51 protein-coding genes and 1 tRNA gene are annotated in these 56,464 nt (G+C 65.1%); 35 read left to right on the forward strand and 17 right to left on the reverse strand.

Going from position 1 to position 56,464, the window contains the following annotated elements; all coding sequences use genetic code 11:
• Positions 1-112: 112 nt before the first annotated feature.
• Positions 113-1,054 (reverse strand): DUF808 domain-containing protein, encoded by a 942-nt coding sequence (locus AC1RQK_RS34835; protein ID WP_492813942.1) that lies wholly within the window; start codon positions 1,052-1,054, stop codon positions 113-115.
• A gap of 361 nt (positions 1,055-1,415) precedes the next feature.
• Here AC1RQK_RS34835 and AC1RQK_RS34840 point away from each other — a divergent pair, with 361 nt between their 5' ends.
• Both AC1RQK_RS34840 and AC1RQK_RS34845 read left to right on the forward strand, forming a co-directional pair.
• Positions 1,416-2,084, forward strand: coding sequence for a class I SAM-dependent methyltransferase (locus AC1RQK_RS34840; RefSeq protein ID WP_492376376.1), 669 nt, complete (start codon positions 1,416-1,418; stop codon positions 2,082-2,084).
• 2 nt (positions 2,085-2,086) lie between these two features.
• Positions 2,087-2,365, forward strand: coding sequence for a hypothetical protein (locus AC1RQK_RS34845; RefSeq protein WP_492813944.1), 279 nt, complete (start codon positions 2,087-2,089; stop codon positions 2,363-2,365).
• 291 nt (positions 2,366-2,656) lie between these two features.
• Here AC1RQK_RS34845 and AC1RQK_RS34850 read toward each other — a convergent pair.
• The 3 genes from AC1RQK_RS34850 to lexA form a co-directional block, all read right to left on the reverse strand.
• Positions 2,657-2,732: transfer RNA gene (locus tag AC1RQK_RS34850), tRNA-His, on the reverse strand.
• Positions 2,733-2,836: 104 nt separating this feature from the next.
• Positions 2,837-3,007, reverse strand: a complete 171-nt coding sequence (locus tag AC1RQK_RS34855; protein ID WP_170301734.1) for a hypothetical protein — start codon at positions 3,005-3,007, stop codon at positions 2,837-2,839.
• 108 nt (positions 3,008-3,115) lie between these two features.
• Complete coding sequence (gene lexA / locus AC1RQK_RS34860; protein WP_006163593.1) at positions 3,116-3,772, reverse strand: transcriptional repressor LexA; 657 nt, start codon at positions 3,770-3,772, stop codon at positions 3,116-3,118.
• A 229-nt stretch (positions 3,773-4,001) separates the two neighbouring features.
• Here lexA and AC1RQK_RS34865 point away from each other — a divergent pair, with 229 nt between their 5' ends.
• The 8 genes from AC1RQK_RS34865 to AC1RQK_RS34900 all read left to right on the forward strand — a co-directional run bounded on the left by AC1RQK_RS34865 (position 4,002) and on the right by AC1RQK_RS34900 (position 10,137).
• Positions 4,002-5,000: an asparaginase gene (locus AC1RQK_RS34865; protein WP_492813947.1), complete on the forward strand. Its 999-nt coding sequence runs from the start codon at positions 4,002-4,004 to the stop codon at positions 4,998-5,000.
• Positions 5,001-5,101: 101 nt separating this feature from the next.
• Positions 5,102-5,476, forward strand: a complete 375-nt coding sequence (rpsF, locus tag AC1RQK_RS34870) for a 30S ribosomal protein S6 (protein ID WP_006163598.1) — start codon at positions 5,102-5,104, stop codon at positions 5,474-5,476.
• Between the two features lie 74 nt (positions 5,477-5,550).
• Positions 5,551-5,850 (forward strand): primosomal replication protein N, encoded by a 300-nt coding sequence (gene priB, locus AC1RQK_RS34875; protein ID WP_043352030.1) that lies wholly within the window; start codon positions 5,551-5,553, stop codon positions 5,848-5,850.
• Between the two features lie 3 nt (positions 5,851-5,853).
• Positions 5,854-6,132, forward strand: coding sequence for a 30S ribosomal protein S18 (rpsR, locus tag AC1RQK_RS34880; protein ID WP_006163606.1), 279 nt, complete (start codon positions 5,854-5,856; stop codon positions 6,130-6,132).
• Between the two features lie 31 nt (positions 6,133-6,163).
• Positions 6,164-6,616, forward strand: a complete 453-nt coding sequence (gene rplI, locus AC1RQK_RS34885) for a 50S ribosomal protein L9 (protein WP_150983655.1) — start codon at positions 6,164-6,166, stop codon at positions 6,614-6,616.
• 267 nt (positions 6,617-6,883) lie between these two features.
• Positions 6,884-8,275: a replicative DNA helicase gene (locus AC1RQK_RS34890; RefSeq protein ID WP_043347242.1), complete on the forward strand. Its 1,392-nt coding sequence runs from the start codon at positions 6,884-6,886 to the stop codon at positions 8,273-8,275.
• 211 nt (positions 8,276-8,486) lie between these two features.
• Positions 8,487-9,113, forward strand: coding sequence for a DUF47 domain-containing protein (locus AC1RQK_RS34895; protein WP_043347240.1), 627 nt, complete (start codon positions 8,487-8,489; stop codon positions 9,111-9,113).
• Between the two features lie 13 nt (positions 9,114-9,126).
• Positions 9,127-10,137, forward strand: a complete 1,011-nt coding sequence (locus AC1RQK_RS34900; RefSeq protein WP_416048916.1) for an inorganic phosphate transporter — start codon at positions 9,127-9,129, stop codon at positions 10,135-10,137.
• A gap of 105 nt (positions 10,138-10,242) precedes the next feature.
• On the opposite strand, the gene AC1RQK_RS34905 is transcribed toward AC1RQK_RS34900, so the two are convergent.
• From AC1RQK_RS34905 to AC1RQK_RS34925, 5 genes are all read right to left on the reverse strand, one after another.
• Positions 10,243-10,920 carry a C40 family peptidase gene (locus AC1RQK_RS34905; protein ID WP_492376380.1) on the reverse strand — a complete coding sequence of 226 codons (678 nt, stop codon included), beginning with the start codon at positions 10,918-10,920 and terminating at the stop codon, positions 10,243-10,245.
• A 75-nt stretch (positions 10,921-10,995) separates the two neighbouring features.
• Positions 10,996-11,418, reverse strand: a complete 423-nt coding sequence (locus AC1RQK_RS34910) for a hypothetical protein (protein ID WP_492376381.1) — start codon at positions 11,416-11,418, stop codon at positions 10,996-10,998.
• Positions 11,419-11,628: 210 nt separating this feature from the next.
• Positions 11,629-13,350, reverse strand: a complete 1,722-nt coding sequence (locus tag AC1RQK_RS34915; protein WP_492813951.1) for a PhoH family protein — start codon at positions 13,348-13,350, stop codon at positions 11,629-11,631.
• A 371-nt stretch (positions 13,351-13,721) separates the two neighbouring features.
• Positions 13,722-14,186: a peroxiredoxin gene (locus AC1RQK_RS34920; protein ID WP_150983651.1), complete on the reverse strand. Its 465-nt coding sequence runs from the start codon at positions 14,184-14,186 to the stop codon at positions 13,722-13,724.
• A gap of 145 nt (positions 14,187-14,331) precedes the next feature.
• The gene (locus AC1RQK_RS34925) at positions 14,332-14,712 is read right to left on the reverse strand and encodes an Mth938-like domain-containing protein (RefSeq protein WP_150983650.1); all 381 of its coding nucleotides are present in this window, start codon (positions 14,710-14,712) and stop codon (positions 14,332-14,334) included.
• A gap of 318 nt (positions 14,713-15,030) precedes the next feature.
• Here AC1RQK_RS34925 and AC1RQK_RS34930 point away from each other — a divergent pair, with 318 nt between their 5' ends.
• The 7 genes from AC1RQK_RS34930 to crcB all read left to right on the forward strand — a co-directional run bounded on the left by AC1RQK_RS34930 (position 15,031) and on the right by crcB (position 21,713).
• On the forward strand, positions 15,031-16,263 hold the full coding sequence (locus tag AC1RQK_RS34930; protein WP_174427399.1) for a pyridoxal phosphate-dependent aminotransferase: 1,233 nt from the start codon (positions 15,031-15,033) through the stop codon (positions 16,261-16,263).
• 54 nt (positions 16,264-16,317) lie between these two features.
• Complete coding sequence (locus AC1RQK_RS34935; protein WP_006161584.1) at positions 16,318-17,628, forward strand: homoserine dehydrogenase; 1,311 nt, start codon at positions 16,318-16,320, stop codon at positions 17,626-17,628.
• An 8-nt stretch (positions 17,629-17,636) separates the two neighbouring features.
• On the forward strand, positions 17,637-19,085 hold the full coding sequence (thrC, locus tag AC1RQK_RS34940) for a threonine synthase (RefSeq protein WP_253928313.1): 1,449 nt from the start codon (positions 17,637-17,639) through the stop codon (positions 19,083-19,085).
• A gap of 217 nt (positions 19,086-19,302) precedes the next feature.
• Positions 19,303-20,544 (forward strand): molybdopterin molybdotransferase MoeA, encoded by a 1,242-nt coding sequence (locus AC1RQK_RS34945; RefSeq protein ID WP_492813954.1) that lies wholly within the window; start codon positions 19,303-19,305, stop codon positions 20,542-20,544.
• Between the two features lie 14 nt (positions 20,545-20,558).
• A complete protein-coding gene (moaD, locus tag AC1RQK_RS34950; protein WP_043347211.1) occupies positions 20,559-20,816 on the forward strand; it encodes a molybdopterin converting factor subunit 1 in 258 nt (85 codons plus the stop codon).
• 1 nt (position 20,817) lies between these two features.
• Positions 20,818-21,333: a molybdopterin synthase catalytic subunit MoaE gene (gene moaE, locus AC1RQK_RS34955; protein WP_416048910.1), complete on the forward strand. Its 516-nt coding sequence runs from the start codon at positions 20,818-20,820 to the stop codon at positions 21,331-21,333.
• On the forward strand, positions 21,333-21,713 hold the full coding sequence (gene crcB, locus AC1RQK_RS34960; RefSeq protein ID WP_174427404.1) for a fluoride efflux transporter CrcB: 381 nt from the start codon (positions 21,333-21,335) through the stop codon (positions 21,711-21,713). Before moaE ends, crcB begins: the two co-directional genes overlap by 1 nt.
• On the opposite strand, the gene AC1RQK_RS34965 is transcribed toward crcB, so the two are convergent.
• Positions 21,695-22,618 carry an alpha/beta fold hydrolase gene (locus tag AC1RQK_RS34965; protein ID WP_492813957.1) on the reverse strand — a complete coding sequence of 308 codons (924 nt, stop codon included), beginning with the start codon at positions 22,616-22,618 and terminating at the stop codon, positions 21,695-21,697. The two genes, crcB and AC1RQK_RS34965, sit on opposite strands and share 19 nt — an antisense overlap.
• Before the next feature lie 229 nt (positions 22,619-22,847).
• Here AC1RQK_RS34965 and AC1RQK_RS34970 point away from each other — a divergent pair, with 229 nt between their 5' ends.
• The 11 genes from AC1RQK_RS34970 (at position 22,848) to clpB (ending at position 36,972) form a co-directional block, all read left to right on the forward strand.
• The gene (locus AC1RQK_RS34970; RefSeq protein WP_006161576.1) at positions 22,848-23,453 is read left to right on the forward strand and encodes a TetR/AcrR family transcriptional regulator; all 606 of its coding nucleotides are present in this window, start codon (positions 22,848-22,850) and stop codon (positions 23,451-23,453) included.
• Positions 23,450-24,229 (forward strand): enoyl-CoA hydratase/isomerase family protein, encoded by a 780-nt coding sequence (locus tag AC1RQK_RS34975; protein ID WP_492813959.1) that lies wholly within the window; start codon positions 23,450-23,452, stop codon positions 24,227-24,229. The genes AC1RQK_RS34970 and AC1RQK_RS34975 overlap by 4 nt, the downstream gene beginning before the upstream one ends.
• A 148-nt stretch (positions 24,230-24,377) precedes the next feature.
• A complete protein-coding gene (locus AC1RQK_RS34980) occupies positions 24,378-25,562 on the forward strand; it encodes a substrate-binding domain-containing protein (protein WP_492376404.1) in 1,185 nt (394 codons plus the stop codon).
• Positions 25,562-26,407 (forward strand): ABC transporter ATP-binding protein, encoded by an 846-nt coding sequence (locus AC1RQK_RS34985; RefSeq protein ID WP_492376403.1) that lies wholly within the window; start codon positions 25,562-25,564, stop codon positions 26,405-26,407. The genes AC1RQK_RS34980 and AC1RQK_RS34985 overlap by 1 nt, the downstream gene beginning before the upstream one ends.
• On the forward strand, positions 26,400-27,164 hold the full coding sequence (locus AC1RQK_RS34990) for an ABC transporter ATP-binding protein (RefSeq protein WP_492813961.1): 765 nt from the start codon (positions 26,400-26,402) through the stop codon (positions 27,162-27,164). The genes AC1RQK_RS34985 and AC1RQK_RS34990 overlap by 8 nt, the downstream gene beginning before the upstream one ends.
• A 71-nt stretch (positions 27,165-27,235) precedes the next feature.
• Positions 27,236-28,267 carry a branched-chain amino acid ABC transporter permease gene (locus AC1RQK_RS34995; protein WP_174427409.1) on the forward strand — a complete coding sequence of 344 codons (1,032 nt, stop codon included), beginning with the start codon at positions 27,236-27,238 and terminating at the stop codon, positions 28,265-28,267.
• Between the two features lie 16 nt (positions 28,268-28,283).
• Positions 28,284-29,360 carry a branched-chain amino acid ABC transporter permease gene (locus AC1RQK_RS35000; protein ID WP_492813963.1) on the forward strand — a complete coding sequence of 359 codons (1,077 nt, stop codon included), beginning with the start codon at positions 28,284-28,286 and terminating at the stop codon, positions 29,358-29,360.
• Between the two features lie 62 nt (positions 29,361-29,422).
• Positions 29,423-30,970 (forward strand): acyl-CoA synthetase, encoded by a 1,548-nt coding sequence (locus tag AC1RQK_RS35005; protein ID WP_492813965.1) that lies wholly within the window; start codon positions 29,423-29,425, stop codon positions 30,968-30,970.
• Between the two features lie 121 nt (positions 30,971-31,091).
• A complete protein-coding gene (locus AC1RQK_RS35010) occupies positions 31,092-33,257 on the forward strand; it encodes a D-(-)-3-hydroxybutyrate oligomer hydrolase (RefSeq protein ID WP_492813967.1) in 2,166 nt (721 codons plus the stop codon).
• A complete protein-coding gene (locus AC1RQK_RS35015; protein WP_492376399.1) occupies positions 33,257-34,186 on the forward strand; it encodes a MaoC/PaaZ C-terminal domain-containing protein in 930 nt (309 codons plus the stop codon). The genes AC1RQK_RS35010 and AC1RQK_RS35015 overlap by 1 nt, the downstream gene beginning before the upstream one ends.
• Before the next feature lie 197 nt (positions 34,187-34,383).
• Positions 34,384-36,972, forward strand: coding sequence for an ATP-dependent chaperone ClpB (clpB, locus tag AC1RQK_RS35020; protein WP_492376398.1), 2,589 nt, complete (start codon positions 34,384-34,386; stop codon positions 36,970-36,972).
• Positions 36,973-37,151: 179 nt separating this feature from the next.
• On the opposite strand, the gene AC1RQK_RS35025 is transcribed toward clpB, so the two are convergent.
• Together AC1RQK_RS35025 and AC1RQK_RS35030 are read right to left on the reverse strand one after the other, a co-directional pair.
• The gene (locus AC1RQK_RS35025; RefSeq protein ID WP_459371228.1) at positions 37,152-37,514 is read right to left on the reverse strand and encodes a hypothetical protein; all 363 of its coding nucleotides are present in this window, start codon (positions 37,512-37,514) and stop codon (positions 37,152-37,154) included.
• A gap of 109 nt (positions 37,515-37,623) precedes the next feature.
• Positions 37,624-38,265: a hypothetical protein gene (locus AC1RQK_RS35030; protein WP_492376175.1), complete on the reverse strand. Its 642-nt coding sequence runs from the start codon at positions 38,263-38,265 to the stop codon at positions 37,624-37,626.
• A gap of 537 nt (positions 38,266-38,802) precedes the next feature.
• Between AC1RQK_RS35030 and AC1RQK_RS35035 the strand changes: the two genes are divergently transcribed.
• Together AC1RQK_RS35035 and AC1RQK_RS35040 are read left to right on the forward strand one after the other, a co-directional pair.
• Positions 38,803-39,513 (forward strand): RNA ligase family protein, encoded by a 711-nt coding sequence (locus tag AC1RQK_RS35035; protein ID WP_492813970.1) that lies wholly within the window; start codon positions 38,803-38,805, stop codon positions 39,511-39,513.
• Positions 39,514-39,590: 77 nt separating this feature from the next.
• A complete protein-coding gene (locus AC1RQK_RS35040; protein ID WP_492814026.1) occupies positions 39,591-40,715 on the forward strand; it encodes an AAA family ATPase in 1,125 nt (374 codons plus the stop codon).
• A gap of 48 nt (positions 40,716-40,763) precedes the next feature.
• Here AC1RQK_RS35040 and AC1RQK_RS35045 read toward each other — a convergent pair whose 3' ends face one another.
• From AC1RQK_RS35045 to AC1RQK_RS35055, 3 genes are all read right to left on the reverse strand, one after another.
• Positions 40,764-41,627, reverse strand: coding sequence for a cytochrome c (locus tag AC1RQK_RS35045; RefSeq protein ID WP_492376177.1), 864 nt, complete (start codon positions 41,625-41,627; stop codon positions 40,764-40,766).
• Between the two features lie 125 nt (positions 41,628-41,752).
• Positions 41,753-44,482: a UPF0182 family membrane protein gene (locus tag AC1RQK_RS35050; protein ID WP_492376178.1), complete on the reverse strand. Its 2,730-nt coding sequence runs from the start codon at positions 44,480-44,482 to the stop codon at positions 41,753-41,755.
• A 381-nt stretch (positions 44,483-44,863) separates the two neighbouring features.
• A complete protein-coding gene (locus tag AC1RQK_RS35055; RefSeq protein WP_492813972.1) occupies positions 44,864-45,766 on the reverse strand; it encodes a LysR family transcriptional regulator in 903 nt (300 codons plus the stop codon).
• A gap of 285 nt (positions 45,767-46,051) precedes the next feature.
• Here AC1RQK_RS35055 and AC1RQK_RS35060 point away from each other — a divergent pair, with 285 nt between their 5' ends.
• The 4 genes from AC1RQK_RS35060 (at position 46,052) to AC1RQK_RS35075 (ending at position 50,714) form a co-directional block, all read left to right on the forward strand.
• Complete coding sequence (locus tag AC1RQK_RS35060) at positions 46,052-47,032, forward strand: hydroxymethylglutaryl-CoA lyase (protein WP_492813974.1); 981 nt, start codon at positions 46,052-46,054, stop codon at positions 47,030-47,032.
• Positions 47,022-48,176 (forward strand): CaiB/BaiF CoA transferase family protein, encoded by a 1,155-nt coding sequence (locus tag AC1RQK_RS35065; RefSeq protein ID WP_492813976.1) that lies wholly within the window; start codon positions 47,022-47,024, stop codon positions 48,174-48,176. Before AC1RQK_RS35060 ends, AC1RQK_RS35065 begins: the two co-directional genes overlap by 11 nt.
• A gap of 69 nt (positions 48,177-48,245) precedes the next feature.
• A complete protein-coding gene (locus AC1RQK_RS35070) occupies positions 48,246-49,235 on the forward strand; it encodes a Bug family tripartite tricarboxylate transporter substrate binding protein (RefSeq protein WP_492813978.1) in 990 nt (329 codons plus the stop codon).
• A gap of 222 nt (positions 49,236-49,457) precedes the next feature.
• On the forward strand, positions 49,458-50,714 hold the full coding sequence (locus AC1RQK_RS35075; RefSeq protein ID WP_416048890.1) for a serine hydrolase domain-containing protein: 1,257 nt from the start codon (positions 49,458-49,460) through the stop codon (positions 50,712-50,714).
• Here the strand turns inward: AC1RQK_RS35075 and AC1RQK_RS35080 are convergent.
• Complete coding sequence (locus AC1RQK_RS35080; protein WP_492376184.1) at positions 50,711-52,000, reverse strand: EAL domain-containing response regulator; 1,290 nt, start codon at positions 51,998-52,000, stop codon at positions 50,711-50,713. The genes AC1RQK_RS35075 and AC1RQK_RS35080 overlap by 4 nt on opposite strands.
• The gene (locus tag AC1RQK_RS35085; RefSeq protein ID WP_492813980.1) at positions 51,997-54,747 is read right to left on the reverse strand and encodes an ATP-binding protein; all 2,751 of its coding nucleotides are present in this window, start codon (positions 54,745-54,747) and stop codon (positions 51,997-51,999) included. Before AC1RQK_RS35085 ends, AC1RQK_RS35080 begins: the two co-directional genes overlap by 4 nt.
• 297 nt (positions 54,748-55,044) lie before the next feature.
• On the opposite strand from AC1RQK_RS35085, the gene AC1RQK_RS35090 reads away from it, so the two are divergent.
• Positions 55,045-56,259, forward strand: coding sequence for a helix-turn-helix transcriptional regulator (locus AC1RQK_RS35090; RefSeq protein WP_492813982.1), 1,215 nt, complete (start codon positions 55,045-55,047; stop codon positions 56,257-56,259).
• The last annotated feature ends 205 nt before the right edge of the window (positions 56,260-56,464 follow it).

The following is a 56,464-nucleotide window of genomic DNA, read 5'->3' on the forward strand; positions in this document are numbered from 1 at the left end:
TGTGAAAGTAGGTAATCGCCAGGCTCTCCCTTGAAACCCCCCAGTACGAAAGTACTGGGGGGTTTTGCTTTTGCGGCATCTGCTTTCGAATATCTCGAAAGCAAGAAATAAACTAGCTCGCCGATGGTCGCAGGGCGCGCATGCCAAGTTTCGCAATGGCGACTATAGCCGTGACCAGTGCACCCGCTACGATGCCCGTCAGTGCATTGATCAATACCGGGCCTAGCATTCCCAGGCCTGCTCCGATCATAGGTACCCCAGCCAGCATCTCAGTCGTGGGCCCTGCCAGATGATGCACGGCAGGAATACCGTGTACCAGAATCCCGCCCCCCACCAGGAACATCGCCGCTGTGCCGATCACGGACAGCGTGCGCATCAACCAAGGCGCCAGGCGCAGGATGCCGCGGCCAATGGCTCGCGCGCCGGCGGAAGCCTTCTGGCTAAGATACAGGCCAGCATCGTCCAACTTGACGATGCCCGCCACCAGGCCGTAGACGCCCACTGTCATGATCAAAGAGATGGTCGACAACACGGCCACCTGGGTGCCGAATGTCGCACCGGATACCGTCCCGAGCGAGATCACGATGATCTCCGCCGACAGGATGAAATCAGTGCGCACCGCACCGCGAATCTTGGCTTGCTCATAGGCAGCCATATCCGTCTCGGGATTTGCCGCTTGTGACGCTTCGGAATCGGTTTGTCCCTGAGTGGAATCGCTATGCAGGAAACGGTGCGCAATCTTCTCGAATCCCTCGTAGCAAAGAAAGGCGCCGCCAGCCATCAGCAGTGGCACGATGGCTGCGGGCACGGCAGCGCTGATCGCCAGAGCTGCCGGCACCAGAATCACCTTGTTGCGAAAGGACCCCAACGCTACAGCCCACACAACGGGTAATTCGCGCTCTGCCTTCACGCCGCTGACCTGCTGCGCATTCAAGGCCAGGTCGTCGCCTAGTACGCCGGCTGTTTTCTTGGCCGCCACTTTACTCATGGTGGCTACATCGTCGAGGATGGAGGCGATGTCGTCGATCAGCAGAAGCAGGCTGGTGCCGGCCATATCCAAGGTTCCCAAGTAGACGTAAGGAAAGCGCCCCGTCGCACGGAGGGCGCATAGCGCGATACTGTGCCACAGGCGTCGCAAGCGATGCGAACCATCGCCATTCCGGCGTCGCGCCTCTAGGGGGCTGGCAATTCAGGATGTGAATCGGAGCCGCCTGGGGCATCCGTCAAAAAAAAGACCGCCGGCGGGATAGCAGGGCGGTCTACGGGAAGTCTCGTCGGGGTCAAGCAACGAGTAATTGAAATATGCCAAACTACACGCCTGCTTGCTATCCGCCGTCGGTGGGGGGGGGCACGCTGCCTCTCTTGCCGAACATGAGCACAGAAGCGCCCCCATTGGGAGTGAGAAGGGGACATGAATGAGAAAAGCAGCAGCAAGTACTGCCGGATATGGCGAGAACGCGGCCGCATTGGTGCAGCAGTACGAGAGCCTCCAGTTCGACGATATCCACCGAGACGTACTGCACCTATTTCCACGTGAGCTCAGCAATATTCTGGATATCGGAGCAGGGTCAGGCCGCGATGCGGCCGCGCTCGCCCGCTTGGGACATCGGGTTGTGGCCGTGGAACCCACGGGCGAATTGCGTCGAGAGGGGCAACGCATTCACGCGGCATTGCCGATCGAGTGGGTGGATGATTCACTGCCACACCTGTCGGCGATGCGATCCAGGCGAGAGCATTTTGAGCTGATACTGCTGACTGCCGTATGGATGCATCTGGATGCCACCGAACGACCCATTGCGATGAACTCGATCGCGGAGCTGCTAGCGCCGGGCGCCACGATCATCATGTCGCTCCGCCACGGACCTATTCCCCGAGGTCGAAGGATGTTCGACGTTTCTGCCGATGAGACGCTGGCGCTTGGCCGAGCGGTTGGCCTGACCGAAAGCTACTGCGGGCAGCGTAAGGATACGCAGGGCCGGGACTCGATTTCCTGGAGCGTGATTGCCTTGCAGATGGCATGGCCGAGCGGTCCCGGGATGTCCGAAATGCTCATGCCCGGATCCGGGCGAGGCTTTGGGAGATAGCCATGGTTCAAAAGTTATTCCACGAACTGCCAGTGGATGAGCGCGAGGGTTTCGAGTCGGCTTGCGCACTGCATGGATTTGTACGAGAGGACTTCGATGTGGCTGCGGAGGAAGGCACTCCGTTGAGCGGCGGGCCGAATCGTATCTTGCGGGAGGTCATCGTCGCCCGTGTAGCCGGCGGCGAGGCTCGGCGCTATCCTGGCGGAGCTGGGGCCGCATGGACGGTGGCATTCGAGCAAGACCTGGAGCGGGATATCTTCGGCTTTCCTCTTGCCGATTAATTGAGCCGTCGGGCGCGCCCCCCGAACTCGCGGGCCCTCGTCGAGGACCCCAAGGCTGGCAGTCCGGCACCAAAGCCCAGCTGGAGGGGTAGAGGCCACTCTCGCGCGTGGGCAGCAATAATCCACCGCTGTGGGCCACAGCAAGAGGGGGAAGAAGGGATCTTGGCGCGCGCGAGTGCAGAAAACGAAAACGGCGCCAAGGGCGCCGTGGGAAAATTTCGCTTTCCGTGGGAAAGTTCGTATCGTGAAACGACTAGGTAAAGCGTAAGCCGTTGATACTAATAAGAATTCTGGGGTGGCTGATGGGACTCGAACCCACGACGACAGGAATCACAATCCTGGACTCTACCAACTGAGCTACAGCCACCGTCGATGTCGTTCTGCTTGGTGCCGAACGACGAAGAACAAGATCATACAATGCCAAAAGCCGGATGGCTAGTACTCTGCACAAATTTTTTTAGTGCCACCTGTTTAACCGGCCAGCTTGGAGGATTCCTCCAGCTCGAGCATTCGGCAGATAGCGGCCATGCTGCCAACCATGGTGCGTCGTTGCGCGCCCTGGTAGATGCGCACGCCTTTTGATTGGCGAAAGGGCACGGGCTTGACGGGGCGACGGGCGGAGAGGCGGTTGGCTGGCAGCATGGCTACACCTGGTGACTTGCAACAACAGTTAGCGGTACCCGCTACGCGGGTGCGTTGGCACAATCGGGTGTCGGCTTGTACGGGGATCGCCCGCCTCAGCCGCACTCGTCAGAAGGCGCCGGGGCGGATGAGGCCGACAGCGATGCCTTCTAGTGAGAACTCTTCGCGGCCGGCTTGCACGATGATGCTGGGGAAGTCGGGGTTCTCGGCGATCAGCTCGATGGTGTCGCCGCGGCGGTTGAGGCGTTTGACGGTGACGTCGTCGCCCAGGCGGGCGACGACGATCTTGCCGTTGGCGGCTTCGCTGGCGCGCTTGACGGCGAGCAGGTCGCCATCGAGGATGCCGGCGTCGCGCATGCTGAGACCACGCACCCGGAGGAGGTAGTCGGGCTGCACGTCGAACACCGATGCGTCGACCTGGTATTGGCGGTCGATGTGTTCGGCGGCAAGGATCGGGCTGCCGGCTGCGACGCGCCCGACCAATGGCAGGGTTAGCTGCATGACGCCAGCCATAGGCAGGGAGAACTGGTCGGGTAGCTCGGAGTCGCTACGGGAGACCTTGAGGCGAATGCCGCGGGAGGCGCCGGGGGTGAGCTCGATCACGCCTTTGCGGGCCAGGGCACGTAAATGTTCCTCGGCTGCATTGGGTGAGGAGAAGCCGAACTTGGCGGCGATCTCTGCGCGCGTGGGCGGAAAGCCCGTGTGCTGGAGGCTGCTGCGGATCAAGTCGAAAATCTGCTGCTGTCGCGGTGTCAGGGTCGCCATGGTCGCCGGTGTTTGAAAGCACTGTATGTTTAAACAGTATGCTGTGATTTTATACAGTATCGAGTGAAGTGCAAGCGGAATTTTTGGGAGTTTGCGCATTGACAGGTGCGTCCCGCGGGTCTTGGCGCGTGCCGTGGCGAGTGGGCGGAGGGTTACAATCCGCGGCACCTGAAGCGTCTTGCGTTGCGCACTGTTCAACTTTTCTGGGGCTCCCGAGCTCATTTCCGCCATGTCTCTCCTGCCTCGTGTCGTCGTGCTCGCTACCGGCGGCACCATTGCCGGTTCTTCTTCCAACCCAGCCAGCAGCGCGAAGTACCAGGCGGCGACGGTGCCGGTGACGGCGCTGCTCGATGCGGTGCCGGCGCTGGGCACGGTGGCGCGGATCGAAGCCGAGCAGGTTGCGCAGGTAGATAGCAAGGACATGTCGTTCGCGCTCTGGTCCAGGCTGGTGGAGCGCGTGGCGTTCTGGTCTGCGCAGCCCGATGTGTCGGGCATCGTCATTACGCACGGCACCGATACCCTGGAGGAGACGGCCATGCTGCTGCACCTGGCCTGCGTGGGTGGGGTGCCAGTTGTGCTGACGGCTGCGATGCGACCGTCGACCTCGTTGTCGGCGGATGGCCCGTTGAACCTGCTGGATGCGGTGCGCGTAGCGGCGGATGCTGGCGCGACGGCAAAGGGCGTGCTGCTGGTGATCAATCAGGAGATTCACGCGGGGCGCGACGTGATGAAGGCGCACACATCGGCGGTGAATGCGTTTGTGTCGCCGGTATCCGGGCCGATTGGTTTTGTTCAGGACAACCTCGTGCGCTTTGTGCGTACCCCCAGTCGCTTGCCGGCCAAGGCCTGGCCGGTCCCTTGCGCATGGCCGCAGGTCGAGATCGTGGCTAGCTATGCGGAGCCGGGGCGGATCGTGGTGGATGCCTTGGCGCAGGCGGGCGTGTCGGGCCTGGTCGTGGCGGCCGCTGGCAACGGGTCGGTTCACCAGTCGCTGGTGGAGGCGCTAACCGATGCTGCCGGCGCCGGCGTGGCAGTGGTGCGCAGTTCGCGCACAGGGGCGGGGCATGTGGCGATTCCAGCGCCTCCCCGGCCGGCTTCGGGCGTTTTTGTTTCGGCCGGCGACCTCAATCCTTATAAGACGCGTGTGCTCCTGGCGCTGGCTCTGGCTGCGGAGCCAGGACTGGCAAAGGATCCGGCGGCGCTGCAGGCGCTATTCACCGAAAACTGAGGCGGCTTGCTCCGGATGGTAAAAGCACGCTATACTTTAAGGCTATTCAACCTTGCTGCACCGGACATGGCGCTCGGGCAGCTTATCCAAAAGGAGCGTCAATGCGTCATTACGAAATCGTATTTATCGTCCATCCGGACCAGAGCGAACAAGTCCCGGCCATGATCGAGCGTTACAAGACGCTGGTCACGTCCCAGGAAGGCCAGATCCACCGCGTGGAAGACTGGGGTCGCCGTCAGATGGCCTACATGATCCAGAAGCTGGCCAAGGCTCACTACGTTTGCCTGAACATCGAATGCGGCAAGGAAACCCTGGCTGAACTCGAACACGCGTTCAAGTTCAACGATGCAGTGCTGCGCCACCTCATCGTTCAGACCAAGAAGGCTGAAACCGCACCGTCCCCGATGATGAAGGAAGTGCAGCGCGAAGAAGCTCGCAAGGCCGCGCAACAGACCAGCGAAGTCCAGGCCGCCTAAGTGCGGACTGTTGTGGTTGCCGCCGGCGTTGATCGCCGCGGCGGCAAGTGCGGGCATCGGTGCGGGAGAGTGCGTTGAACCAGTTAAGGCTCTGCGCAACGCTCGCGGAACGCGATGCCTTGCGTTACACCCCGGCCGGGGTCCCCGTGGTTAACTGCATCTTGCAGTACGCGGGCGAGACGGTCGAGGCGCAAACGCCCAGGCAGGTGGAGTTCGCCATCGCCGCCATGGGAATTGGTCAGATCGGCCAGCGGCTTGAGCGTACTCCGCTCGGCGCGATGCTCGACTGCGAAGGATTCCTGGCCCGCAGGCACCGCAACAGCAAGGCTCTCGTCTTTCACATCACTGGATGTAAAGCATTCGAAAAGGATTGAATCATGGCATTCGTCAAACGTGACAACAAGAACAAGAAGCGCTTCCAACAGCAAAACCCGCTGTTCAAGCGCAAGCGCTTCTGCCGCTTCACCGTGGCTGGCGTGGAACAGATCGACTACAAGGATCTGGACACCCTGAAGGATTTCATCGGCGACAACGGCAAGATCACGCCGGCCCGCCTGACCGGCACCAAGGCGCACTATCAGCGTCAGCTCGACACGGCCATCAAGCGCGCGCGTTTCCTCGCGCTGATGCCCTACACCGACCTGCACAAGAACTGATCGGCCCTAGGTCCGTTAAGGAGAAAACACGATGCAAATTATTCTGCTTGAAAAAGTCATCAACCTGGGCAACCTGGGTGACATCGTTCGCGTGAAGGACGGCTACGCCCGTAACTTCCTGATCCCGAACAAGAAGGCCCGCCGCGCTACCCAGACCGCTATCAGCGAGTTCGAAGTCAAGCGCGCCGAACTGGAAAAGGCAGCCGCTGAAAAGCTGGCAGCTTCGCAAGCTGAAGGCGAAAAGCTGAATGGCCTGACCGTGCAGATCACCCAGAAGTCGGGTGTGGACGGCCGCCTGTTCGGTTCGGTGACCAATGCCGACATCGCTGAAGCCCTGGCTGGCCAAGGCTTCAAGGTCGAGAAGGCGCAAGTGCGCCTGCCCAATGGTCCGCTGAAGGTTGTTGGCGACCACCCGGTCAGCGTCTCGCTGCACACCGACGTGCTGGTCGACGTGACGGTTTCCGTCCTGGGCGAACACGCCTAAGCATCGGCCTTGCTGCCGGTTTCCACTTGTCCTTCGGGCTGGTGGGAGCCGGATGCCAGCGCCGCTTGCTTGACCAAACAAAAAGGCAGGAGCATCGCGCTCCTGCCTTTTTGTTTGGCCGCGCCCCTTGCTTGCCTGATTGCCTGATTGCCCGACTGCTACGGGGCGGGGCCGGTTGTCCCGCCGTCACACGGCAGGATGCCCCCCCAACAGCCGGCTGCGAATTCTCCGCCGGCTCGCTGGCGTCGACCGTTATAATCCCCCCCTATGAACGCGCCTGTCGCAGACCCCCAACTAGACAATCTCAAGGTACCGCCGCATTCCATCGAGGCCGAGCAATCGGTGCTGGGTGGCCTGCTGCTGGACAATGCCGCCTGGGACCGTATCGCCGACTTCCTGAACGAAGCCGATTTCTATCGCTTCGATCACCGGATGATCTTCCAGAGCATCTCCCGGTTGATCGCCGCTACCAAGCCGGCCGACGTCATCACCGTCTACGAGTCGCTGCAAGGCGCTGGCAAGGCGGAAGAGGTGGGCGGCCTGGCCTATCTGAATTCCCTGGCGCAGAACACGCCTAGTGCGGCCAATATCCGCCGCTATGCGGAGATCGTGCGCGAGCGCTCGGTGCTGCGCAAGCTGGTGACGGTGGCCGACGATATCGCTACCGCGGCGTTCGCCCCCAAAGGGCGCGAGGTGCGGGAGTTGCTCGACGAGGCGGAATCCAAGGTGTTCGCCATCGCCGAGGAAGGCTCGCGCGGGCAAAAGGGGTTCCAGGAAATCCAGCCGCTGCTGACCCAGGTGGTCGAGCGCATCGACGAGTTGTACCACCGTGACTCGAGCACCGACGTCACCGGCGTGCCTACCGGCTTTATCGACCTGGACCGCATGACCAGTGGCATGCAGGCCGGCGACCTGATCATCGTGGCGGGGCGCCCCTCCATGGGTAAGACCGCATTCTCGCTGAATATCGGCGAGCACGTGGCGGTGGAGCAGGGCTTGCCGGTGGCTGTGTTCTCGATGGAAATGGCGGGCACGCAGCTGGCGATGCGTATGCTGGGCTCGGTCGGCCGGCTTGACCAGCACCGCCTGCGTACCGGCCGCCTGCTTGACGAAGACTGGCCGCGGCTCACGCACGCGATCCAGCGCATGAACGATGCGCAATTGTTCATCGACGAAACACCGGCGCTGAGCTCGATGGAGCTGCGCGCCCGTTCACGCCGGCTGGCGCGCCAGTGCGGCCAGCTCGGACTGATCGTCATCGACTACCTGCAGTTGATGTCGGGCTCGGGCGGCGGCGAAAACCGCGCCACCGAAATCTCGGAAATCTCGCGCTCGCTCAAGGGCCTGGCCAAGGAACTCAACTGCCCGGTGATTGCACTGTCGCAGCTGAACCGAAGCTTGGAACAGCGCCCGAACAAGCGCCCGGTGATGTCCGACTTGCGTGAATCCGGCGCTATCGAGCAGGATGCCGACGTGATCCTGTTTATTTACCGCGACGAGGTCTACAACCCCGATTCGCAGGACAAGGGCACGTCCGAGATCATCATCGGCAAGCAGCGTAATGGCCCGATTGGCACCGTGCGGCTGACGTTCCTGGGCCAGTTCACCAAGTTCGACAACTTCAGCGGTGGCCCCGCCTTCTTCGACAACGACAACTGAAGCCAGTCTTGGCGCGGCTTGCCGGGCATCGTGGCTCGGTGGCCACAGTCGATCGTGCCTGCCGCGTGTCAAAGTCCCCCGGCATCGCCGCACAAACCTGTAAAATATTGCGTTTTGATGACAGCCGCCCTCGGGCGGCTGTCGTTTAATGCGTATCCGCCTGATTCAGTAACTACCCGCGGCGCCCCCGCGCTTCGACAAGGAACATTCCATGTTCGGCCGATTCATGCCCACTGAGGGCAAGTTCTTCGAATACTTCAACCAGCATGCCGATTGCGCGGTGACCGCCGCCCGCGAGCTGGAAGTGCTGGTCAACGACCTGCCCAATGCCGAGGCCCACGCTCGCCGCGTGCAGGCCACGGAAAAGAAAGCCGACCGCATCACGCACGACACGATCGACCTGCTGCACAAGACCTTCATCACGCCGCTGGACCGCGATGAGATCCACAAGCTCATCACCACCATGGACGACATCCTCGACCTGATGGAAGACGTGGCTGAAACCATCTCGCTGTACGACGTGACCAGCCTGACCGATGAGGCGCGCAAGCTGGCCTCCATCTGCGTGCAGTGTTGCGACCAGGTCAAGATCGCGGTCGGCCTGCTCGAGGACATGAGCAATGCCGGCGCCATCCTGAAGACCGCGCAGCAGATCGACCAGCTCGAGTCCGAGGCTGATCGCGTGATGCGCGCCGCCATGTCCAAGCTGTTCCGCGACGAAACGGACGTCAAGCGCCTGATCAAGCTGAAGGCGATCTACGAACAGCTCGAAACCATTACCGACAAGTGCGAGGACGTCGCCAACATTCTCGAAGGCATCGTCCTGGAAAACGCCTGAGGCACAAATCGGCATGCAAACAATACAAATGAGCCTGTGGGTCATTGGCCTGCTGGTGGCTCTCGCCCTGCTGTTCGATTTCATGAACGGCTTTCACGATGCCGCCAACTCGATTGCCACGGTGGTGTCGACGGGCGTGCTCAAGCCGCACCACGCGGTGGCCATGGCGGCCATGTGCAATGTGGTGGCGATTTTCATCTTCCACCTGAAGGTGGCGGCAACCGTCGGCACTGGCACGATCGACGTCAACATCGTCGATCACTACGTGATCTTCGGAGCCCTGATGGGTGCCATTGCCTGGAACCTGATCACCTGGTACTACGGCATTCCCTCGTCGTCCTCGCACGCGCTGATCGGTGGCTTGGTTGGGGCTGCGGTGGCCAAGAGCGGCACCAGCGCACTGGTGGGCGGCGGTCTTCTCAAGACCGTGGCTTTTATCGTCATTTCGCCGTTGCTGGGCTTCCTGCTCGGCTCGTTGATGATGGTGATCGTGGCCTGGACATTCTTTCGTACGCCGCCGTCGCGGGTCGATCGCTGGTTCCGCAGGCTGCAGCTGGTCTCGGCATCGCTGTACAGCCTGGGCCATGGCGGCAATGACGCGCAGAAGACCATCGGCATCATCTGGATGTTGCTGATCGCCAGCGGCCACGTGGCGCAGGGCGGTGCGGAGCCGCCGATCTGGGTCATCGTTTCCTGCTACGTGGCGATCGGCATGGGCACCATGTTTGGCGGCTGGCGCATCGTGCGCACCATGGGCCAGAAGATCACCAAGCTCAAGCCGGTAGGCGGCTTTTGCGCGGAGACGGGCGGCGCGATCACGCTGTTCATTGCTTCGGCGCTGGGCGTGCCGGTGTCGACCACCCATACCATCACCGGCGCCATTGTCGGCGTGGGCTCGGTGCAGAAGATGTCGGCGGTGCGCTGGGGCGTGGCCGGCAATATCGTCTGGGCCTGGGTGCTGACGATTCCCGCATCCGCCTTCATGGCCGCCATCGCATGGTGGATTGGCCGGCAGATCCTCTAAGCCTCCGGGTCATCGGATTCTCGCTCGACAAGCAAACAAAAAGCCAGGCGCTATGCCTGGCTTTTTGTTTGTCGGGAATGCCGGAGCCGATGGCTATTGCGATGGCTATCGATTGGCGAACGCGGCAATCGGATCGTCATCCACGGGGGCCGGGGGCGCAACGGAAGGCGGCGGTGCTGCTGGTGCGGCCGGGGGCGCGACCGATGCCGGCGCCTGGTTGATTCCCGATGCAACCCGCCGCGCGCCGTTGTACCGGGAGGCCCAGTACGACTTGGTCATGTCCTCGAGCCGTACCGTGCCGCCGGTGGAGGGGGCGTGGACAAAGCGATTCTGCCCGACATAGATGCCGACATGCGAATTGGCCCGGCCGGTGGTATTGAAGAAAACCAGGTCGCCCGAGGCCACCTGGCTGCGCTCCAGCGAGACGCCGCGGTCGCCCATGGCTTCGGTGGTGCGTGGCAGGTTGACGTTGGCGGCGCGCAGCACCACATAGCGGACCAGGCCGCTGCAGTCGAAGCCCGAGTCAGGCGTATTGCCGCCGTAGCGATAGGGCGTGCCAACCAGCGACATCGCCTGGATGGAGACTTCTTCCAGCCCGGCGCTGGGATCCACCATGGGGGTGCCTGCCGGCCGCGGCTGGGCGCTATAGCGCCCAGGCGGCGTCGAAGCGCAGGCGGCGAGCAGCAATGCCGCCGCGCAAAGCAGGGGCAGGCGGGCAGTGTGGAAGGCGTGGGCCAGGCTGGGCACACGTCTTCCGGCAGGGGCTATCTGGCGCAGAGGCATCCTTCTTGGTCCGATCCCGGGCCAGGAGCCGTGGCGTGAGGGGTGCAGCGCGGCGAGGGTGCCTCCCCTGGCGCCTTACCAGCGCAATTGCGCGTTGTAGGTGCCCGTACTCACGTTGACCGACTTGGCCTGTCCCTTATAAGTCGCTTCGATATTGTAGCTGCCTTGCGGGGCCTTGATCAGGCACTTGGGCCCGGAAGCGGTAAAGCTGGCCACTTCGTGGCCTTCGCGCGTCATCTTGACGGCCACGTCGGCGAGGAATTCGCCGCGCTCCCCCTGGGTGAACAGCAGGCCCATGTTGAAGTTCTTTTGCTGCGCGGCCAGTTGCTGTTGTTCGTCCGCGGCAATGCCGCCGCAGACGTAGCTGACGGGTCCCATGGTGCGGATTACCATTTCGTCAGCGGCGAGCGCGGGACCCGCAAGCAACGCGGCCGCGGCAATTGCGACGCTGCTGGCCAGCGCGAGCCGCAGCGGTGTGTGGTGCAGATGGTTGTCCATCAATGTCTCCATCGATCCAACAAGCCGGGAGGGGCAAAAAAAAGCGCCCGCCAAGCGCCGGCACGCGAGATGCCGAAATGGCGGGCGCTCCGGATGCTTTGATGCTAGGCCACGCCGGCAGGCAAATCTGCCGGTCGTGGTCCTACAAGGCATCCGATGGTGCCAGAGGTTGCGAAAGCTTAGTCTTCAGCGATGATGCGCCCCCGCCCCTTAGAGGACATCCGCGGCATGGTCGGCCAGGCGCGAGCGTTCACCGCGCGCCAGCGTCACATGGCCACTGTGGCTCCAGCCCTTGAACCGGTCGACCACGTAGGTAAGGCCGGACGATCCTTCGGTCAGGTAAGGCGTGTCGATCTGCGCGATGTTGCCCAGGCAGATGATCTTGGTGCCGGGGCCGGCACGCGTTACCAGCGTCTTCATCTGCTTGGGCGTCAGGTTCTGGGCCTCGTCGATGATGACGAACTTGTTGACGAAAGTACGTCCGCGCATGAAGTTCATGCTCTTGACCTTGATGCGCGAGCGGATCAGTTCCTGGGTGGCCGCGCGACCCCACTCGCCGGCGCTGTCGTCGCTCTTTTGCAGCACTTCCAGGTTGTCGTCGAAGGCGCCCATCCAGGGCTGCATCTTTTCTTCCTCGGTGCCCGGCAGGAAGCCGATATCCTCGCCGACCGGCACGGTGGCGCGGGTGACGATGATCTCGTTGTAGAGCTTTTGGTCGAGCACCTGCTCCAGGCCCGCGGCAAGCGCCAGCAGGGTCTTGCCGGTACCAGCCTGGCCCAGCAGGGTGACGAAGTCGATCTCCGGATGCATCAGAAGGTTGAGCGCGAAGTTCTGCTCGCGGTTGCGGGCGGTCACGCTCCACACATTGTTCTTGTGGTGCGTGTAGTCCTTGAGCGTTTGCAGCAGCGCGGTCTTGCCGTTGATCTCCTTGACCTGGGCGTACAGCGGCAGGCTGCCGTCGCTGGGTTCCAGGAAGACAAACTGGTTGACCAGGAAAGAAGGCACCAGCGGGCCTGTCAGGCGATAGAACATCGCGCCGGACTTCGGGTCCTGCCAGCTTTCCACCCCCTTGCCATGCTTGGCCCAGAAGTCGTTGGGCAGCAGCATCACGCCCGAGTACAGCAGGTCCTTGTCCTCGAGGACCTGGTCGTTGAAGTAATCCTCGGCGGGCAGGCCGAGCGCGCGCGCCTTGATGCGCATGTTGATGTCTTTCGACACCAGCACGACCTGGCGCTCCGGGAACTGCTGCTGCAGGGCGCTGACCACGCCCAGGATCTGGTTGTCCGCCTTGCCCTGCGGCAGGCCGTCGGGCAGCTTGATCTCATTGAGCTTGGTTTGCAGGAACAGCTTGCCCTGCGCGTCGCGGTTGCCCAGCTTGGCGAGCGGCAAGCCGTCGTCGAGCACGCCGTCGGTGCCGCCCACCAGCGCATCGAGGGTGCGGCTGACGGTGCGGGCGTTGCGCGCGACTTCGCTCATGCCCTTCTTGTGGTTGTCCAGCTCCTCGAGCGTCATCATCGGCAGATAGACGTCGTGCTCTTCGAAGCGGAACAGAGAGGACGGGTCGTGCATCAACACATTGGTGTCCAACACGAACAGCTTGCTGGGGCCGGTGTGTTTCTGCATGCGACGGTTGGTCGTGCCGGGGGCCTTGGCGGGAGCCTTGGGCACGGCGGCCAGCGACGGCACGGACTTCAGCGCGGACGGCGGCGCATCCTTGGTGCGCGCTCGCGTCGAACCGCTGGCGCGGGCCACCACGGCCGGCGCATTTTCCGCTTTGCTAGTTCCGGTTTCCAGCAAGGCCACACGCTCCAGCGCCGGCACAGGTTTCTTACCCTGCGACGCTGATTTGGCCTTAGTCAGCTTGGTCACCGGGGCGAATTCGCTCGGGTCAAGCAATTGGGCAGGCTTGGCGGGCATGGTCGGCAGCGGCATGCTAGGCTTTCCTTTCAGGGGGAGAAGACGGCTGGAAAACGGCGCAGGACACCGGCGCGGCCGCATGGCGCCGCGTACTTGGGGATCGTGTCCTGTGCGTACAAAACACACAAACAAAAAAGCCGCCAACCTGGGTAGCAGGTTTGGCGGCTTTTTTTCGGACCGGAGACACGGCAGGTCCGCTACCGGCCTGTGGCAGGGTGCGCCTGGGCCGGGACGATGAAGCAGCGTGGCATCCGGATCTTGAACTCATTAAAGGTCAATGTATCCGAAGGTTTTCTCTTTTGCAATCGCTTGCCGAGAGGACTTTTGAAGGTGTTGCTGCGCCGCATTAAAGCGCCGGGCCGAATCGCCGTGGATCAAGCCCCGGATCAGAGTCCGCGCACGATTTCCAGCACCTCGTCGACGTGGTTGGGCACCTTGATGCCGCGCAGCGCATGGCGCAGGATGCCCTTGCCGTCGATGATGAAGGTGCTGCGCTCGATGCCGCGCACTTCCTTGCCATACATTTTCTTCATCTTGATGACATCGAACAGATGGCACACGGCTTCATCGCCATCGGAGATCAACTCGAAGGGCAGTTCCAGCTTGGCCTTGAAGTTCTCGTGTGACTTCAGGCTGTCGCGCGAGATGCCGAAGACCACCGTGCCTGCCTTGACGAAGTCGTCATGCTGGTCGCGGAAGTTCATGGCTTCGGTGGTGCAGCCCGGGGTGTTGTCCTTGGGATAGAAATACAGGACGACGGTTTTGCCACGCTGGGCGGCAAGGCTGAACGTGCCGCCGGTGGCGGGCGCGCTGAAATCGGGTACGGGCTGGCTGAGACTGGCTGTTGTCATTCTTATGGCTCCTGGGAGGGACAGGAAGGGGGTGGCTGCGTGAGTGCGGTCACCATGGTGGCGGCAGATGGGGGCAGGGCGGCTAACTTCAAGCGTGGCGTGTGCCTAACTTGCGAGAACCGGCCTCCCGGGCCGCCGGGCGGGCTCAGGCAGGTTCCTCCAGCAGCAGGATGGCCGCCACTTTGCGGCCTTCAGCCATCAGGATGTTGTATGTGCGGCAGGCGGCCTGCAGATCCATGGCGTCCACCCCGACATGCAGGCGCGCCAGTGAGGCGGTCAGCCGGGGATGCGGGAAGCGCAGGCGGCTGCCGGTGCCCAGCAGCACCACCTCGGGCGAGTGCGCCAGCAGGCCCTCGAAGTGCGCGGGTTCCAGGTCTTCGAAGCGTTGCACCGGCCAGGGCCGGATCTCGCCTTCGGGCATGACCAGCACGGATTGGGTGTGGCGCACCATATTGATTTCGATATAGCCCGGGCCGTACGACGTTACCGTATTGAGGGCATTGGGCTGGTCAGCGTGGAGTTTCAAGGGCGAACCTTATCTGGCGCTGCCCTTCGCGGCGCGCGCGGCGACTCGGCCGGGGCAGCGCAGGGCGGGTTGAGAGCATTTTGAGGCAGGCGGGCCGGGCGGCTTTGCCGCGGCCCCGTGGTACCGGCGGCGTACGCTGCAATGCAAGAATCCCTGCCGAAGTCTGTCATAATCCGATAAATTATAGCTTTTGCCTCCCTGCCTGCCACGTTTTGCGTTGCAACGCAGCGCACAGGCTACCCGGGCCGCTCCATTTCCACCCAGATTCCCTAGATAGCCGCCGCTACCCGGCGGCGCTTGCCTCCTGCCAACATCGCCGTGAAACCGATCCAGAAATCCAACAAGCTCAACAATGTTTGCTATGACATCCGCGGCCCGGTGCTGGAGAAGGCCAAGCAGATGGAAGAGGAAGGCCACAAGATCATCAAGCTGAACATCGGCAACCTGGCCGTCTTCGGCTTCGATGCGCCGGAAGAGATCCAGCAGGACATGATGCGCAACCTGCCCAATTCGGCTGGCTACTCGGACTCCAAGGGCATCTTCGCCGCGCGCAAGGCGATCATGCACTACACGCAGCAGAAGAATATCGAGGGTGTGGGGCTGGACGACATCTACGTTGGCAACGGTGCCTCCGAGTTGATCGTGATGTCCATGAATGCGCTGCTCAACAGCGGCGACGAAGTGCTGGTCCCGGCGCCGGACTATCCGTTGTGGACTGCGGCGGTGAGCCTGTCGGGCGGCACCCCGGTGCACTATGTGTGCGACGAGGCCAATGAGTGGATGCCCGACCTGGACGATATCCGCGCCAAGATCACGCCGAATACCAAGGCCATCGTCGTCATCAACCCGAACAACCCCACCGGTGCGTTGTATTCGGACGAGTTGCTCAAGTCTATCGTGGCGATCGCGCGCGAACACGGCCTGATCATCTTTGCTGACGAGATCTACGACAAAGTGCTGTACGACGGCCATAGCCACACGTCCATCGCCGCGTTGTCGACCGATGTGCTGACCGTGACCTTCAACGGCCTGTCCAAGAACTACCGCTCGTGCGGCTACCGCGCCGGCTGGATGGTGGTGTCGGGCGACAAGCGGCCCGCGCTGGACTATATCGAGGGGCTGAACATGCTGTCCTCGATGCGCCTGTGCGCCAACGTGCCGGCCCAGTGGGCCATCCAGACCGCGCTGGGCGGCTACCAGAGCATCAACGACCTGGTGGGCGAAGGCGGGCGCCTGCGCCGCCAGCGCGATCTTGCCCATGAGCTGATCACGCAGATCCCGGGTGTCACCTGCGTCAAGCCCAAGGCCGCGCTGTACCTGTTCCCCAAGCTCGATCTATCGATGTACCCGATCCAGGACGACCAGGAGTTCATTTATGAGCTGCTGCAGGAGTCCAAGGTGCTGCTGGTGCAGGGCACTGGCTTCAACTGGGGCAAGCCCGACCATTTCCGTATCGTGTTCCTGCCCCACGAGGAAGACCTGCGCGAGGCCATCAGCCGCGTCGGGCGCTTCCTCGAGACCTACCGCAAACGCCACGGCCGCGCGGCCTGAACCGGCACGCTTGCGGCGCAATCCATTTTTCAGCAACTCAGAGTCAGATCGTCCATGAATCCCATCAAAGTAGGCCTGCTTGGCATCGGTACCGTCGGTAGCGGCACGTTCAATGTGCTGCAACGTAACCAGGAAGAAATCCGCCGCCGCGCCGGGCGCGGCATCGAGATTGCCATGGTGGCCGACCTCAACACCGAGCGCGCCCGCGAGCTGACCGGTGGGCAGGTCGAGGTGGTGGCCGACGCCAACGAGGTCGTCACCCGCCCCGAGATCGACATCGTGATCGAGCTGATCGGCGGCTATGGCATCGCCCGCGAGCTGGTGCTCAAGGCCATCGAGAACGGCAAGCACGTGGTCACCGCCAACAAGGCGCTGCTGGCCGTGCATGGCAACGAGATCTTCGAAGCCGCGCGCAAGAAGGGTGTGATCGTCGCCTTCGAAGCCGCGGTAGCCGGCGGCATCCCCATCATCAAGGCGCTGCGCGAAGGCCTCACCGCCAACCGCATCGAGTGGATCGCCGGCATCATCAACGGCACCACCAACTTCATCTTGTCGGAAATGCGCGACAAGGGCCTGGACTTCGACACCGTGCTCAAGCAAGCGCAAGCGCTGGGCTATGCCGAGGCCGATCCCACCTTCGACATCGAAGGCATCGACGCCGCGCACAAGATCACGTTGATGAGCTCGATCGCCTTCGGCATGCCGGTGCAGTTCGACAAGGCCTACGTGGAAGGCATCACCAAGCTGTCGGCCGTGGATATCCGCTACGCGGAAGAGCTGGGCTACCGCATCAAGCTGCTGGGCCTGACGCGCCGTCGCGAAAACGGCATCGAGCTGCGCGTGCACCCGACGCTGGTGCCGGCCAAGCGCCTGATCGCCAACGTGGAAGGCGCCATGAACGCCGTGCTGGTGCAAGGTGATGCCGTGGGCGCCACGCTGTACTACGGCAAGGGCGCTGGCGCCGAGCCGACCGCTTCGGCCGTGATCGCCGACCTGGTCGACGTGACCCGCCTGCACACTGCCGACCCCGAGCACCGCGTGCCGCACCTGGCTTTCCAGCCGGACGAACTGTCCAGCGTGCCGGTGCTGCCGATCGAGGAAGTCACCAGCTCGTACTACCTGCGCATGCGCGTGGCGGACGAGACCGGCGTGCTGGCCGACATCACCCGCATCCTGGCTGACGCCGGCATCTCCATCGATGCCATGCTGCAGAAGGAGTCGCGTGAAGGCGAGCCGCAGACCGACATCATCATGCTCTCGCACCTCACCCTCGAGAAGCAGGTCAACGCCGCCATCGCCAAGATCGAGGCGCTGCCGACCGTGCTGTCGGCCGTCACGCGCCTGCGCATGGAAGAACTGAACTGAACGCACCGATGAAATACCAGTCGACGCGCGGCCATGAGATGCCGCAAACCTTCTCCGAGATCCTGCTGGGCGGCCTGGCGCCGGACGGTGGCCTGTACCTGCCCCGGGAGTACCCGCAGGTCACGGCCGACGAGCTGGAAGCCTGGCGCAAGCTGTCGTACGCCGATCTCGCCTTTGAAGTCCTGTCCCGCTTCTGCGACGACATCCCGGCCGAGGACCTGCGCGCCCTGACGCGCAAGACCTACACCGCCGAGGTGTACTGCAACGCCCGCCCCGGCGACAACACCGCCGACATCACCCCGCTGCGCACGCTGGGCGAAGAGGGCGGCACGCAGCTGCAGCTGCTGGGCCTGTCCAATGGCCCCACGCTGGCCTTCAAGGACATGGCCATGCAACTGCTCGGCAACCTGTTCGAGTACGCGCTCGCGCGTGCCGGACAGGAGCTGAACATCCTGGGTGCTACCTCCGGCGATACCGGCAGCGCTGCGGAATACGCCATGCGCGGCAAGCGCGGCATCCGTGTCTTCATGCTAAGCCCGCACCGCAAGATGAGCGCGTTCCAGACCGCGCAGATGTTCAGCCTGCAGGACCCGAACATCTTCAACCTGGCGGTGGAAGGGGTGTTCGACGACTGCCAGGACATTGTCAAGGCGGTCTCCAACGACCTCGGCTACAAGGCTCGCCAGAAGATCGGCACGGTCAACTCGATCAACTGGGCACGCGTGGTGGCCCAGGTGGTGTACTACTTCAAGGGCTGGTTGCTGGCTACCGACGGCCCGGGCCAGAAGGTCTCGTTCTGCGTGCCGTCGGGCAATTTCGGCAACGTCTGCGCCGGCCATATCGCGCGCATGATGGGCCTGCCGATCGACAAGCTGGTGGTTGCCACCAACGAGAACGACGTGCTCGACGAGTTCTTCCGCACCGGTACTTACCGCGTGCGCAAGTCGGCCGAGACGTATCACACCTCCAGTCCGAGCATGGACATCTCGAAGGCGTCGAACTTCGAGCGTTTTGTCTTCGACCTGCTGGGCCGCGATGGCGACAAGCTGGCCAAGATGTTCCGCGAAGACGTCGACACCAAGGGTGGCTTCGACCTGTCCGGCACACCGGAATTCGAGCGCATCCGCGCCTTCGGCTTTGTCTCGGGCCGCAGCACGCACGAAGATCGCCTCGCCACCATCCGCGACCTGTCCGAGCGCTACGGCATCACCATCGACACCCACACCGCCGATGGCATCAAGGTCGCGCGCGAGCATCTCACGCCCGGTGTGCCGATGCTGGTGCTGGAGACCGCGCTGCCGGCCAAGTTCGCCGACACCATCCGCGAGGCGCTTGGCCATGAGCCGGAGCGTCCGGCAGCCTTTGAAGGCATCGAAAACCTGCCGCAGCGCTTCGAGGTGATGCCGGCGGATGCCGACCGCATCAAGGCCTACATCGCCGGCCACACCGGCCTGTAAGCCCCGGGCGCTGCCGGCGGTGTTCCTGCCGGCAGCGCGCCAACTCGCTACAATCAGACTTGCCGAGCAGAAATCGCACGGCCCTCGCATTGCTCCGGATGTATCGGGGGCGGTACGCGGGCCGTTTCCCATGGGCGCTGAATGGCCATGGGTTTGCGGTCTGACACTGCCTACGCTGCTTACGCTGACTACGCTGTCTCACTTACCCGTTTTCCTCATGACCGAAGCCGCCGCGCCCGCCCGCCCCCCCATGTTGACCATGGCCCAGGCCCTCGAAGCCTTGCTGGCCGGCGCCCGCCCGCTTGCCGAGGCAGAGCACATCGCCACGCTCGACGCCAATGGCCGCGTGCTGGCCGCGCCGGTGTCGAGCACGCTGGACGTGCCGCCGGCTGACAACACCTCGATGGATGGCTACGCGGTGCGCAGCGCCGACCTGGCGGCGCCAGGCTCGCGCCTGCGCGTGGCCCAGCGCATCCCCGCCGGCCATGTCGGCACGGCACTGGCGGCTGGCACGGCGGCGCGCATCTTTACCGGTGGGCTGATTCCGCCGGGGGCCGACGCGGTGGTCATGCAGGAGCAGTGCGTGGCGCAGGGTGAGGATGTGATCGTCAATCACACGCCGCAGCCGGGCGAGTGGATCCGCCGGGCCGGCGAGGACATCCGCGCCGGCAGCGTGATCCTGCCGGCCGGCACGCGCCTGACGCCGCAGGCGCTGGGCCTGGCGGCCTCGGTGGGGCAGGCGTCGCTGGACGTGGTGCGGCGCGTCAAGGTGGCCGTGTTCTTTACCGGCGACGAACTCGCCATGCCGGGCGAGCCGCTCAAGCCGGGCGCCATCTACAACTCCAACCGATTCACGCTGCGCGGGCTGCTGGAAAACCTCGGCTGCGAGGTCAGCGATTTCGGCATCGTGCCTGACACCCTGGCCGCGACGCGCGACACCTTGCGCCGGGCGGCCGAGGGGCATGACCTGATCATCACCTCGGGCGGCGTCTCGGTGGGCGAGGAAGACCATATCAAGCCGGCGGTCGAGGCCGAAGGCCGGCTCAACCTGTGGCAGATCGCTATCAAGCCGGGCAAGCCGCTGGCTTTCGGCGAGGTGGCGCGCACTGGGCAGGCGCCGGTATTTTTCCTGGGGCTGCCGGGCAATCCGGTCTCGAGCTTCGTCACCTTCCTGCTGTTTGTGCGGCCTTTCATCCTGCGGCTGCAAGGCGTGCAGGACGTGATGCCGCGCCGGCTGCCGCTACGTGCCGATTTCGACCTGCCCAAGGGCGACCGCCGCAACGAGTTCCTGCGCGTGCGCCTCAACCAGGCCGGCGGGCTCGACTTGTTCCCCAACCAGAGCTCGGGTGTGCTCACTTCCACGGTGTGGGGCGAGGGCCTGGTCGACAACCCGCCCAATCAGCCGATCGCGCGGGGCGATACCGTGCAGTACATCGGTTTCGACGGCCTGCTGGCATAAGGAGCGAGACCGCCATGAACATCGAACTCCGTTTTTTTGCCAGCGTGCGCGAGCAGCTGGGCCTGGGGCAGGAGCGTGTCGCGGTGCCGGCCGAGGTGGCTACCGTGGCGGACCTGCGCCATTGGCTTGGAGCCCGCGGCGGCGCGTGGGCCGAGGTGTTGGCCGAGGGCCGTGCCTTGCGCATGGCCGTGGACCACGAGGTGGCCAGTGCGGACAGCGTGTTGGCCGAGGGCTGCGAAGTGGCGTTTTTTCCGCCCGTGACCGGAGGCTGAAATGAGCGTCAGAGTACAGCGCGAGGATTTCGACCTGGGCGCCGAGGTGACGGCACTGCGCCGCGAGCAGCCAGGCGTGGGCGCGGTGGCCAGTTTTGTTGGCACGGTGCGCGACATGAACGACGGCAGCGCGGTCAGCGCGATGGAGCTGGAGCATTATCCCGGCATGACCGAAAAGGCGCTGGCCCGGATCGAAGCGGTGGCGCGGGAGCGCTGGGCGCTGCTTGGCGTCACCATTGTGCATCGCGTTGGCCCCTTGCTGCCGCTGGACCAGATCGTGCTGGTGGCGGTAGCCTCCGCTCATCGCGGCAATGCCTTTGCCGCCTGCGAATTCATCATGGATTACCTCAAGTCCGAGGCGCCGTTCTGGAAGAAGGAGCAGACGCCGGAGGGTGCGCGCTGGGTCGACGCACGCGTGACCGACGCGTCCGCGCTGGCGCGCTGGGGCATTCGCTCGCTCAATGCCAGCGGCGAAGGCGAGGCGGAGCCGGCGGAACCCTTGGGTCTCAAGCGCTGATGGGCGCGCTCGGTTTTGTGGCGGTCGGGGTCGGGGCCGCGGTGGGAGCTTGGCTGCGCTGGGCGTTCTCCGTGCTGTGGAATGCCGCCAACCCGGCATTGCCCTATGGAACGCTGGCGGCCAACCTGGTCGGCGGCTACCTGATCGGGCTGGCAGTGGGATTCTTCGGTGCGCATGTGGAGTTGTCACCCGAATGGCGCTTGCTGGCGGTGACCGGCTTCCTGGGCGGCCTGACCACGTTTTCCACGTTCTCCAGCGAGGTCGTGGGCAACCTGATGGCGGGCGATTATGGCTGGGCGGCGGTGCACCTGCTGGCGCACCTTGGCGGCTCGCTGCTGCTGACCGTACTGGGCCTGTGGACCTACCGGCTGCTGGCCTGAGCGCCCGTAGAAGCCAATGAGCCTGAGGACTCCAATGAATCCAATGACTCTAATGAATCCAGCCACCCAAGCATCTCCACCAGTGCGGCGTTGAAGGCGGCTGGCCGTTCCATGTGCGGGGCATGGCCGGTGCCGTCGATGGTGGCGAGCCGGGCAGCCGGCTGCAGTGCCAGCGTGGCCTGTCCCACTGCCGGCGCGTAGAGGCGGCTGCGCTCCCCAACCAGATGGAACAAAGGCAGGCGAGCCTGGCGCAACGCCGGGCGGTAGTCCTGGCGGGCCATGTCTTCCCACAGCGCGGCAAGCGCATCCGGCGCGCACTGGCGCATGATGCCGGTGATCCGGTCCGTCTCGTGCGCATCGGGTTTGCTGCCGGCAGCCCATAAGCCGGCGCGCACTGAATCGATCAGGCGCGGCCAGTCCCGGCGCACGTCCGCGGCCATGTGGGCCGCCTGCGCGGTGTCGTAGTTCGGATGCAGGCCATGCGGCCAGTCCGCCGCGCTGGCCAGCCGCGGTGTCATGTCGATGGCGCCGATTGCCGCCAGGGGCAGGACGGGGTCCCCGCGCATCAATTCCCAGGCCACCATGGCGCCCATCGACCACCCAATCACCACCACGTCCCGCAATCCCAGGTACCCGATCAACCCGGCAGCATCGGCGGCAAGCTGCGCAAGGCTGGTTTGTCCGGCGTGCGACAGTGCAGCAGACAAGCCATGCCCGGCATGGTCCGGGGCGATCACACGATAGCCATCACGCGCCAGCGCGCGCTGGCCGCCGAACGCCTCGCCGGATAGCGACCAGCCGTGCAGCAACAGCAGTGCCCGGCCATCGCCGGCCTCCCGCCAGCCGGGCCGCGAACCGGAAGCAGGGTGGCTATCGAAGGCGGGGGAGGGCTCGGCGTTAGTCATCGCGTGCGAAGCATCCAATGGCGAACTTGCAGTCTGGGCATCTGGCCCGGCCACGTGCGTGGCCAAAGCTCCGGGTAAGCCATGTATTGACATACGGATCGCTAACTTTATATCATGAAACATGAATCAGTTATCATGTTTTGAGAGTCGCCGGAGGAGGCAGTTTTCGCGGTGCAATACCGCTGACTGACTGCCGTTTTCCGGTCTGACGAGCCACTGCGGAGCCCCGATGTCCCTTACCGAATCCGGCGTAAGCCAGCCCAAGACCGCGCGCGGCCAGAAGACCCGCGAAGCGCTGCTGCGCGCCGCCGAGAAAGTGTTCGGCGAGAAGGGCTACTACGTGGCTTCGATCTCCGAGATCACGCAGGAGGCAGAGGTGGCCATGGGCACCTTTTATCTCTATTTCAAGGACAAGGAAGACATCTTCCGCGCGCTGGTGCAGCACATGCTGGAACTGGTGCGGGCCCACCTGCGCAAGCACGTGGGGCCGGCGCAGACACAGATCGAGGCCGAGCGGCTCGGGCTCAAGGCTTTCCTGTCCTTTGTGTCGCGCCACAAGAATCTGTACCGCATCGTGCTCGATTCCTACTCGGTTGACGAGACCATCTACAGCAGTTACTTCCAGGTGTTCGCCGACGTCTACAGCCGGCGCCTGGGCAAGGCCGAGGAGCAGGGCGAGATCTCGCCGGGCGACGCTGAAGTGCGGGCGTGGTGCCTGATCGGCATCAGCAATTTCCTAGGCATGCGTTATGCACTGTGGAAACGGCCGGCGTCGATGGACAAGGTGGTCGATACGGCCTTCGACATGATTTCGCACGGGCTGGCGGCGCGATGAGCGCGTTGGTGCTGGTCGAACGTGTTGGCGGCACGGCCGTGCTTCGGCTCAATCGCGCCGAGCGGCACAACAGCCTGGTGCCGGAACTGCTCGAAGCGCTGCTGGCCGCGCTGGAGCGCATGGAGGCGGACCCGGAGGTGCGCGCCGTGGTGCTGAGCCATGCGGGGCGCTCTTTTTCCACGGGCGGCGATGTCGGTGCTTTTGCCGCCTTTGTGCCGCAAAGCGCGGAGTTGGCGCAGTATGCGCAGCGCCTGCTCGGCCTGCTCAACGCAGCTATCCTGCGCCTGGCGGCGCTGCGCCGCCCGGTGATCGCGGCGGTGGAGGGCTGGCTGACGGGGGGCTCACTGGGATTGGTGCTGGCCTGCGACATGACGGTGCTGGGCGAGGGCACGCGCATTGCGCCTTACTACACCGTGGTGGGATTCAGCCCGGACGGTGGCTGGACGGCGATGCTGCCGCAACTGATCGGCGTCGCGCGCGCGCGGGCGATCCAGCTTGAGAACACCACGCTGACGGCCAGCCAGGCCGTGGCACTGGGCCTGGCGACGCATCTCGCGCCGGCCCGCGAGGCCGAGGCGATGGCGTTGTCCCTGGCGGCCGGCCTGAAGGACAAGGTACCGGGCAGCGTGGCGCATACGCGCGCGCTGCTGCGCTGGGATGCCGATGCGCTGGCCGCTGGGTTGGAGCGCGAGCGCGTGGCGTTCGTGGCGCAGGTGACGAGCGCCGAGGCTGCGGCAGGCATGCGCCGCTTCCTTGGCGATGGCTGCACAGGCTAAGGCAGCAAACGGAAAGGCAGGACGGCAGGAAAGAGCACAGACACGAGCACAGACACGAGCGCAGGAACGAGCACAGGAAAGCGAAGCAGCAACAAGCAGGCAGGATCTGCACTTGCAACGACAAGCGACACCCTCAGAGGAGACAAGAATGCAATTCAAGCACCAAGCCGCTGGCGCGATCGCACTGGCCAGCCTGCTGGCCGCCGGCGGCGCCCTTGCCAAGGACATCCGCATCGCCCACGTCTACGACAAGACCGGGGCGCTCGAGGCCTACGCCAAGCAGACCCAGACCGGGCTGATGATGGGGCTGGATTACGCCACCAACGGCACCATGATGGTCAATGGCAACAAGCTGGTGGTGATGGAGAAGGACACCCAGGGCAAGCCCGACGTGGCCAAGGCCCAGCTTGCCGCGGCGTATAGCGACGATCGGGCGGATATCGCCGTGGGGCCGACGTCCTCCGGCACGGCGCTGGCGATGCTGCCGGTGGCCGAGGAGTACAAGAAGATCCTGCTGGTCGAGCCCGCCGTGGCGGATTCCATCACCGGCGAGAAGTGGAACCGCTACATCTTCCGCACTGGCCGCAATTCGTCGCAGGATGCCATCTCCAACGCCGTGGCGCTGGACAAGCCCGGCGTGCAGATCGCCACCCTGGCGCAGGACTACGCCTTTGGCCGTGACGGCGTGAAGGCCTTCAAGGGCGCGCTCAAGAACGCCAAGATCGTGCACGAGGAATACCTGCCGACCAACACGACGGACTTTACCGCCGGGGCGCAGCGCTTGTTTGATTCGCTCAAGGACAAGCCGGGCCGCAAGATCATCTTCATCATCTGGGCGGGCGCCGGCAACCCGTTCAAGATTGCCGATCTCGATCCCAAGCGCTACGGCATCGAAATCGCCACCGGCGGCAATATCCTGCCCGCCATGAGCAACTACAAGAACTTCCCCGGCATGGAAGGCGCGACGTATTACTACTTCGGCATTCCCAAGAACAAGGCCAACGAGTGGCTGGTGTCCAACCACTACACCAAGTTCAAGTCGCCCCCCGATTTCTTCACCGCCGGCGGCATGACGGCTGGCATCGCGCTGGTCGAGGCGCTCAAGAAGACCAATGGCGACACCAACACCGAGAAGCTGATCGGCGCGATGGAGGGCATGTCGTTCGAGACGCCCAAGGGCAAGATGACCTTCCGCAAGGAAGACCACCAGGCGCTGCAGTCGATGTACCACTTCAAGATCAAGGTCGATCCCGCGTTCGCCTGGGGGGTGCCCGAGCTGGTCCGCGAGATCAAGCCGGAAGAAATGAACGTGCCGATCCGCAACAAGCGGTGATGACAGTGGGCGCCGCTTCCATCGATACAACGGCAGCGCTCTCGCGGGCGGTGGCGGGGCCGCCCGCGCTCGAGACGCGAGATCTCACCATCCGCTTTGGCGGCCACGTGGCGGTCAACGCGGTGTCCTGCGCGTTTCATCCCGGCGAGCTGACCTGCATCGTCGGCCCCAACGGGGCCGGCAAGACCACGTACTTCAACTTGATCTCGGGCCAGTTGCCGCCCAGCGCCGGGCAGATCCTGCTCGACGGCGAGGACGTGACGCGCCTGCCGGTGCCGCACAAGGCGCTGCGCGGCATTGGCCGCGCCTTCCAGCTGACCAGCCTGTTTCCCAATCTGTCGGTGTTCGAGAACGTGCGCCTGGCAGTGCAGTCGCGCCGGCGCATCGGGCTGGATCTGTGGAGCGTGTGGAGCGCAAACCGCGCGGTCCGCGAGCAGGCCGAGGACTGTCTCGAACGGGTGGCCCTGGCCGACAAGCGCCACCTGCCGGTGGCCTCTTTGCCGCACGGCGACCAGCGCAAGCTGGAGGTGGGCATCCTGCTGGCGCTGCAGCCGCGCATCTTCATGTTCGACGAGCCGACCGCCGGCATGAGCGTGGACGAGGTGCCGGTGATCCTCGGCCTGATCCAGGAGATCAAGCGCGACAAGAGCAAGACGGTGCTGCTGGTGGAGCACAAGATGGATGTGGTGCGCTCGCTGGCCGACCGCATCATCGTGCTGCATAACGGCAACCTGATGGCCGATGGTGATCCGGCCGAGGTGATCGCCTCGCCGATCGTGCAGCAGGCGTACCTGGGCATCGCTGCCGGCGACGAGAGCGCGCAGCAGGAGGGCAGTCATGGCTGAAGCACCGGCAGCACCCGCATTATCCCCAGCATCCGCAGCACCCATCCTGAGCCTGGATGGCGTGCAGACGCACATCGGGCCATATCACATCCTGCACGGCGTGAGCTTTGCCGTGCCGCGCGGCGGCGTGACCATGCTGCTGGGGCGCAACGGCGCGGGCAAGACCACCACGCTGCGCACCATCATGAACCTGTGGCAGACGAGCGAAGGGCGGATCGTGTTCGACGGGGCCGACATCACGCGCCGCGGCACGCCCGCCATCGCGCAGGCCGGCATCGCCTATGTGCCGGAGAACATGAGCGTGTTCTCCGAGCTGACGGTGGCCGAGAACATGCGGCTGGCCGCGCGCAGCGGCGCGATCGACGGGCAGCGGCTTGACTGGGTGTTCCGCATGTTCCCCGCGCTGAAGATCTTCTGGCACCAGCGCGCCGGCGTGCTGTCCGGCGGGCAGAAGCAGATGCTGTCGGTGGCGCGCGCCATCATCGAGCCGCGCAAGCTGCTGATCGTGGACGAGCCGACCAAGGGCCTGGCGCCGGCCATCATCCAGAACATGATCACGGTGTTCCGCGAGCTCAAGCAGACGGACGTATCGATCCTGCTGGTGGAGCAGAACTTCCACATGGCCAAGTCGGTGGGGGATACCGTTGCCGTGATGGATGACGGACGCGTGGTGCATACGGGAACGATGGCAGCGCTGGCGGGGGACGAAAGCCTGCAGCAGCGGCTGCTCGGTTTGTCGCTGGCGGCGCACCAGTAGCGCGCATCAGCGCGCATCGATGGCGGCCAGCAAGACAAGACACATAACAAGATATCGTCAGGACCGAGACAATGGCGAGTACAAGCTCCTTACCCACCACCCCGGCGACACCGGCCGATCTGCCCAAGGTCCGGCTCGACTGGACCCCGCTGGCGCTGGCGCCGCTGCTGATGCTGCTGGCCTATCCCTTGATCGGCAGCGGTTCGACCTGGCTGACGCTGACCATCGCCGGCCTTGCCATGGGCATGATCGTGTTCGTGGTGTCGTCGGGCCTGACGCTGGTGTTTGGGCTGATGGACGTGCTCAACTTCGGGCACGGCGCGTTTATCGCGTTGGGAGCCTATGTGGCGGCATCCGTGCTGCTGCCGCTGGGCGCCTGGGTCGAGGCAGACAGCCTGTGGCTCAACCTGGCGGTGTTTGGCCTGGCCATCCTGGCGGCGATGGCGGCGGCGGGCGCCATTGGCTTCCTGTTCGAGCGCATCGTGGTACGCCCGGTCTACGGCCAGCACCTCAAGCAGATCCTGATCACCATGGGCGGCATGATCGTGGCCGAGCAGTTGATCAAGGCGATCTGGGGCGCTGAGACCATCGCGCTGCAGGTGCCCACGACCTTCCGCGGCGCGGTGCTGCTGGGCGACGCGGCCATCGAGAAGTACCGGCTCATCGCCGTGGTGCTCGGGCTGGTGATCTTTATCTCCATGGTGCTGGTGCTCAACCGCACGCGCATCGGTCTGCTGATCCGCGCCGGCGTGGAGAACCGCGAGATGGTGGAGTCGCTCGGCTACCGCATCCGGCTCTTGTTCATCGGCGTGTTCGTGGTAGGGGCGGGGCTGGCCGGCATGGGCGGCGTGCTATGGGGGCTGTACCAGCAGAACATTACCGCGTCCATCGGGGCCCAGGTCAATGTGCTGATCTTTATCGTGATCATCATCGGCGGGCTCGGCTCCACCACCGGCTGCTTTGTCGGCGCCTTGCTGGTGGGCCTGATGGCCAACTACACCGGCTTCCTGTTTCCCAAGGTGGCGCTGTTCTCGAACATCCTGCTGATGGTGATGATCCTGCTGTGGCGTCCGCAGGGCCTTTACCCGGTAGCCAAGCGCTGAGCGCCTAGGAAAAACCATGACCCGACTGCTTTCCGGCGACCTGCCACGAAGCCGCGTGCTGACCGCGATCCTGGTGGCCATGCTGCTGGCGCTGGCGTGCGCACCTTTCCTGTTTCCCGGTGCGCGCGCGCTCAATATGGCGGCCAAGATCTGCATCTTCGTGGTGCTGGTGGCCAGCTACGACCTGTTGCTCGGCTATACCGGCATCGTCTCCTTTGCCCACACCATGTTTTTCGGCATTGGCGGCTATGGCGTGGCGATCGCCATGTCGCGGCTGGAGCCGGGGTGGGGCGCGCTGGCGCTCGGCACGTTGGGCGCGCTGCTGGTGTCGATGCTGCTGGCCTTCCTGATCGGGCTGTTCTCGCTGCGGGTCAGGGCGATCTTCTTTGCCATGATCACGCTGGCGGTGGCCACCGCCTTTGCCACGCTGGTGTCGCAGCTCTCCGAGTGGACCGGCGGCGAGGATGGCATCAGCTTCAAGGTGCCGGAGGTGTTCACGCCGGGCTTTTCGCTGGGCGACGCCGAGTGGCTCGGCGTGCCGCTCAACGGCAAGCTGTTTTCCTATTACTTCGTGTTTGCGAGCGCGCTGGTGTTGTTCCTGTTGCTGCTGCGCGTGGTGAACTCGCCGTTCGGCCGGGTGCTGCAGGCGATTCGCGAGAACGATTTCCGGGCCGAGGCCATCGGCTACCGCACCGTGGTGTACCGTACCGTATCCACCGTGCTGTCGGCCGGGTTCGCCACGCTGGCCGGGGTGCTGATGGCGCTCTGGCTGCGCTACAACGGCCCGGACACCTCGTTGTCCTTCGAGATCATGGTCGACATCCTGCTGATCGTGGTGATCGGTGGCATGGGCACGCTGTACGGCGCACTGATCGGCACCACGCTGTTCCTGGTGGCGCAGACCTACCTGCAGGACGTGATGAAGCTGGCGAGCGATGCCACCGCGGCGATCCCGCTGCTGTCGGGGCTGCTGCATCCGGACCGCTGGCTGCTGTGGCTCGGCCTGTTGTTTATCCTCAGCGTGTATTACTTCCCGCAAGGCATCGTCGGGCGGCTGCGCGGCGATCGCGCCGAGCACGAGGTGGCGTCGTAGATCTGCATGCAATAAAAGGCTAGCAAGATAACAAGAACATCCACAAGCGGAGATCCCAGACCATGTACGTAGTCGACTGGCTGCACAAGAATGCCCTGCATACGCCGGACAAAGTCGCCCTGGTTGACGTGGAGAGCGGCCGCACGGTGACCTACCGGCAGTTCGACGAGCGCGCCAGCCGCTTCGCGGAATACCTGGGCGAGCGCTTGGGGCTGGCGCCCGGGGCCCGCGTGGCCGTACTGGCCCACAACAGCTCGGACTATTTCGAGATGCTCTATGGCTGCGCCAAGGCCGGCATGGTGATGGTCTGCCTGAACTGGCGGCTGGCGGCCGCGGAGCTGCTACCGATCCTGCGCGACTGCTCGCCCGACGTGCTGGTGGCCGGTGATGGCTTTCTTGCCACCGCCGCCGCGCTTGCCGACACCTTGCCGCTGCGCGCGGTTTTGCACCTGGCTGACGACGAGAGCGCGGACGTGCCGGGCGGCTGGACCGAGTACGAAGCGATGCTGGCGGGTAGTTCCGGGCGTGTCATCGAGATGCCGTGCCGCGATGAGCACGAGGTCTGGCACCTGCTTTACACCTCGGGCACCACGGGACGGCCCAAGGGCGTGATCCAGACCTACGGCATGGTGTTTTTCAACGCCGTCAACGCCATGCTGGCCAACAAGATCACGCGCGACGACGTGTTCCTGAACGTGCTGCCGTTCTTCCATACCGGCGGGCTGAACCTGTACGCCAATCCCGTGCTGCATGCCGGCGGCACCGTGCACATCATGCGGCAGTTCGACGCCGAGGTGACGCTGCGCAAGCTCGATGCCAGCGCCGGGGAGGGCATCACCATGTTCTTCGCCGTGCCCGCGGTCTACCTGTTCCTGAGCCAGCATGCCGGCTTCGCGGCGGCGGATTTTTCCCGCGTGCGCAATATGTCCGCGGGCGGCTCCGCGGTGCCGCGGCCGCTGCTCGAGGCCTACCTGGCCAAGGGCGTGACGATCTGCTTCGGCTTTGGCATGACCGAGACCGGGCCAACCGTGTTCGTGTGCGACGAAGCCACGGCGCGCCGCAAGATCGGCACCATCGGCAAGCCGGTCGGCTCCATGCTGACGCGGGTGGTGGATCCACAGGGCCGCGACGTGGCGCCGGGCGAACGTGGCGAGCTGCTGATCAAGGGGCCGGGCGTCACGCCCGGCTACTGGAACCTGCCGGAGGCCACCGAGGCCGCCATCCGTGGCGGCTGGCTGTATTCGGGCGATATCGCTTACATGGATGAGGAGGGCGACTACTACATCGTCGACCGCGCCAAGGACATGTTTATCTCCGGCGGTGAGAACGTCTACCCGGCCGAAGTGGAGAATGTGCTGTTTCAGCTTGCTGCCGTATCCGAGGCCGCCGTCATCGGCGTGCCCGATGCGCGCTGGGGCGAGGTCGGCATGGCGCTGGTGGTAGCAAAGCCCGGCATGGCGCTCGATGCCGAAGGCGTGCTCGCGCATTGCCGCGCCGCGCTGGCAAGCTACAAGGTGCCGCGCCACGTGCGGATGATCGAGGCGCTGCCGCGCACGCCGTCGGGCAAGGTGGAAAAGCACAAGCTGCGCGCGCGCTTCCAGTCGCAGTGAGGGCGGCGCGCCGTGTGAAGTCATGCAGTGGCTGTCTCGTGAAATTCTCGTTTCTGTCGTTTCTGTATTGCGTTCCGATCGATCCAGCATGCCGGGCCGGCATGCAATAAGGGGGCACAACATGTTGCGCGGACTTGCAGGGCATAGCGATTTGACCAGATACGGCGTGTGCCTGGCGCTGGCAGGGGCGGCGGGCTTGTTGCTGGCGGCGTGCGGCTCGGGCGATAACAACACCAGCAGCGGCAATACCAATCCCAATACCAAGCCGGCCAATATCGGCACGGTCACGATCAAGACCTACGACGGCAACACGGACGACCTGCTCACTGCTGGCCTCGGCAAGGACGGCCTGGGCTCCGCCACCGCGCCGTTGCCGCTGAATCCGGCCGCGCCCACCGCGGCCGAGCTGCGCCGCTACGCCATCTACACCAACTACCGCGCGCTGGTGGATACCACGGCGGGCGGTGGCTATGGCTCGCTGTACGGCCCCAATGTGGACGCGCAAGGCAACATCACGACGGGGCAGGGCAAGGTCGCCGGGCGCGAGTACCTGGCCTTCTCCGACGATGGCAGCGGCCAGCAGAACGTAACCATGCTGGTGCAGATTCCCGACAGCTTCAATCTGGCCAAGCCGTGCCTGATCACCGCCACGTCGTCCGGCTCGCGCGGCGTCTATGGCGCGATCTCCACCGGTGAGTGGGCACTCAAGCGCGGCTGCGCCGTCGCCTACACGGACAAAGGCACCGGTGCCGCGCCGCACGACCTGGACACCGATACCGTTGCGCTGATCGACGGCACCCGCGCCAGCCGCGCCGCGGCCGGCGCCAACGCGCAGTTTGCCGCGCCGTTTCCCAACACCAGCCTGGCCGCGTTCAATGCGCTGGCGCCGCACCGGCTGGCGTTCAAGCACGCGCACTCGCAGCGCAACCCCGAGAAGGACTGGGGCACGTTCACGCTGCAGGCCGCCAGTTTCGCCATCTGGGCCATCAACGACCGCTTTGGCAACGTGACCACCGATGGCACGCGCCAGCGCAGCCTGGGCCCGGACAAGGTCGTGGTGATCGCGTCCAGCGTGTCCAACGGCGGCGGCGCGGCGATTGCCGCGGCGGAGCAGGACACCCAGGGCCTGATCGACGGCGTGGCGGTGGGCGAGCCGAACCTCAACCTGCCCAGCAACACGGGCGTCACCGTCACCCGTGGCGGCGTGCCGGTCAGCCTGTCCGGGCGCCCGCTGTATGACTACACCACCACGGCCAACCTGCTGCAGCTCTGCACCTCGCAGGCGAGCGCGCTGGTGAATGCGCCGGGTGTGGCGCTGTACGCGCTGCCCACCGTCGGGCTGGCGCAGCCGGCGCTCAACCGCTGCCAGTCGCTGGCCAACGCGGGCCTGGTGACCGGGCCGGATGCCGCCAGCCAGTCCGTCAGCGCGTTGCAGGCGCTGCACGCCTTTGGCTGGGAAGCCGAGTCCGATGCGCTCCATCCGTCGCTGGCCCTGTTTGAGGTGGCCAATGCAGTCTCGGTGACCTTTGCCAACGCGCTCGCGCGGGCCGGCGTGGCGGATCGCTTGTGCGGCTTCAGCTTTGCCGCGACCGGCACGGCAGTCCTGACGCCGGCGGCGATTGCGCCAGCTACGCTCAATGTGCTGTACGCGACAGGCAATGGCGTGCCGCCGGCGGCCGGCGTGCAGCTGATCAACGACAACAATCCCGGCGGCCCGCTGCGCGATATCTATTCCCAGTCGCCGAGCAACAATGTGGCCGATGCCAACCTCGACGGCGCCCGCTGCCTGCGCGGCCTGCTCACCGGCACCGGCGCGCAGGCCCAGGCGCTGCAGGCGGGCCTGGCCCAGACGCTGCGCTCGGGCAACCTGCACGGCAAGCCGGCCATCATCGTGCATGGCCGCAGCGATGCGCTGCTGCCGGTCAACCATACGTCGCGGCCTTATCTCGGCTACAACCGGCTCCAGGAGGGCAGCGCCAGCAAGCTGTCCTATATGGAAGTCACCAATGGCCAGCATTTCGACAGTTTCATCGGCGCGGTAGCGGGCTACGACAACCGCTTCATCCCGCTCCACGTCTACCTGAACCGGGCGCTCGACGCGGTCTACGACAACCTCGCCAACGGCCGCGCGCTGCCACCCTCGCAGGTGGTGCGCACGGTCGCGCGCGGTGGCACCGCGTCGCCGGCACCCGCCATCTTGCCCACCAACCTGCCGCCGTTTGCCGCAACGCCCGCCGATGCGGACCGGATCACGGTCAACGGCAGCACCGTAGAGGTACCCAACTGATGAAGGCATCCCGCCCACGCGTTCTGACGCAAGAAGATTTCGACCGCTTCGCCTCGCTCTCGCGCGATGACAACCCCATCCACTGCGATCCGGCGTTCGCCCGCACGACGCATTTTGGCGCCACGGTCGCGCATGGCATGTTCCTCTTCTCGCTGCTTTGCGCGCAGATGCAGCGCAGCAACCCCCGGCCGGTGCTGCCCATCGCGCAAACGCTGATGTTCCCGCGTCCCACCTTTGTCGGCGACGGCGTGGCCGCCGTGCTGGTGTTGAACGAAACGCCCGGGCGCGACCGGATCGCGCTGGACACGTCGGTGCGCTGCGTGCAGCGTGGCCGCAACCGCACGCCCGTCACGGATGAGCAGATAACGGCACATGGCGACGCGGTGCTGCTGGTCGACGCCAGCGCGGAATCGCTGGCCGAGGCCCAGCGCCAGGATGCCGACGAAGTTGCGCAATCCGCCGGGCAGCTTGTGGGGCAGCCAGCTGGCGACCGTGCGCTCTATCACCTGAGCGTGGGCCAGGAGGCTTCGGCGGTACGCAGCTTCAGCGCGGGCGATATCGATGAATACGTGGCGTTGACCGACGATGGCAATGCCTTTTATACCGACCCGGTGTTCGCCCACAGCCGTGGCTTCGAGGGCACCATCGTGCCGCTGCCATTGCTGGCCGGCATGTTCTCGGATCTGCTGGGCACGCGCTTGCCGGGCCGCGGCACTGGCTGGATGAAGCAGTCGCTGCGGCTGCGCTCGCCCGCGCGGCTGGGCGAGCTGCTGAGCGCATCGGTGCGCATCGTGCGCCTGCGCGGCGACAAGGACCTGGTCAACCTGGCCACGGTGGTCACCGGCGACGATGGCCGCGTGGTGCTGGCCGGGGAGGCGCTGGTGCTGGTGCGCAACCTGGAGGACAAGCGGTCGCTGGCGGCCGCCTGAAGCCGCGTGGGTGGCCAAGGTGCAACGTATTTCCTGCGCCACATCAAGGGCCGTGCAGTCAGGCCTTGAAATGCACGCGCAAAGCCTTATCTTTCGATCAGACACCAGTGTCCGGCCCGCGTGGCGGGATCGGCAGGCCGGGGCGCAAGCGCCTTGCCTACCGCATCGGGCACTCATCCGAAAAAGAGGGCTCCTAAATGCGACTTGACAAACTGACTACCCGATTCCAGGAAGCGCTGGCCGATGCCCAGAGCCTGGCGATCGGCAACGACAACCAATACATCGACCCGCTGCACGTGCTGCGCGCCTTGCTGGCGCAGAACGACGGCGCCGCCCGTGCGCTGCTGGCGCGTGCCGGCGTCAACGTCGGCGGCCTGACCACCGCGCTGGATGCCGCCATCAAGCGCCTGCCGCAGGTGCAGGGCACCAGCGAGGTCCAGGTCGGGCGCGAACTCAGCGCGCTGTTCAACGCCACCGAGAAAGAGGCCATCAAGCGCGGCGACCAGTTCATCGCCAGCGAGCTGTTCCTGCTCGCGGTGGCCGATGACAAGGGCGAGGCCGGCCGCATCGCACGTGAAAACGGCCTCTCGCGCAAATCGCTCGAGACCGCCATCGAAGCCGTGCGCGGCGGCGATTCGGTCAACAGCGCCGACGCCGAAACCCAGCGCGAAGCGCTGAAAAAGTACACCGTGGACCTCACCGAGCGTGCCCGCATCGGCAAGCTCGACCCCGTGATCGGCCGTGACGACGAAATCCGCCGCACCATCCAGATCCTGCAGCGCCGCACCAAGAACAATCCCGTGCTGATTGGCGAGCCGGGCGTGGGCAAGACCGCTATCGTGGAAGGCCTGGCCCAGCGCATCGTCAACGGAGAAGTGCCGGAAAGCCTCAAGAGCAAGCGCGTGCTGGTGCTCGACATGGCTGGGCTGCTGGCCGGCGCCAAGTACCGCGGCGAGTTCGAGGAACGCCTCAAGGCCGTGCTGTCGGACATCGCCAAGGACGAAGGGCAGACCATCGTCTTTATCGATGAGCTGCACACCATGGTCGGGGCCGGCAAGGCCGAGGGCGCGATCGACGCCGGCAACATGCTCAAGCCGGCTCTCGCGCGCGGTGAACTGCATTGCATCGGCGCCACCACGCTGGACGAGTACCGCAAGTACATCGAGAAGGACGCCGCGCTGGAGCGCCGCTTCCAGAAGGTGCTGGTCGACGAACCCAGCGTGGAGGCCACCATCGCCATCCTGCGCGGCTTGCAAGAGAAGTACGAGCTGCACCATGGCGTGGAGATCACCGACCCGGCCATCGTCGCGGCGGCGGAGTTGTCGCATCGCTATATCACCGACCGCTTCCTGCCCGACAAGGCCATCGACCTGATCGACGAAGCCGGCGCGCGCATCAAGATGGAAATCGACTCCAAGCCGGAGGTGATGGACAAGCTCGAGCGCCGCACCATCCAGCTCAAGATCGAGCGCGAGGCCGTCAAGCGGGAAACCGACGAGGCGTCGAAGAAGCGGCTCGAACTGATCGAGCAGGAAATAGGCCGCCTGGAGAAGGAATACGCCGACCTCGAAGAGATCTGGAAGGCCGAGAAGGGTGCCGCCCAGGGCGCAGCCGCGCTCAAGGAAGAGATCGACAAGATCCGCCTGGAGATCACGCGCCTGCAGCGCGAAGGCAAGCTCGACAAGGTGGCGGAGCTGCAGTACGGTAAGCTGCCAGAACTGGAAGGCAAGCTCAAGGCCGCCACGGTCGCCGAAGCCAGCGAGCAGAAGCAGCCCAACAAGCTGCTGCGCACGCAGGTAGGCGCCGAGGAGATCGCCGAGGTGGTAAGCCGCGCGACCGGCATCCCGGTGTCCCGGATGATGCAGGGCGAGCGCGAGAAGCTGATCCAGATGGAGGACTACCTGCACCGCCGCGTGGTGGGCCAGGACGAGGCCGTGCGCCTGGTGTCGGACGCCATCCGGCGCTCGCGTGCCGGCCTGTCGGACGAGAACAAGCCCTACGGCTCGTTCCTGTTCCTCGGCCCCACCGGGGTGGGCAAGACCGAACTGTGCAAGGCGCTGGCCGAGTTCTTGTTCGATTCGCAGGACCACCTGATCCGCATCGACATGAGCGAGTTCATGGAGAAGCACAGCGTGAGCCGGCTGATCGGCGCGCCGCCGGGATACGTGGGCTATGAAGAGGGCGGTTACCTGACCGAGGCCGTGCGCCGCAAGCCGTACAGCGTGATCCTGCTCGACGAAGTCGAGAAGGCCCACCCGGACGTCTTCAACGTGCTGCTGCAGGTGCTGGACGACGGTCGCCTGACCGACGGCCAGGGCCGCACGGTGGACTTCAAGAACACGGTGATCGTGATGACCTCGAACCTGGGATCGCACATCATCCAGGCAATGACCGGCGAGCCGCACGAAGCGGTCAAGGGCGCGGTATGGCAGGAAGTGAAGACGCATTTCCGGCCCGAGTTCCTGAACCGTATCGACGAGGTGGTGGTGTTCCATTCGCTCGACCAGCAGCATATCGAGTCGATCGCCCGCATCCAGCTGGAGCGGCTGACGGCACGGCTGGCGCGCATGGACATGACGCTGGAGGTGAGCGAAGCTGCGCTGGCCAAGATCGCCAGCGCTGGCTACGATCCGGTGTTCGGGGCGCGTCCGCTCAAGCGTGCGATCCAGCAGCAGATCGAGAACCCGGTGGCGCGTCTCATCCTCGAAGGCAAGTTCGCCGCCAAGGATGTGGTGCCGGTGGATTACCAGGATGGGGAGTACACCTTCGGTCCGAAGGGCCACTGAGGCACGGCACTACCACGGCACTACCACGGCAGTACGCCAGAACGAAAAACCGCCCCTTTGCCGGGGCGGTTTTTCTTTGTAATCAACATTAATAAAATGCGGTCCGGGCCGTTGCATCCGCGCCACCCTCGGGTCACGCCTGCATCACATGTATCACATGCATCCCGGAGATGCGCTCGTCAGCGCCGGTAGGGGTGATGGTAGGCATACCAGTCGCGGCGACCCCACCAGCGCCGTCCATCCCAGTAGCGCTCACCGTGCCACCCGATCACCACCGCCGGCGCCACCACCACTGGCGGCCCATATCCGACATAACCGGGAGGGGGCCCATAGACCGGAGCCGGCGCAGGATAGGCCGCGGGCGGCGGGGGGGCGGGATAGGCGGGCGGAGCCTGATACACGGGCGCGGGGTAGGCCGGCGCCACCACCACCGGCGCAGGCACGCCGACGTTCAGGTCCACATCGACGCGTGCCAATGCGGGCTGGGCGAGCGCCAGGACAAATGCGCCAAGCCCCAGCGCGTAGAAGTTACCTTGCTGCATGTCGATCCTCATCTTGCAGTCGCAATAAGCTGACTCTAGCCATGCCGCCGCACTGCAGGGGATTACAACTGTAACGATATTTCACGGCGTGCCGGACGCAAGGGGGGCATCAGGCCGAGCGCTCGTTGGTGAGGCGGTACAGGGGCATCAGCTCCTTGACGCAAGCGTCCGAGGCCGATTTGCTTTCCACCCTGATTGCACGGGTCACGGCATCCTTGACCCGGCGCAGCCCGCCCTGCTCAAGGAAGGCCTTCAATGCGGGGTTCTCCATGAAGCGGTTGAATTCGAGCAGGTCGGCACCCGTAATGCCGGCTTCAGCTATCTCCTTGCCCGACAGCGCCGCCTCCTTGGTCTTGCGCCCGACCGGCGAGCCCAGCAAGCGCGCCAGCCGCATCGCCAGTCCGGCATCCTGGATCTCCGGTGCCAGCGCGGGCCGAACTGCCGCCTCGACCACCTCGGGCGAGAGCTTCGCGCGGGCGCATCGCGTGTAGCGCTCTTTGGGGATGGGCCCGATTTTCGCCGGCAGCCTGGCAAAGGCCTGGTCCAGGCCAGCCGCAAGAATGGCGCCAACGTCAAACGCACGGATCAGCGCCGTGACCGCTTCATCGTAAGTCGGGGGGAACAGCTGGGGCGGCTCCGTCGCACGCTCTTCGATGCTTAGCGTGGGCTGCTCGGCCTGGGGCGCCGCCCAGCCGTCGTGGCCGTGGCCGAGTGCCAGCGCAAGGGCGGCTGGCAGAAGTATCGCCGGCAAGATCGGCGGCTTGCCGACCGGCTTCCTGATTGGTATTGGGGCCGCAATGTCATGGGTAACCTCGCCAAGGGAAGCGGCAAGCCCTGGTTGAGCGCATCGGGGACAGTCGTTCATGTTTTGCGCCGGCTCGTCTGGGTATCTCTTGCGGATTATGCCGGGATTGGGCGCGCACGGCCCGCCCGTGCCACGCTGCAAAGCGCCAATCGGGCCGCGGCTCCGGGCGGGCGTGGTGTGGAAAGCGAACAACGCACGATTTACGCAGCCGCGCCGCCTGTGTAATATCCGGCACCTGCACGCTTGTGCAGTTGATCGTTCACCCCTTGTTCCTGGAGAGTAAAGTGCCCCGCACGTCCGCCATCACCCTCTGATGCCGACGACACCTGCACACGCAGAGTGCCGATGGCGCGCCCGCGCTCTTCGCCTGCTGTGCTTGCCTCAAGCGCTTACGCTGTCCCAGGCCTGAGTTGCCTGCCGGGGCACCGCCAATGCCACCACGCGCCATCCCATCGTCGGCTCCAATCTTTTCTGGAGTTCGAAATGACGATGCAAGAACCCGAAGCGCTTCGGGAAACCAACCCTGCCGACCCGATTGCCGATCGCGTGAAGTATCCGCGCACGCTGCATTTGCCGTGGTCGCCAGGACTTAGCGACGATGACCGGAGGATCGAGTCCCTGAATGCCTTCCAGGGCTGCCGCGTGATTGTCACGTCCAAGATGGACGGAGAAAACACCTCGCTCTACCGCACGGGCATGCACGCCAGGAGCCTGGACAGCCGCCATCATCCAAGCCGTGACTGGCTCAAGGGATTCTGGGGCGCGATGCGCATGGATATTCCGCAGGGTTGGCGCGTCTGCGGCGAGAACCTGTTCGCCATGCATTCGATCCGTTACCGCGACCTGGCTTCGTTCTTCCTTGGGTTCTCGATCTGGAACGCGCGTAACGTATGCCTCGGTTGGGATGAAACGCTGGAGTGGTTTGCCTTGCTCGGTATCGAGCCGGTGCCGGTGCTTTACGACGGCGTGTTCGACGCCGCGGCGATCCAAGCCCTCTGGGGCGAACGTGAGCGCGAGCGGATGGAGGGCTATGTGGTCCGGATCGCGGGCGCGTTCCCCTATGCCGGTTTCAGGCGCTGCGTGGCGAAGTTCGTGCGCAGCGGGCATGTGCAGACGGACGCGCACTGGATGCACAACCACGCGTTCGAGCAGAACCACATGCGTGAGCGCGCAGGAGAGCCGCAATGGAAATGACCGACCTGTTGACCGCAGCGAACCAGCAATCGCTGCGCACGGCACCTGTGCTGCGGGCGCCTGCCTACACGAGCCTGATGGCACTCGTGCCTGCCCCGGGTGTCGACCCGGACTGGCAGGCCTTGATGGCGGCATTCCCATGCCTGGAGCCGTTGCGCCGCACGCCGCAGGATCCGCGTTATCACGCGGAGGGCGACGTCTGGACCCATACCAAGCTGGTGGTCCAGTCCCTGGTGGGGCTGGATGACTATGCGATGGCCACTCCCGAGCGCCGCTTTGTCCTGTTCCATGCGGCGCTGCTGCACGACATCGCCAAGCCAGCCACCACGCGGGTAGACCCGCAAACCGGGGCGATCGGCCAGCCGGGCCACTCGGCGCGCGGCGCGGTCGATGCGCGCGTGCTGTTGTGGCGCAGCGGTGTGCCCTTTGCCTTGCGCGAAGCGGTTTGCCGGCTGATCCACGTGCATCAGCTGCCGTTCTATGCCATCCGGGGAAGCCGGTCCGGCGAGTCCGCCGAGATGGTGGTGCGGCGCCTGTCGCTGGAACTCGATATACGCGAGCTGGCGGCGCTGGCCGAGGCCGACATGCGTGGGCGGGTATGCGCAGACAGCGAAGACGTGCTGGTCGACATCGCGCTGTTTCGCGAGCTGGCGCGCGAGGAGGGATGCTACGGCCAGCCGCGCGCCTTCGCGGACCGCTGGACTCGGATGCGCTACCTCCGGGGCGAAGACGTCCATCCGGACTATGCTTACCACCGCGAGGCGGGCTCCACCGTGACGGTCCTGAGCGGCCTGCCGGCCACAGGCAAGAGCACCTGGATCAAGACATGCTGCGCCGGTCTGCCGGTTGTGGGGTTTGACGACGCACGCGAGGCCCTCGGGCTGAAATACGGGAAGAACGAGGGCGCGGCGATGCACTTTGCCGTCGACCAGGCAAAAGCGCTGCTGCGCGAGGGCAGGCCGTTCATCTGGAACGCGACGCACCTGAGCCGGCAGATGCGCGCGAAAACCCTCGACTTGCTGTTCGCGTACGGCGCCGAAGTCAATGTCGTCTATCTGGAGGCCGCGGAGCAGACCATCCTGTCGCGCAACCGCAAGCGCGACACCACGCTGACCAACGCCGCCATCGAGAGAATGCTCCACAGGTGGGAGGTGGTGTCGCCGGTTGAGGCGCACTCGGTCACCTATCACATCGCCAATTGAACCGGATGCTGGCCCGTGCCATGCCATGCGGCACGGGCGCATCAGGACTCAGGAACCTGCGGGAGGCGCAGCCACCTTGCGCCCAGCCATGTGATGCAGATACGCCAGCAAGTCCTTCAGATCCGCGTCGGACAGCGTTTTTTCGTCGATCGCCGACATGCGCGCGTTGGGCCACCAGCGCAGCGACTGCGGGTCGCGGATCAGCGTGGCCAGCTTGTCGTCGCCCAGATAATCGACGGCGCTGTGCGGCACATTCAGATCGGGGCCAAGGTGCGCGTCGCCGACCCGGTTGAGGGAGTGGCACGAGAAGCAAACGCGCTGGAACGTCGCGAAGCCGCGCATGACCGCGCCGTCCGCCGGCAGGCCGGGGGCGGGCCGGATGGCCGCAAAGCGCTCCGCCGGCGGCGCGGTGATGTCGATGCGCACGATGCTGTACGTCCAGAGGCTCTCGTTGACAAGGGAAGCGGCGCGGCCCGCCGGCACTGTCCAGATCAGGCGGAACGGCCCGATGTCCTGGCCCTTGAGCGTCGGCCACGGCGCGGCAGGATTTTCCACCGCGAGCCAGGCGCGCGGCTCGTCGGCGCTATCGGCCAGCAACAGGCGCGTCGGCAGGTGAGAGACATAGCCATCGCTGGCTGCGGTCGTCGCACTCGCGTCGGCCGTCACCGGCATGCCGCGCAGCAGGGCGGCCAAGGGAATCGCCTTGAACGTCAGGCGGCGTTTCAGGTTGTCGTCGTCCACCGTCACGTCGGTCAGGCGGCGGTCTTTCAGCAGCGCATCCCGCGTCCAGTTGCGCTGTTGCGCACCGGCGGCAATGGTCAGCGTCGCCGTGTCCGCGGCGCAAGCCGGACCCGCCAGGAACGCCATGGCGCATCCAAGCGCACCAACGGCCATTGCGATCCAGACTTTCATGGGTCTTCCTCCAGGGCGAGCGAACAATGTGCGGCGGTCGTTGGCGATCATTCTAGCCGTTGCAAGCGAGCGTCGGCCTTTTTCGCCGGCTCGGCGGCGGGCGCGGTCGTTTGCATGATCGTTCGTCATTTCTGCGTATCGGCGCGCCCGGCGCCGAGCGCTTCGAGCAGTGGCTTCAGCGCATCGAGTTCCGCGCCAAAGCCGCCCCAGTCGCCTGCCTTCAATCGCTCCATGGCGCGGTCATAGTGGGCGAGTGCCTCGCGGGCGCGGCCGTCTGGTGCGCCACCGGGCGCGGCCGCCACCGGGGCCGCCTCCTTGAAGAGCGCCGCCAGGGCCGCGCCCAAGGTTTCCTCCATCACCACATGGTCGCCATAGGCGGCGATCACCCGTTTCAGTTCGGGCAACTGACCGGACTCCGCGCGCAAGTAGAGCGGCGAGACGTAGAGAATCGAGTTGTCGATGGGCACGACCTGGAGGTGGCCGCGGATGACGCGCGACCCCATCTGGTTCCACAGCGAAATCTGCTGCGAAATCTCGGTGTTTTGCTGGATGCGCGCCTCGATCTGGAATGGCCCATAGACCAGCTTGTCCTTGGGAAAGGCATAGACGACGAGCTTGCCGTAGTCAGGCGGATCGCAACGCGCCGCCAGCCACGCAATCATGTTCTCGCGCTGGCTGGGCACCATCGGCAGCATCAGCACGAATTCGGCGCGCGGCTGCGCGGGCAGCCGCACGATCATGTAGTAGGGCGTCATGGGCATGCCGGGGCCGGTGCCCGCATCGATGTCGGCCTGCTTGCGCGGGAACTGCCAGAGGTCCTCGCGGTTGTAGAAGACTTCCGGCGTTTCCATGTGATAGGCGCGGTAGACCTGCGCCTGGATCAGGAACAGGTCTTCGGGGTAGCGGATATGCTGCTGCAGGTCTTGCGGCATCGCGCCCAGCGGCTTGAACAGGCCCGGGAAAATGCGCTGGTACGTTCGTACGACGGGATCGGCGGCGTCGCTGATGTAGAAATCGGCTGTCCCGTTGTACGCATCGATCACCACCTTGACCGCGTTGCGGATGTAATTGTCGCCGTCACCGGTGCCCGGCTGGGAGTATGGGAACCAGCGGCTGGTGGTATAGGCATCCTGGATCCAGAAAAGCCGCCCGCCGCCGACGACGATGTAGGGGTCATGGTCGAGGCTGAGGAACGGGGCGATCGTGCGCACCCGGTCCTGGATATTGCGATGGAGCAGGATCCGGCTCGCGGGCGTGATGTAGCTGGTCACCAGGATGTTGGGATCGTCGAATTGCCAGGCGAAGAGGGCCTGCAGCGCCATGCTGCCGATCGCGACGCCGTCGCGCCCGTGGTAGGTCGTATAAACGTTCTCATCGCCTTTGGGGTAATCAAATTCGGGCGCGTTGCCGTTGACGATCACATAGCCCTTGCCGCCTTCACCAAAGTACAGGCGCGGCTCGACCATGGGCGGGCCGCCGTTGGAGACAGGCGGAATATCCTTCAGGTAAAGCGTAGGCAGGCCTTCCGCGGATTTCTCCGTGACCGGCGACATCACGACGCCATTGCCGTGGGTGAACAGGAGATGCAGGTTGACCCAGGTCTGGGCATTGGCAGGAAGCAGCGACGGCTCCAGCTCCCGCGCCGAGAGCATCACCTGCTGGTAACGGGCGTCGAACCGGTAGCGGTCGATGTCCGTCGCCAGGAATTTGTAATAGGTCCTGATCTCCTGCAACTGCGCGTAGGTATCGCGCAACGGTTGCAGATCCCACAGGCGGATGTTGTCGATGGTCGGGCGATTGGCCTGCAGCGCGGCGAGATCGAGGTTCTGCTCGGCGGGAAACGGCTTTACCGAGATTTGCGCCAGGCCATAGGCGTCGCGCGTCAGCGCAATGTTGTGGGCGATATAGGGCGTCTCCAGCTGCAGTTCGTTCGGCTTGACATAGAAACGCTGGAACAGCGCCGGGTAGATCAGCACCAGTACCAATGCACTGCCGAACACGGATAGCGCCGAGGCGGCAGGAATGCGATAGCCCCGCCAGCGCATATTGGCCCACGAGGCGGCTGCGGCCGCGGTGGCCAGGCCGATCAGCGGCCACAGGACTGGCAGCCCCACATGGATATCGGTATAGCTGGCGCCTACCACCACGCCGTTGTCCCCGTAGAGCAGCAGAAAGCGGTCGAGCCAGTAGGACCAGGCCTGCAGCAGGAAGAACAGGCCCAGCAGGGCCGAGCCGTGGGCCGCGGCCGCGGGTGAAAGCCCGCGCGGCGAGCGCATGCAGGCGATGTCGCCGCGCATTCCGTACACCGTGGCCGCCGCCGCAGCGCTGCAGCACAGCAGCAGTAGCAGCCAGTTCCTCAGCGCAAGATAGGCGGGCAGCGAGAAGAGATAGAAGCCGATGTCCTTGCCAAAGATCGGATCGGCCTTGCCAAAGGGCACCTGGTTGAGGTAGCGAAGCACGAGGTCCCAGTCCGGGATTTCGCTGGTGGCGAGGAGCAGGCCCAGGAGGACGGCGGCACCGGCGATGGCGGCGTGCCAGGGCAGGTGCGGCGCGACTTCGCCCACCAGCTCGCTCAAGACCTCTGCCTTCCAGGAGCCGGGCGGGCTCGCATAGCGGTGCGCCAGCGATCCCGACACCCAGATCGCGCCAGCCGACGCAGCGAAGACAGCGGCGAACAGAAGCACCTTGGTGACAAGGACCGTCCAGAAGACGTTGACATAGCCGATGGAGGAAAACCACAGCCAGTCAACCAGCATGCCGGTGAGGCGGCCGATGACGATCAGGCCGATGATGCCAACCGCAACCCTGGCGGTAATGCGCCTCAGGCGCAGGCCGGATATCCCTGGCGAGCGCATCGATCATGCTCCTTTGCCGGACCGTCATCCGTAGCCTGCGGCTGCCCGCAACAAGGCAAAGGTCCAAGCTGGCCCGGCCCGACAATTCATTGTAGGTGGGGAATCATCCGGCAGCAGATGGACATTTACGGGCTGTTTATGCCTGGCCGATAGCTTTCTACGCCATTTGCATGGACGAGTTCTTAATCTGTGGACTGTCCAAACCGGTGAGCAACATGATGCCGCACAGCCGCAATGCACTACGCACAGGCCAACCTCATCACGGTGGCGGGTATTACCTGAAACTGACCGGATGGCTGCTAGCCCTCGGTTTGTTGTACGCCTTGTCATCGTGATACCAGTCTGCGCCGACTGCGCAAGGCGATGCGCGCAGGCGTGCCGTCAGCCTGCCGCCTTTTGTTCCAGGTAGTCCACCAGCAGCCTTGCCGCTGGCGAAAGGCTTGCCTCGTCGCGCATGCAGATCGCGAAGCGGCGCTGCGCCCAGGTATCGGTGAGCGGGACCACCCGTACGCCAAAGCCGGCGTAAGTGGGCTCGGCCACCTCGCGGGGCATGATGGCAAGACCCAGATTCGCGCGCACGCAGCGCAGGGACGCATCGAACGAGGAAACCACCACGCGGTACGCCATCGGCTTGCCGATGATGGCCGCGGCGCGCGCGAGCATGGTGTGCACAGCCGTCTGCCCGGGCAGCCCGATGTGGTCGAACTCCAGTGTTTGCTCAAACGTGCAATCCGCCTGGCTAGCGAGCGGATGCTCGGGATGCACGATGGCCGCCAGGGCATCGCTGCGATAGGGGCGGGTCCGGAATCCTTCCAGATCCGCGGCATCCCAGCAGATACCCAACGGTGCGGATCCCTCACGCAATGCGCGGACGAGGTCGCGGCTGAGGCTTTCCTCGACGGTGACGCGGATGTCCCGATGCTCGGGCACCTGCAGGAAGCTCGCGATATCGTCGGGCAGCGACTCGGCCATGCACGATACGGTGGCCAGCAAGCGGACTTGCCCCTTGATGCCGGTCCCGTAGTCGGCCATGTCGCGCTCCACGCGATCAGCCGCGGCCAGCATGGCGCGAGCGTGCTCAAGCAGGATCTCACCCGCCGCGGTCGGGATCACGCCGCGCCGGCGCCGCTCGAACAGCGTGACGCCCACCGTGTCTTCCAGCTGCGCCAGCCGCTTGCTGATGGCCGAAGCCACGATGTGCTGCTGTTCGCCGGCGCGCGCCATGTTGCGGGTCTCGCAAACCGCAACAAACAGGCGCAGGGAGGTGAGGTCTAGATCACGCATCGAAAGCCTTCAACGGTGGATTTCCAGTCTGGAAATTAAGTGCGGCCATCTTAACGTTTCTTGTCATCACCGGAAATTCCTCGGGCTGGACACGAGCGGTGGCACTTGGCACCTCATGTGCGGCAGTCGGCGGGCCGCTGGCTTGAGCACGCTTCGGAGTGATTCGCTTAGATGTTCCAATCCGGAATGCTGGCGCTTCTTGATTACCGCTTCTGGCCTAGGCTGGAACAACATAGAGTGCATAGGCCAGACTGAAGCACTAATCTCCGAGGGGACACAGATCCAATGACAACGCACATTCCATCGGCACCGCGCCAAGCCGTGATCCGCGAGGTCGGGCTGCGTGACGGGCTGCAAAGCATCGCCACCATCCTGCCGACTTGCGCCAAGCGCGAGTGGATCCAGGCGGCCTATGCGGCGGGCCAGCGGGAGATCGAAGTCGGCTCGTTCGTCCCGGCGAAGCTGCTGCCGCAACTTGCCGATACCGCGGAACTCGTGGACTTTGCCAGGTCGCTGCCGGGGCTGTTCGTCTCGGTCCTGGTGCCGAACCTGCGGGGCGCGGAGAACGCCATCGCCAGCGGCGCGGACCTGATGCTGGTACCGCTTTCCGCCAGCCATGCGCATAGCCTGGCCAACCTGCGCAAGACCCCCGACGAAGTCGTAGCCGAAGTCGCCAGGATCCGCGCCGAGCGCGACGCGGCCGGCTCCCGCACGCTGATTGAAGGCGGCGTGGGCACGGCCTTTGGCTGCACGATCCAGGGTCATGTGGATCCGGACGAGGTGCTGCGGCTGATGCAGGCCCTGCTGGACGCGGGCGCCGATCGCGTGAGCCTGGCCGACACGGTGGGCTACGCCGATCCCGGCATGGTCCGCCGCCTGTTCGAACGCGCCACGGCAATGGCCGGCGACCGCTTCTGGTGCGGCCACTTCCACGACACGCGCGGGCTTGGCCTGGCCAACGTCCATGCCGCCCTGGAGGTCGGGGTGACCCGCTTCGATGCCTGCCTCGCCGGCATCGGCGGCTGCCCGCACGCGCCCGGCGCCAGCGGCAATGTCGCTACCGAAGACCTGGCCTACCTGCTGGGCAGCATGGGCTTCGATACCGGCATCGATATCAGCCGTCTGCTGGCGCTGCGCGAGCGCGTGGCCGGCTGGCTGCCCCATGAAACCCTGCACGGCACGCTGTGGCGCGCCGGCCTGCCCAAGACATTTCCCGTATCGGTTGCCGATGCGGCTGTCCGCCTGAGAGAGAACCATGCACGCTGAACATGCCTCCTTGCCGCTCGCCGGCGTCCGCGTGGTCGAGTTCACCCATATGGTGATGGGCCCGACCTGCGGCATGATCCTCGCGGACCTGGGCGCCGAAGTCATCAAGGTCGAGCCACCCGGTGGCGACAAGACCCGCAACCTGCCCGGCCTTGGCATTGGCTTCTTCCGCTCGTTCAACCGCAACAAGAAGAGCGTCGTCATCGATATCACCACCCCGCAAGGGCAGGCCACGGCAGCGGAGCTGGTTGGCCAGTGCGATGTGTTGCTGGAGAACTTCCGCCCGGGACTGATGGCGAAATGCGGGCTGGATTACGCGACGCTGTCCGCCAGGTTTCCCGGACTGATCTACGTCTCGCACAAGGGCTTCCTGCCCGGTCCCTATGAACACCGCCTGGCGCTCGACGAAGTCGTGCAGATGATGGGCGGCCTGTCCTACATGACCGGGCCCAAGGGCCGCCCGCTGCGCGCCGGCACCTCGGTCAACGACATCATGGGCGGCATGTTCGGCGCCATCGGCGTGATGGCTGCCCTGCGGGAGCGCGACCGTACCGGCAAGGGGCAGGAAGTGCAGAGCGCGCTGTTCGAGAATTGCGTGTTCCTGTCGTCCCAGCATATGCAGCAGTTCTCGATGACCCGCGAGCCGCCGCCGCCGATGCCGTCGCGCGTGTCCGCCTGGAGCGTCTATGACGTGTTCACGCTGGCCGAAGGCGAGCAGCTCTTCATCGGGGCCGTCAGCGACAAGCAGTTCAACACCTTGTGCGACGTGCTGCAACGTCCCGACCTGGCCGCTGATCCGGCGCTTGCCACCAACGCGATGCGGGTGGCGGTACGCCCGGCATTGCTGGAGCGGCTTGGCGAGATTCTCAAGGACCATCGCGTGGAAGCGCTTTCGCCGAAGCTCGAAGCCGCGGGCATTCCCTACGCGCCCATCATGCGTCCGGAGCAACTGCTCGATGACCCGCACCTGAGAGCAAGCGGTGGCCTGGTGCCGATGCAGACCGAGGACGGCGGCACCACCGACGTTGTGCTGCTGCCGCTGTTGATGGGCGGACGCAGGCCCGGCGTGCGCATGCCGCTGCCGGGCATTGGCGAGCACAACGACGAAATCCTGTCCGGCCTGGGCGCGCGTGCCCCGGACTGAATCCTCCCGCATTGCCACGTGGCTTCGGACGGCCACGCGGACCAGAACGATAAACATACGGAGACAGACATGGCATTCCCCCTTTCGCGCCGGGCAGCACTCGGCATGGCCGTTTCGGCGATCGCACTTATGCTTGCCTTGCCGGCCGGCACCGTGCTGGCCCAAGGCTCGGGCCGGCCGGTGCGCCTGATCCTGCCGATCAGCGCTGGCTCGGGCGTGGACGCGATCGCACGCGCTGCCGGGCCTGCGCTGGGCAAGAGCCTGGGCCAGCCAGTGGTGATCGAGAATCTTCCCGGCGCCGGCGGCATGACCGGCGCGGCGGCGGTGGCCAAGGCGCCACCCGATGGCACCACGCTGGGCCTGTTCTCCAACAACCACGTGATCAACCCGAGCGTGTACAAGAAGATGCCGTTCGACGCGATCAAGGACTTCACGCCCATCAGCGTGATCGGCTCCACGCCGCTGGTCCTGGTGGTCAACCCCAAGGTTCCCGCCAGGAACGTGCAGGAACTCATTGCCTTGCTCAAGGCCAAGCCCGATTCGCTCAACTATGCGTCGTCGGGCAACGGCACCATCATCCAGCTTGCCGCGGAAATGTTCCTCGATGAGGCGCATGTCAAGGCTCGCCATGTGCCCTACAAAGGCACCGGACCGATGATGACCGACCTGATTGCGGGCCAGGTGGAGATGGGGGTCGTGGCCTTGAACGCCGTGGTGCCCCACCTGAAGAGCGGCACCCTGCGCGCGATCGGCCTGTGCGGCGCGACGCGCTCGCCGGCCGCACCGGATATTCCGACCATCGCAGAACAAGGCTTGCCCAACTACGCGGTCGAGGGCTGGTTTGCCGTGGTAGGCCCCGCAGGGCTGCCGCCGGCCGAGGTCAAGCGCCTCAACACGTTGTTCGCCAAGGCTTTCACCAGTCCGGACGTGCTGGAAGTGATGAAGAAGCAGGGCAATACGATCAGTCCCAGCACGCCGGAGGCAGCCGCCAGGTTCTTCCAGAGCGAAGCGGCGCGCTATGCTGCCCTGGTCAAGAAGGCCAATGTGACCCTGGAGTAAGGGCAGGGGCCGCATACCTCATCGCATCCTTCGGTGAGTCGATGCGATCCGTGCGGCAGGCGCCGGCCCACCGCTTCTCCGGTTTCATTGAATGTTGCCGCTGCCCGCGCAGCCCGCTTGGCGTGGGGAGGCGCCGATGTCATGATGGCGAGGTGCGAGCGAGCGGCATTTTCAGCCAGCGAGCCGGCATTTCACCTACGGTATCAATGAGGAGACACGGATATGCAAGGCAGGCAAACGCAGGGGATGTCCCGCGAGCGGCTTGGGCGGGTCGAACGTTTCATCGACGACGCCTATGTCGCCACCGGCAAGTTGCCCGGCACGCTCATCCAGGTGTGGCGGCGCGGCGAATTGGCGCTGAACTCGGTGTTGGGCCTGGCTGACCGCGAGCGGCAGGTTCCGCTGGCCGAGGATTCGATCTTCCGCATCTACTCGATGAGCAAGCCCGTCACCTCGGTGGCGGTCATGATGCTGGTCGAGGAATGCAAGATCGCCCTGGACGATCCGGTCAGCAAGTACATCCCGGCATGGGAAAACCTGGGCGTCTATGCCGGGGGCTTCATGGAGAGCTTCCAGACGCGCCCGGCTGCGCGCCCGATGCTGGTGGTCGACCTGCTGCGCCATACGTCCGGCCTGACCTATGGTTTCCAGCAGAACACCAACGTCGACGCCGCTTACCGCAAGCAGATGCTGGGCGAACTCGCCACCGGCGGCACGCTGGACGACATGATCGCGAAGCTGGGCAAGCTGCCGCTCGAGTTCTCGCCGGGCGAGGCCTGGAACTACTCGGTTGCCACCGACGTGCTGGGCTATCTTGTCGGCAAGATCAGCGGAATCCCTTTCGAGACCTTCCTGAAGGAACGCATATTCGATCCGCTGGGCATGGTTGACACTGCCTTCCACGTGCCGCAAGACAAGGCCTCGCGCCTTTGCGCCTGCTACGCCGTCGGCTCGCTCGGTTCGAAGGTAGTATCCGCGCGCGCGCCGGTCCTGCAGGACGATCCCCGCACCAGCCCCTACCTGAAACCGCCAAGCTTCATCTCCGGCGGTGGCGGCCTGGTGTCCACCGCGGCTGACTACATGCGCTTCGCACGCATGCTGTTGCAAGGCGGTGAGCTCGATGGGGTGCGCCTGCTGGGGCCGAAGACCCTGGCGCTGATGACCGCCAACCATCTGCCGGGCGGGGTGGACCTGCCGCGCATGTCGCGCTCCATGTTCAGCGAAGCCACCTATGATGGCGTTGGCTTCGGGCTCGGCTTCGCCACCACGGTGACGCCGGCGACCACGTTGATTCCCGGCAGCGCCGGCGACTTCTTCTGGGGCGGAGCGGCCAGCACCTTCTTCTGGGTCGATCCGCAGGAGGACCTGATCGGACTGTTCCTGACCCAGCTCTTGCCGTCGTCCGCCTACCCGGTGCGCCGCCAGCTGCGCACGCTGGTCTACAGCGCCATCACCGAGCCGGGTGCCGCGGCACGCTAAGCGCCTGGCGAGCCGCGACCCGTGGTCTCCCAAACGCTGCCCAGCACGTCCCCCTGCCCAATGTCGCAACCCTCCCATTTGAAGAACTGCAGTTCTTCCGAGCTGGCCAGGCCATTGGCCAGTACCTGCATGCCGAGCGTGTGCGCCAGCGCGATCACGGCACGCGCGATGGCGGCGCGTTTGGCATCGGTTGCCACGTTACGCACGTAGTCCTGGGGAATCTGCAGCCGGTCGGGCAGCAAGCGCTGCAGGTTGGCCAGCGAGATGGGCGTGTTGCCGACGTCGGCCAGCGTGACGGATGCGCCTTGCTCCTGGATGCGGGCGCAGGCAAGGCGGGCGGCTTCCGTGGCGGTGCCCAGCAGGATGCCCGGCAATTGCAGGTCGAGCCCGCTGCCGGCCTGGGCGGTCTCGCGCAGGTATTGGCGGAGCAGCTCCGGCAACGCCAGCAGTTCGGACTCCTCGGCGCCGGCCATGAGCGGCAGCAGGATGGGGACGCTGACGCGGGCCGGGCCGGATAGGGCGGCTTGCGGATCCGAGTGCCAGGCTAGCGCGAGTTCGCAGGCGCGGCGCAGCAGCACGGCATTGATCGCGCCAATGAGGCCCGGGCTGCGCACGTAGTTGGCGATCTCGGCATGCGGCATCCAGCCGGTGGGGCCCGGCCACGCCGGCAGCAGCGCGATGGCCGCAATGGCGGCGGAGCCCAGGTCGAACTGGGAGACGGCTTGCAGCCGGTATTGGCCGCTGTGCAGCGCTTGCTCGATGGCAGCTTCGACCTGCGCGTCGCTAGCTGCCTCGGAGGTGGGTAGCTCGGGCGCCCGCGGTACTGGCTTGGGCAGGGCATGGGCTTGCTGCAAGGCCTTGACGTACTGGTACGCGCGCAGGCCGCCGATGACGACGGAGGTCAGCTTCTGCGCGGTCATCTCCGTCTTGAGGAAGTAGCCATTGATCTCGTAGCCGGTCACCACCTCGCGCTCCGGCGCCATGCCGGGATGCCCGGTGCGCAGCACGATCTGGAGGTCGGGGTTGCGCAGTTGCTCGCGGATGTAGCGCACCGTGGCCAGGCCGGCATCGTCGGTTTCCATCACGACATCGAGCAGCACGAGCGCGGTATCGGGGTGACGGGCGAGGTGGGCCCTGCAGGCTTCGCCGGAATACACGCTGTGGAACTGGATCTTGCGCCCGGAGAAGGTCAGGTCCATCAGTACCAGGCGCGTGATCTCGTGCACGTCGGGGTCGTCGTCGACCAGCAGGACCTGCCACGCGGGCATGGACAAAGAGGAGTTCATGGCAGAGTCCTGGCGGATACGATCGGGATGGTGGCCTTTGCCGAGGGTGTGATGCGGGGCATGCGCAGGGTGAAGACGGTACCGCCGCCATCGGTGCCCACCGCATGGCCCACGGCGATGGTGCCGCCCAGGCGCTGCGTCACCAGGTTGTAGACCAGGTGCAGGCCCAGGCCGCTGCCACCCTTGCCGCGGTGCGAGGTAAAGAAGGGCTCGAAGATCTTCTCATGCAGGGCATCGGGAATGCCGCTGCCGTCGTCGGCGTAGCGGATCACGACTTCGTCACCGGCGGCGAGCCGGGCGGCGATGCGGATGGTGCCGCGCACAGGGCCTGTGTCGCCGCTGCCGAATGCGTGCACCAGCGAGTTCATGACCAGGTTGGTGAGGATCTGCGCGATCGCGCCGGGGTAGCCGTTCATGGCGACGCCGGCCGGGCAGTCGATCAGCAATTGCACATGCGTGTCGCGCAGGCGCGGGTCGAGGCTGACCACGGTCTCGCGGATATAGTCGCCCAGGTCGAAGCTGCGCCGTTTTTCGCTGGTCTGGTCGACCGCCATCTGCTTGAAGCTCTGCACCAGCTCTGCCGCGCGGTTGGCGTTGGACAACAGCAAACGGGCGGATTGCGCGGCGTCCGACAGGTAGCGCTGCAGCGCCTCGGGTGCCAGCTCGTTGCTCGCCACCAGCGCCTGCGTGGCGCTGGTGCGGTCCTGCAGGTAGGAGGCGGCGCTGACGGCGATGCCCACCGGCGTGTTGATCTCATGCGCCACGCCCGCGACCAGTCCGCCGAGAGAGGCCATCTTTTCCGCGTCCACCAGGTTCTTGCGCGCGGACTCGAGATGGCGCAGCGACTCCATCAGTTCCGCCTGTGCCAGTTCGCGGCTTTCGTGTGAGAGTACGATCCACCATGCGCCGAAAGCCAGCAGCGGCAGGGTGGCCGAGTACACGCGCAGCAGCAGGCCGCCGATCCCGTCGGCGTGCGAGGCATGGCCTTCGCCGATCAGCCGGTAGGCGAGCAGGAACACGGCGCCCATGGCCGCCGCGGCAATCACGAACAGGCCGAGGAAGCGCGCCAGCCGCCGCAGGAAATGCGGCGGCAGTATCCGCAGGAAGCTGCCTTGCCACGGCGCCGCCTGCATTTGCGCGGCGGTGCCAGGCGCCTTGCAGGCATCGTGGCAATGGTTGTCCAGGCCGCAGCACAGCGAGCAGATCGGCCCCGCATAGAAGGGGCAGTGCGCCATGTCCGGTGCTTCGTAGTCGCGCTCGCAGATGCAGCAGCGAATCGGCTCGTCGGTGTGCTTGTCGAGGGGGTGTGGGTCTTCCCGCGCGATGTAGTACCGGCCGCGGGTCGCATAAGCGATCAGGATGGCGCTGGCGAACGAAGCGCCCAGCGCGATAAAGGCGCAATAGGCTTGCGCCAGCGCGCCAAGCAAGCCGGAGTAAGCGCCGATGCCGGCGAGCGAGGCAATCAGCATGGCGCCGCAGCCCACCGGGTTGAACGCATACAGGTAGGCCCGGCGGAACTCGATGTGCCGCGGACTGATGCCCAGCGGCTTGAGCACGACAAGGTCGGCCACCAGGGCGCCGAGCCAGGCGATCACCAGGTTGGAATACACGCTCAGCACGGCCTCCAGCGTGCTGAAGATGCCCAGCAGGGTGAGCAACAGTGCGATCAGCACGTTGAACACCAGCCAGACCACGCGGCCCGGATGGTAGTGCGCCAGCCGCACGAACACATTGGACCAGGCCAGTGAGCCCGCATAGGCATTGGTCACGTTGATCTTGATCTGCGACACGAGCACGAACAGCATCGCCACCGCGAGCACCACCTCGGGCCGATCGAATACCTGCCCGTATGCCCACACGTACATGTGGATCGGCTCCATCGCGTGATTGGCGGCTACGCCGGCTCGCAGCGCGAGCACCGCCAGCAGGCTACCCGCCAGCACCTTGAGGCCGCCGATCACGATCCAGCCCGGGCCCGCCAGCAGCAGCGCGCTCCACCAGCTCCAGCGGTTCTGCGGCGTGCGGTCGGGCAGGAAGCGCAGGTAGTCCACCTGCTCGCCAATCTGGCCCATCAGGGAGAACAGCACGCCGGTGGCCGCGCCAAACGCGAGCACATTGAACGCCGGCGAGGCCGCATCGCGCCCGGTGAATGCCGCCCATTGCGCCAGCACGCCGGGATCGTGGCGCAGGATGTAGGCGAAGGGCAGCACCAGCAGCACCGCCCACAGCGGCTGTGTCCACATCTGCAGCTTGTTGATCAGCGTGACGCCGAAGAACACCATCGGCACGATCACCAGCGAGCAGACCAGGTAGCCCACTGTCAGGTTCAGGCCGGTGGCAATGGCGAGCGCCTGGGCCAGGATGGCCGACTCCAGCGCGAAGAAGATAAAGGTAAAGGACGCGTAGATCAGCGAGGTGATGGTGGACCCGGCATAGCCGAAGCCCGCGCCGCGCGTGAGCAGGTCGATGTCCACGTTGGCCATGCTGGCGTGGTATGCCACCGGCAGCCCGATCAGGAAGATCAGCGCGCAGACCAGCAGGATGGCCGGGAACGCGTTCTGGAAGCCAAAGCTGAGCGTGACGCTGGCGCCGATGGCTTCCAGCGCCAGGAAGGACACGCCGCCGATGGCCGTGTTGGCCAGCGTGAACGGCGACCAGCGCCGGTAAGAGCGTGCCGCATAGCGCAGCGCGTAATCCTCCAGCGTTTCATTCGCGACCCAGGATTGATATTCTCGTTTGATGCGCATGGCGTGGTGGCGTCGGGTGCGATCCGGGTCGGGACGGATGGCTGGCAGCGGGCGCTCCGATTATTGTCTGAATCCGCCCCTCGCGCAATGACATGCGCGCGGCGCGGCAAAGGGTGCGGAACGCGCTGCAGCATGCCGTACGGATGCTGCGCGGCAGCATGGCGCGGCGCCTTGACATTTAGGGTGTCAGCGCAAACACTGGCCGGCAGTCTTCATATCGAAGAGGCCGCGGGCAGCGCCGCATAGCGCTCGCCGTTGCCCGAATCCGCTGTGCCCGATGCCATGGAGAATGCGCGGTTGCCCGCCCAGAATGCCGATAGCGCCTATAAGGCCGATAGCGCCGATAGCGCCGATCCCCAGGCCGGGGAGCTGATCTACCGTATCCACGCCGCGCGCGATGATGATGGCTGGCGCGGCGTGGTTGCGCTGGTGCGCGATCAGTTCGCCGCGGGCACGGCCGTGCTGGCGCGGCGGCACCTGGCCGGCGGCCAGGGCGCGGTGCTGCACGGCGCCCCGGACGACCCGGCGTTTTTTCGCACCTTTGCGCAGTACTCCGCGCGCAACCCGTGGTTCCTCTCCAGCACGGCCTACCAGCCCCTGCAGGTGATCAGCGGCGACGACATGCTGGGCAGCGGCGACCTGGTCCGCACGGACTACTACCAGGCGTTGCTGCGGCCCCATCGCTATCTGCATCGCTTGTGCGGGGTGGTGGCGCGCGAGGCGGATGTCGTCTACTACCTTGAGTTGTACCGGCGCGAAGACCAGCGGCGCTTTGCCAGCAAGGAGAAGGCGGAGTTCCGCGGCCTGCTGGCGCATATGGCGCTGTCGCTGGAAAACCGCTGGCACCGCCACAGCGCCGCCGACCTGAGCCAGGCGCTGATGTGCGTCATCGACGGCCATCCTAACGCGACCTTCCTGGTGGAGCAGGATGGCCGCATCGTCTACTGCAACCGCAGCGCGCAGGCGCTGTGCGGGCAGGGCAGCGGCCTGTACCGGGATGGCGAGTATCTTGCCGCGGTGATGCCGACCGACCACCGCACCTTGCATGAGATGCTGGCCACGCTGGCCGGGGCTTCCCAAGGACTTCCCTCCATGGCCGGTGACACGCGCGACGCCCACCCGGGCCAGGCCACGCTGGTGCCCACGCAGGTGCTGTCGGTTTCCGCGCCCGGCTTTGCCTTGCCCACGACGCTCACGTTGCAGCCCGCCGGTGCATCCATGCGCAACGGGCTGGGCGAGGAGCGCGCGCTGGTGGTGGTCAGCGCGCGCCGGCAGGGTGCGGAGCATGCGCACCACGATTGCCTGTTCGCGCGCCAGTTCAAGCTGAGCGAGGCCCAGGCGCGGGTCAACGCGCTGGTCTTCGCCGGCCACTCCATCGCCAGCCTGGCGCAGGTACTGCACGTGTCCGAGAACACGGTGCGCAGCCACCTCAAGCAGATCTTCCAGAAGACCAACACCCATGGCCAGATGGAATTGGTGCGCCTGCACGCGCAGCATTGCCCGCCGGCCTGAACGTCCCTCACCTGGCCATCGCGCCGTTGCCTTGTCCGCTGCCTTATCCATTGCCTCATTCAATTGGGTGAGGCCACCTCACCCAGCCACATGATGCGCGGAATCCTCGTCGTGAAGGATTCGCATCTTCTCGGGCCTGCTTATAGTTGACCCGTCGCCACGCGGCCGCCGCGAGGCAGCCGGCGCCAACAGAAAAAGAACAACC

Source organism: Cupriavidus sp. GW822-FHT02D05, assembly GCF_058802485.1.

Bases quoted from the DNA above. Each gene is read 5' to 3' on its own strand.
- AC1RQK_RS34835 (WP_492813942.1), bottom strand. From the start codon at position 1,054: ATGGCCGGCACCAGCCTGCTTCTGCTGATCGACGACATCGCCTCCATC.
- AC1RQK_RS34840 (WP_492376376.1), top strand. From the start codon at position 1,416: ATGAGAAAAGCAGCAGCAAGTACTGCCGGATATGGCGAGAACGCGGCC.
- AC1RQK_RS34845 (WP_492813944.1), top strand. From the start codon at position 2,087: ATGGTTCAAAAGTTATTCCACGAACTGCCAGTGGATGAGCGCGAGGGT.
- AC1RQK_RS34855 (WP_170301734.1), bottom strand. From the start codon at position 3,007: ATGCTGCCAGCCAACCGCCTCTCCGCCCGTCGCCCCGTCAAGCCCGTG.
- lexA (WP_006163593.1), bottom strand. From the start codon at position 3,772: ATGGCGACCCTGACACCGCGACAGCAGCAGATTTTCGACTTGATCCGC.
- AC1RQK_RS34865 (WP_492813947.1), top strand. From the start codon at position 4,002: ATGTCTCTCCTGCCTCGTGTCGTCGTGCTCGCTACCGGCGGCACCATT.
- rpsF (WP_006163598.1), top strand. From the start codon at position 5,102: ATGCGTCATTACGAAATCGTATTTATCGTCCATCCGGACCAGAGCGAA.
- rpsR (WP_006163606.1), top strand. From the start codon at position 5,854: ATGGCATTCGTCAAACGTGACAACAAGAACAAGAAGCGCTTCCAACAG.
- rplI (WP_150983655.1), top strand. From the start codon at position 6,164: ATGCAAATTATTCTGCTTGAAAAAGTCATCAACCTGGGCAACCTGGGT.
- AC1RQK_RS34890 (WP_043347242.1), top strand. From the start codon at position 6,884: ATGAACGCGCCTGTCGCAGACCCCCAACTAGACAATCTCAAGGTACCG.
- AC1RQK_RS34895 (WP_043347240.1), top strand. From the start codon at position 8,487: ATGTTCGGCCGATTCATGCCCACTGAGGGCAAGTTCTTCGAATACTTC.
- AC1RQK_RS34900 (WP_416048916.1), top strand. From the start codon at position 9,127: ATGCAAACAATACAAATGAGCCTGTGGGTCATTGGCCTGCTGGTGGCT.
- AC1RQK_RS34905 (WP_492376380.1), bottom strand. From the start codon at position 10,920: ATGCCTCTGCGCCAGATAGCCCCTGCCGGAAGACGTGTGCCCAGCCTG.
- AC1RQK_RS34910 (WP_492376381.1), bottom strand. From the start codon at position 11,418: ATGGACAACCATCTGCACCACACACCGCTGCGGCTCGCGCTGGCCAGC.
- AC1RQK_RS34915 (WP_492813951.1), bottom strand. From the start codon at position 13,350: ATGCCGCTGCCGACCATGCCCGCCAAGCCTGCCCAATTGCTTGACCCG.
- AC1RQK_RS34920 (WP_150983651.1), bottom strand. From the start codon at position 14,186: ATGACAACAGCCAGTCTCAGCCAGCCCGTACCCGATTTCAGCGCGCCC.
- AC1RQK_RS34935 (WP_006161584.1), top strand. From the start codon at position 16,318: ATGAATCCCATCAAAGTAGGCCTGCTTGGCATCGGTACCGTCGGTAGC.
- thrC (WP_253928313.1), top strand. From the start codon at position 17,637: ATGAAATACCAGTCGACGCGCGGCCATGAGATGCCGCAAACCTTCTCC.
- AC1RQK_RS34945 (WP_492813954.1), top strand. From the start codon at position 19,303: ATGACCGAAGCCGCCGCGCCCGCCCGCCCCCCCATGTTGACCATGGCC.
- moaD (WP_043347211.1), top strand. From the start codon at position 20,559: ATGAACATCGAACTCCGTTTTTTTGCCAGCGTGCGCGAGCAGCTGGGC.
- moaE (WP_416048910.1), top strand. From the start codon at position 20,818: ATGAGCGTCAGAGTACAGCGCGAGGATTTCGACCTGGGCGCCGAGGTG.
- crcB (WP_174427404.1), top strand. From the start codon at position 21,333: ATGGGCGCGCTCGGTTTTGTGGCGGTCGGGGTCGGGGCCGCGGTGGGA.
- AC1RQK_RS34965 (WP_492813957.1), bottom strand. From the start codon at position 22,618: ATGACTAACGCCGAGCCCTCCCCCGCCTTCGATAGCCACCCTGCTTCC.
- AC1RQK_RS34970 (WP_006161576.1), top strand. From the start codon at position 22,848: ATGTCCCTTACCGAATCCGGCGTAAGCCAGCCCAAGACCGCGCGCGGC.
- AC1RQK_RS34975 (WP_492813959.1), top strand. From the start codon at position 23,450: ATGAGCGCGTTGGTGCTGGTCGAACGTGTTGGCGGCACGGCCGTGCTT.
- AC1RQK_RS34980 (WP_492376404.1), top strand. From the start codon at position 24,378: ATGCAATTCAAGCACCAAGCCGCTGGCGCGATCGCACTGGCCAGCCTG.
- AC1RQK_RS34985 (WP_492376403.1), top strand. From the start codon at position 25,562: ATGACAGTGGGCGCCGCTTCCATCGATACAACGGCAGCGCTCTCGCGG.
- AC1RQK_RS34990 (WP_492813961.1), top strand. From the start codon at position 26,400: ATGGCTGAAGCACCGGCAGCACCCGCATTATCCCCAGCATCCGCAGCA.
- AC1RQK_RS34995 (WP_174427409.1), top strand. From the start codon at position 27,236: ATGGCGAGTACAAGCTCCTTACCCACCACCCCGGCGACACCGGCCGAT.
- AC1RQK_RS35000 (WP_492813963.1), top strand. From the start codon at position 28,284: ATGACCCGACTGCTTTCCGGCGACCTGCCACGAAGCCGCGTGCTGACC.
- AC1RQK_RS35005 (WP_492813965.1), top strand. From the start codon at position 29,423: ATGTACGTAGTCGACTGGCTGCACAAGAATGCCCTGCATACGCCGGAC.
- AC1RQK_RS35010 (WP_492813967.1), top strand. From the start codon at position 31,092: ATGTTGCGCGGACTTGCAGGGCATAGCGATTTGACCAGATACGGCGTG.
- AC1RQK_RS35015 (WP_492376399.1), top strand. From the start codon at position 33,257: ATGAAGGCATCCCGCCCACGCGTTCTGACGCAAGAAGATTTCGACCGC.
- clpB (WP_492376398.1), top strand. From the start codon at position 34,384: ATGCGACTTGACAAACTGACTACCCGATTCCAGGAAGCGCTGGCCGAT.
- AC1RQK_RS35025 (WP_459371228.1), bottom strand. From the start codon at position 37,514: ATGCAGCAAGGTAACTTCTACGCGCTGGGGCTTGGCGCATTTGTCCTG.
- AC1RQK_RS35035 (WP_492813970.1), top strand. From the start codon at position 38,803: ATGACGATGCAAGAACCCGAAGCGCTTCGGGAAACCAACCCTGCCGAC.
- AC1RQK_RS35040 (WP_492814026.1), top strand. From the start codon at position 39,591: ATGGCACTCGTGCCTGCCCCGGGTGTCGACCCGGACTGGCAGGCCTTG.
- AC1RQK_RS35045 (WP_492376177.1), bottom strand. From the start codon at position 41,627: ATGAAAGTCTGGATCGCAATGGCCGTTGGTGCGCTTGGATGCGCCATG.
- AC1RQK_RS35050 (WP_492376178.1), bottom strand. From the start codon at position 44,482: ATGCGCTCGCCAGGGATATCCGGCCTGCGCCTGAGGCGCATTACCGCC.
- AC1RQK_RS35055 (WP_492813972.1), bottom strand. From the start codon at position 45,766: ATGCGTGATCTAGACCTCACCTCCCTGCGCCTGTTTGTTGCGGTTTGC.
- AC1RQK_RS35060 (WP_492813974.1), top strand. From the start codon at position 46,052: ATGACAACGCACATTCCATCGGCACCGCGCCAAGCCGTGATCCGCGAG.
- AC1RQK_RS35065 (WP_492813976.1), top strand. From the start codon at position 47,022: ATGCACGCTGAACATGCCTCCTTGCCGCTCGCCGGCGTCCGCGTGGTC.
- AC1RQK_RS35070 (WP_492813978.1), top strand. From the start codon at position 48,246: ATGGCATTCCCCCTTTCGCGCCGGGCAGCACTCGGCATGGCCGTTTCG.
- AC1RQK_RS35075 (WP_416048890.1), top strand. From the start codon at position 49,458: ATGCAAGGCAGGCAAACGCAGGGGATGTCCCGCGAGCGGCTTGGGCGG.
- AC1RQK_RS35080 (WP_492376184.1), bottom strand. From the start codon at position 52,000: ATGAACTCCTCTTTGTCCATGCCCGCGTGGCAGGTCCTGCTGGTCGAC.
- AC1RQK_RS35085 (WP_492813980.1), bottom strand. From the start codon at position 54,747: ATGCGCATCAAACGAGAATATCAATCCTGGGTCGCGAATGAAACGCTG.